The sequence below is a fragment of the Streptomyces montanus genome, from assembly GCF_005786655.1.
GTDB classification, from domain to species: Bacteria; Actinomycetota; Actinomycetes; order Streptomycetales; family Streptomycetaceae; genus Streptomyces; species Streptomyces sporangiiformans.
On the sequence record NZ_VBZC01000069.1, the window covers coordinates 1 to 47,842 of the forward strand.

34 protein-coding genes are annotated in these 47,842 nt (G+C 69.6%); 27 read left to right on the top strand and 7 right to left on the bottom strand.

Annotated elements, in window-relative coordinates:
• The first annotated feature begins 312 nt into the window (after window positions 1-312).
• Window positions 313-1,758: an aldehyde dehydrogenase family protein gene (locus FE633_RS39580; RefSeq protein WP_138050008.1), complete on the top strand. Its 1,446-nt coding sequence runs from the start codon at window positions 313-315 to the stop codon at window positions 1,756-1,758.
• A 94-nt stretch (window positions 1,759-1,852) separates the two neighbouring features.
• Here FE633_RS39580 and FE633_RS39585 read toward each other — a convergent pair whose 3' ends face one another.
• On the bottom strand, window positions 1,853-4,732 hold the full coding sequence (locus FE633_RS39585) for a glycoside hydrolase family 3 C-terminal domain-containing protein (protein WP_138050009.1): 2,880 nt from the start codon (window positions 4,730-4,732) through the stop codon (window positions 1,853-1,855).
• Window positions 4,733-5,093: 361 nt separating this feature from the next.
• Here FE633_RS39585 and FE633_RS39595 point away from each other — a divergent pair, with 361 nt between their 5' ends.
• From FE633_RS39595 to FE633_RS39630, 8 genes are all read left to right on the top strand, one after another.
• Window positions 5,094-6,770 carry a type 2 periplasmic-binding domain-containing protein gene (locus FE633_RS39595; protein WP_138050010.1) on the top strand — a complete coding sequence of 559 codons (1,677 nt, stop codon included), beginning with the start codon at window positions 5,094-5,096 and terminating at the stop codon, window positions 6,768-6,770.
• 4 nt (window positions 6,771-6,774) lie between these two features.
• Complete coding sequence (locus tag FE633_RS39600; RefSeq protein WP_138050011.1) at window positions 6,775-7,839, top strand: ABC transporter permease; 1,065 nt, start codon at window positions 6,775-6,777, stop codon at window positions 7,837-7,839.
• A complete protein-coding gene (locus tag FE633_RS39605) occupies window positions 7,836-8,771 on the top strand; it encodes a carbohydrate ABC transporter permease (protein ID WP_138050012.1) in 936 nt (311 codons plus the stop codon). The genes FE633_RS39600 and FE633_RS39605 overlap by 4 nt, the downstream gene beginning before the upstream one ends.
• A gap of 171 nt (window positions 8,772-8,942) precedes the next feature.
• Window positions 8,943-11,162, top strand: a complete 2,220-nt coding sequence (locus FE633_RS39610) for a sialidase family protein (RefSeq protein WP_138050013.1) — start codon at window positions 8,943-8,945, stop codon at window positions 11,160-11,162.
• Window positions 11,162-13,129 carry a beta-galactosidase gene (locus tag FE633_RS39615; protein ID WP_138050014.1) on the top strand — a complete coding sequence of 656 codons (1,968 nt, stop codon included), beginning with the start codon at window positions 11,162-11,164 and terminating at the stop codon, window positions 13,127-13,129. Before FE633_RS39610 ends, FE633_RS39615 begins: the two co-directional genes overlap by 1 nt.
• 147 nt (window positions 13,130-13,276) lie before the next feature.
• On the top strand, window positions 13,277-13,990 hold the full coding sequence (locus FE633_RS39620) for a glycoside hydrolase family 12 protein (RefSeq protein ID WP_119100137.1): 714 nt from the start codon (window positions 13,277-13,279) through the stop codon (window positions 13,988-13,990).
• 157 nt (window positions 13,991-14,147) lie between these two features.
• Entirely contained in the window at window positions 14,148-16,100 is a 1,953-nt protein-coding gene (locus tag FE633_RS39625) for a rhamnogalacturonan lyase (RefSeq protein ID WP_246114037.1), read from the top strand.
• Window positions 16,101-16,263: 163 nt separating this feature from the next.
• The gene (locus FE633_RS39630) at window positions 16,264-17,739 is read left to right on the top strand and encodes a family 43 glycosylhydrolase (RefSeq protein ID WP_138050016.1); all 1,476 of its coding nucleotides are present in this window, start codon (window positions 16,264-16,266) and stop codon (window positions 17,737-17,739) included.
• Window positions 17,740-17,747: 8 nt separating this feature from the next.
• Here FE633_RS39630 and FE633_RS39635 read toward each other — a convergent pair whose 3' ends face one another.
• Together FE633_RS39635 and FE633_RS39640 are read right to left on the bottom strand one after the other, a co-directional pair.
• A complete protein-coding gene (locus tag FE633_RS39635) occupies window positions 17,748-19,799 on the bottom strand; it encodes a glycoside hydrolase family 31 protein (RefSeq protein ID WP_138050017.1) in 2,052 nt (683 codons plus the stop codon).
• A gap of 137 nt (window positions 19,800-19,936) precedes the next feature.
• The gene (locus FE633_RS39640) at window positions 19,937-20,950 is read right to left on the bottom strand and encodes a LacI family DNA-binding transcriptional regulator (protein ID WP_138050018.1); all 1,014 of its coding nucleotides are present in this window, start codon (window positions 20,948-20,950) and stop codon (window positions 19,937-19,939) included.
• 237 nt (window positions 20,951-21,187) lie between these two features.
• Between FE633_RS39640 and FE633_RS39645 the strand changes: the two genes are divergently transcribed.
• The 6 genes from FE633_RS39645 to FE633_RS39670 all read left to right on the top strand — a co-directional run bounded on the left by FE633_RS39645 (window position 21,188) and on the right by FE633_RS39670 (window position 29,112).
• On the top strand, window positions 21,188-21,766 hold the full coding sequence (locus FE633_RS39645; RefSeq protein ID WP_138050019.1) for an antibiotic biosynthesis monooxygenase: 579 nt from the start codon (window positions 21,188-21,190) through the stop codon (window positions 21,764-21,766).
• Window positions 21,767-21,797: 31 nt separating this feature from the next.
• Window positions 21,798-23,915 (top strand): aminodeoxychorismate synthase component I, encoded by a 2,118-nt coding sequence (pabB, locus tag FE633_RS39650; protein WP_138050020.1) that lies wholly within the window; start codon window positions 21,798-21,800, stop codon window positions 23,913-23,915.
• A gap of 44 nt (window positions 23,916-23,959) precedes the next feature.
• Complete coding sequence (locus tag FE633_RS39655; protein ID WP_138050039.1) at window positions 23,960-25,483, top strand: benzoate-CoA ligase family protein; 1,524 nt, start codon at window positions 23,960-23,962, stop codon at window positions 25,481-25,483.
• Window positions 25,484-25,551: 68 nt separating this feature from the next.
• On the top strand, window positions 25,552-27,120 hold the full coding sequence (locus FE633_RS39660) for a class I adenylate-forming enzyme family protein (protein WP_138050021.1): 1,569 nt from the start codon (window positions 25,552-25,554) through the stop codon (window positions 27,118-27,120).
• Window positions 27,117-28,295 (top strand): FAD-dependent oxidoreductase, encoded by a 1,179-nt coding sequence (locus FE633_RS39665; protein ID WP_138050022.1) that lies wholly within the window; start codon window positions 27,117-27,119, stop codon window positions 28,293-28,295. Before FE633_RS39660 ends, FE633_RS39665 begins: the two co-directional genes overlap by 4 nt.
• A 22-nt stretch (window positions 28,296-28,317) precedes the next feature.
• Window positions 28,318-29,112 carry an aminotransferase class IV gene (locus FE633_RS39670; RefSeq protein WP_138050023.1) on the top strand — a complete coding sequence of 265 codons (795 nt, stop codon included), beginning with the start codon at window positions 28,318-28,320 and terminating at the stop codon, window positions 29,110-29,112.
• Window positions 29,113-29,254: 142 nt separating this feature from the next.
• On the opposite strand, the gene FE633_RS39675 is transcribed toward FE633_RS39670, so the two are convergent.
• The gene (locus FE633_RS39675) at window positions 29,255-29,746 is read right to left on the bottom strand and encodes a carboxymuconolactone decarboxylase family protein (RefSeq protein ID WP_138050024.1); all 492 of its coding nucleotides are present in this window, start codon (window positions 29,744-29,746) and stop codon (window positions 29,255-29,257) included.
• Between the two features lie 218 nt (window positions 29,747-29,964).
• On the opposite strand from FE633_RS39675, the gene FE633_RS39680 reads away from it, so the two are divergent.
• The 10 genes from FE633_RS39680 (at window position 29,965) to FE633_RS39725 (ending at window position 43,764) form a co-directional block, all read left to right on the top strand.
• A complete protein-coding gene (locus FE633_RS39680; protein WP_138050025.1) occupies window positions 29,965-30,771 on the top strand; it encodes a GH12 family glycosyl hydrolase domain-containing protein in 807 nt (268 codons plus the stop codon).
• Between the two features lie 149 nt (window positions 30,772-30,920).
• Window positions 30,921-32,858, top strand: coding sequence for an acyl-CoA dehydrogenase family protein (locus FE633_RS39685; protein WP_138050026.1), 1,938 nt, complete (start codon window positions 30,921-30,923; stop codon window positions 32,856-32,858).
• A gap of 43 nt (window positions 32,859-32,901) precedes the next feature.
• Window positions 32,902-33,459, top strand: a complete 558-nt coding sequence (locus FE633_RS39690) for a hypothetical protein (protein ID WP_138050027.1) — start codon at window positions 32,902-32,904, stop codon at window positions 33,457-33,459.
• A gap of 59 nt (window positions 33,460-33,518) precedes the next feature.
• The gene (secA, locus tag FE633_RS39695; RefSeq protein ID WP_138050040.1) at window positions 33,519-36,284 is read left to right on the top strand and encodes a preprotein translocase subunit SecA; all 2,766 of its coding nucleotides are present in this window, start codon (window positions 33,519-33,521) and stop codon (window positions 36,282-36,284) included.
• Window positions 36,285-36,414: 130 nt separating this feature from the next.
• Entirely contained in the window at window positions 36,415-37,716 is a 1,302-nt protein-coding gene (gene dxr, locus FE633_RS39700) for a 1-deoxy-D-xylulose-5-phosphate reductoisomerase (protein ID WP_138050028.1), read from the top strand.
• Window positions 37,713-39,017 (top strand): M50 family metallopeptidase, encoded by a 1,305-nt coding sequence (locus FE633_RS39705; RefSeq protein WP_138050029.1) that lies wholly within the window; start codon window positions 37,713-37,715, stop codon window positions 39,015-39,017. The genes dxr and FE633_RS39705 overlap by 4 nt, the downstream gene beginning before the upstream one ends.
• A gap of 183 nt (window positions 39,018-39,200) precedes the next feature.
• Entirely contained in the window at window positions 39,201-40,358 is a 1,158-nt protein-coding gene (gene ispG, locus FE633_RS39710) for a flavodoxin-dependent (E)-4-hydroxy-3-methylbut-2-enyl-diphosphate synthase (RefSeq protein WP_138050030.1), read from the top strand.
• 191 nt (window positions 40,359-40,549) lie between these two features.
• Entirely contained in the window at window positions 40,550-41,398 is an 849-nt protein-coding gene (locus FE633_RS39715; RefSeq protein WP_138050031.1) for a GNAT family N-acetyltransferase, read from the top strand.
• 29 nt (window positions 41,399-41,427) lie between these two features.
• On the top strand, window positions 41,428-41,997 hold the full coding sequence (locus tag FE633_RS39720; protein ID WP_138050032.1) for a GNAT family N-acetyltransferase: 570 nt from the start codon (window positions 41,428-41,430) through the stop codon (window positions 41,995-41,997).
• A gap of 72 nt (window positions 41,998-42,069) precedes the next feature.
• Entirely contained in the window at window positions 42,070-43,764 is a 1,695-nt protein-coding gene (locus tag FE633_RS39725) for a proline--tRNA ligase (RefSeq protein ID WP_138050033.1), read from the top strand.
• A gap of 247 nt (window positions 43,765-44,011) precedes the next feature.
• Here FE633_RS39725 and FE633_RS39735 read toward each other — a convergent pair whose 3' ends face one another.
• The 3 genes from FE633_RS39735 to FE633_RS39745 form a co-directional block, all read right to left on the bottom strand.
• Complete coding sequence (locus tag FE633_RS39735; protein WP_138050035.1) at window positions 44,012-44,950, bottom strand: aminoglycoside phosphotransferase family protein; 939 nt, start codon at window positions 44,948-44,950, stop codon at window positions 44,012-44,014.
• A 35-nt stretch (window positions 44,951-44,985) separates the two neighbouring features.
• Complete coding sequence (locus tag FE633_RS39740; RefSeq protein ID WP_138050041.1) at window positions 44,986-45,426, bottom strand: DUF4439 domain-containing protein; 441 nt, start codon at window positions 45,424-45,426, stop codon at window positions 44,986-44,988.
• Between the two features lie 80 nt (window positions 45,427-45,506).
• Window positions 45,507-46,082 carry a hypothetical protein gene (locus FE633_RS39745; protein WP_138050036.1) on the bottom strand — a complete coding sequence of 192 codons (576 nt, stop codon included), beginning with the start codon at window positions 46,080-46,082 and terminating at the stop codon, window positions 45,507-45,509.
• 193 nt (window positions 46,083-46,275) lie between these two features.
• On the opposite strand from FE633_RS39745, the gene rimP reads away from it, so the two are divergent.
• Together rimP and nusA are read left to right on the top strand one after the other, a co-directional pair.
• On the top strand, window positions 46,276-46,782 hold the full coding sequence (rimP, locus tag FE633_RS39750) for a ribosome maturation factor RimP (protein WP_138050037.1): 507 nt from the start codon (window positions 46,276-46,278) through the stop codon (window positions 46,780-46,782).
• 2 nt (window positions 46,783-46,784) lie between these two features.
• Window positions 46,785-47,804, top strand: a complete 1,020-nt coding sequence (gene nusA, locus FE633_RS39755; protein ID WP_119104653.1) for a transcription termination factor NusA — start codon at window positions 46,785-46,787, stop codon at window positions 47,802-47,804.
• The last annotated feature ends 38 nt before the right edge of the window (window positions 47,805-47,842 follow it).

The following is a 47,842-nucleotide window of genomic DNA, read 5'->3' on the forward strand; positions in this document are numbered from 1 at the left end:
CATCCCTGGGGCTCCGCCCCAGACCCCGCTCCTCAATCGCCGGAGGGGCTGAAATCTTCAGCCCGTCCGGCGTTTGAGGACGAGGCCGTTCAGGCCGATAGGGGGGTCTGGGGGCGGAGCCCCCAGGTACGGGATGGGACGGGTAGGGGCGGCGGGGGCGACAACCCTGCACGGCGCCCCTGCGCGCCACCGTGCCAAAGTGTCGTATCCCCCGGGGCGACTACTACGGCTCGGACAAACGCCCCGCGGCCGTCCCACCCCTACCGTGGGGGAGGAATTCCAGGACACACCAACGGAAGGGCCGGACACCCAATGACTTCCACCCACGCCTTCTGGCTCGCCGGCCGCCAGGCCACCGGTGAGGCCACGTTCGACGTCACGTCCCCGTGGGACGACGGTGTGGTCGGGACGGTGAGCGTGCCGACCGACGAGCAGGTCGAGCAGGCCGTCGCCGCCGCCCACGCCGTGCGGGACGAGTTCGCCGCCACCCCGGCCCACGTACGCGCCGCCGCCCTCGACCACGTGTCACGTCGACTGATCGAACGGACCGAGGAGATCGCCCGGCTGATATCCGCCGAGAACGGGAAGCCGATCAAGTGGGCCCGTGGCGAGGTCGGTCGGGCCGTGTCGGTGTTCCGGTTCGCGGCCGAGGAGGCCCGGCGGTTCAACGGCGGAGAGGCCCAGCGGCTCGACACGGACCTCGGAGGGCAGGGGCGGCTCGCCATCACGCGTCGCTTCCCCAAGGGCGTGGTGCTGGGCATCGCGCCGTTCAACTTTCCGCTGAACCTGTGCGCGCACAAGATCGCTCCGGCCATCGCGGCCGGTGTCCCGATCATTCTGAAGCCCGCGCCCGCGACCCCGCTGTCGGGCCTGCTGATCGGTGAGCTGCTGGCCGAGAGCGAGCTGCCGGCCGGGTCGTGGAGCATTCTGCCGGTCGCCAACGACCGTATGCCCGCCCTCGTGCAGGACGAGCGGCTGCCGGTCATCTCGTTCACCGGGTCCGAGAAGGTCGGCTTCGCGATCATGGACTCGGTGCCGCGCAAGCACTGCACGCTGGAGCTGGGCGGGAACGGCGCGGCCGTGGTGCTGGCCGACTACGCCAGTGACGAGGATCTGGACTGGGCAGCGACGCGTATCGCCGCCTTCTCCAACTACCAGGGCGGGCAGTCCTGCATCTCCGTGCAGCGGGTGATCGCCGATGCCTCCGTGTACGAGCGGCTGGTGCCGCGTATCGTCGCCGCCGTCGAGGCCCAGGTGACCGGTGATCCGTCCGACGACGCGACGGATGTCGGGCCGCTGGTGAGTGAGGACGCCGCCAGGCGTGTGGAGTCGTGGGTCGAGGAGGCCGCGCAGGCGGGGGCCCGTGTGCTGACCGGTGGCAAGCGGGACGGGGCCTCGTACGCGCCGACCGTCCTCGCCGATGTGCCGGCCGATGTCACGCTGTCCTGCGAGGAGGTCTTCGGTCCCGTCCTCTCGGTGCAGAAGGTGGACGGGGAGGCCGCCGCCTTCGCCGCCGTCAACGACTCCAAGTACGGCCTTCAGGCAGGGGTGTTCACCCATGACCTGCAGACCGCGTTCCGGGCGCACCGGGCGCTGGAGGTCGGTGGCGTGGTCATCGGGGACGTGCCCTCGTATCGCGCCGATCAGATGCCGTACGGCGGTGTGAAGCAGTCCGGGGTCGGACGTGAGGGTGTGAAGTTCGCGATGGACGACTACACGTACGAGCGGGTGATGGTGCTGACGGGGCTCACCCTCTAGCCGGCTCTGACGCTCTGGTCGGCCCTGATGGAGGGGCCCGGCACCGGTGCCTTCCGGTGCTGGGCCCCTCCTTGCGTCGGCCTGGTCCGGACCCTCAACCGGAGAAGCCGACGCGCGCGAGCCGCAGTGGGCCGCGCAGTCTGATGTGCAGGTCATGGACCTCGGCGGCATGGCACGGGGCGGCGACGGTGGTGTAGTCGTACGGGCCCGCGGTCGCCGGGACCTCGAGCCGCGCGAGGACCGGGCCGCCGGGCAGGGCCAGTTCGACCGAGCCCTCGCCCGCCGCCACGACAGTGACGGTTGTCGTTCCCGGGCCGAAGTCGCAACGACGGAAGACCAGTTCGGCCTCGCCGCCGTCCACCGGTGCCACCGCGTCGCCCGACACCTTTGTGCGGTCGACGATCTCGGTGCGACTCTGCTCGTCGAAGTCGGCTGCGTTCAGGCCGCGTCCGAGGACCGGGCGGGGGGCCGCGGGGGCGCCGTCGAGTTCGATCGTCCCGCGCAGGCGGATGTCCTCGCTGGATGCGCCTACCAGGACGTCGTACGCTCCCGGCTCCAGCCACCACCGGCCGTGCGCCACATCCCAGAACTCGAAGGCGGAGAGCGGGAGTTCGAAGGTGAGCTCGGTGGACGCGCCCGGGGCGAGGCGGACACGGCGGTGTGCGGCCAGTTCGCGGCGGGGGCGGGGGACCGATGGGTTCACGGCGCGTGTGTAGAGCTGTGCGACCTCGTCGGCGGCCACCTCGCTCGTGTTGGTGACGGTGAAGGTGACCTTCACCTTGCCCTCGCCGGGCACGGCCGCGAGACCGCTGTAGGCGAAGGACGCGTACGACAGGCCGTGGCCGAACGGGAAGAGCGGGGTGCCCTCGAAGTAGAGGTACGTCTGGCGGCCGCCGATCACGTCGTAGTCGAGAAGGTCGGGGAGGTCCGCGTCGGAGGCGTACCAGGTCTGCGGGAGGCGGCCGGCGGGGGAGACGTCGCCCGCCAGGACGCGGGCCAGGGCGGTGCCCGCGGCCTGGCCGCCGTGGGCGGTCCACAGGACGGCGGGGAGGCTCGCGTGGTCCACCGCGTACGGGTACGCGGAGACGAGGGCCAGGGCCGTGTTCGGGTTCGCGGCGCGGGCGGCGTGCAGCAGGCGTTCCTGGTGGGAGGGCAGGCGGAGCGTGGTGCGGTCCTCGGTTTCGCGACCGTTGATGTGCGGGTCGTTGCCCGCGAACACGAGGACCACGTCGGCGGTGGCGGCGGCCCGGGTCACCGCGTCCTCGCCGGGCTCGGTGACGATCAGCTCGAAGATCTCCGGAGCCTCGCCGTCTCCGCCGTCTCCGCCGTCTTCGCCATCTCCGCCGTCTTCGGCGGCAACCTTTACGCCGTCGGCGGCGACAGAGACGTAGCGACCCGTCCCCACGTGCTTCAGGAGGTGGCCGCCCGCATGGGAATCATGCGGTTCCAGGCGGAAGGTCTCCTGGACGATCCAGCCTCCGGGCTGGTCCGCCGACGCGCGTACGTAGCCGTCGTCGGCGACCGAGAGGTAGCGGCCGTCGGGGGCGCGGAGGGTGAGGATCCCCTCGCCCCAGTCGATCAGCGCGAGGTCCGTGCCGGTGGCGTCGGTGGTGAGCGCGGGCAGGTCCGTGCGGCCCGCGAGGAGTGCCGGGTCCAGCGCGCCCTCCGCGCCCCGGGCCCCGTCCGTCGTGTCATCGGCCGGCGGGACGCTGAGATACGTACCGGCCGACGTCTTCAGGCGTACCCGGTCCACTCCCTCGGCGAAGTCGACGCGCTCGGCGCCGAAGCGCTCGTACAGGCCCTCCAGAGGGGTGGAGCGGTGGATGAGGGTGCCGCTGTACCAGTCGAGCTTGCACTCGTCGGCGAGCAGGCCGACCACGGCGATGCGCGGGCTGCCGGTCAGGGGCAGCAGGCCGTCGTTCTTGAGCAGGACGATCGCCTGTTCCGCGGCTTCCTGTGCGAGGGCGCGGTGGCCGGGGGTGTCGAAGTCCCGCAGGGCGGCGTACGGGTCCAGGCGGGGGTCGAACTCGCCGAGGCGGAAACGGACCGCGAGCTGGCGGCGGACCGCCGCGTCGATGTCCGGCCCGCTCAGCAGGCCCGCGTCCAGGGCCCCCTGGACGCGGGCCACGATCGTCGAACTGTCCGTGCCGTGATCCGTGAAGCTGTCGACCCCGGCGATCAGCGCGGCCGCCGTCGCCTCCTCGTGCGTGTCGAAGTAGTGCTCGGAGTCCACCAGATTGGAGGGCGCGCCCGCGTCCGAGCAGACCAGGAGGTCCTGGTCGGTCCAGGTGCGCAGATGCTCGCGCAGATATGGAGACACATGGTTGGGGCGGCCGTTGACCAGGTTGTACGCGGGCATCACACCGGCCACCGCGCCCGCCTCGACGGTCTCCCGGAAGGCGCGCAGGTCGTACTCGTGCAGGACGCGGGGACGGACGGACGAGGACGTGGTGTCCCGGTTCGTCTCGTTGTTGTGCGCGAGCCAGTGCTTGAGGACGGGGGCCGTGCGCCAGTACGCGGGGTGGTCGCCGCGCAGGCCGCGGGTGTACGCCGTCGCGATCGCCGAGGTCAGCCTGGGGTCCTCGGAGTAGCCCTCTTCGTTGCGGCCCCAGAGGGGGTGTCGCAGGAGGTTGACCGTCGGCGCCCAGACATTGAGGCCGACGCGGTCGTCACGGGCCCGCATCGCGCGCACCTCGGCGGAGACCGCGTCGCCGACGCGGCGTACGAGATCGTCGTTCCAGGTCGCGCCGAGGCCGACCGCCTGCGGGAACACCGTCGCCGGGCCCATCCAGGCCACCCCGTGCAGTGCCTCCTGTCCGGTGCGGAACGCGGCGACGCCGAGCCGCTCCACCGCCGGGGCGAACTGGTGCAGCAGCGCGATGCGCTCGGTCACGGTGAGCCGCGACAGCAGATCGTCGATGCGCTTCGCGAACGGCAGCTGCGAGTCACGGAACGGCGGCGTTTGAGCGGTCACGCTGGGACCCCTTGCGAAGAGCGACGGAGAACTTTCGAAGCGCTTCGATGCTCATTCGACCGAGGGGCGGGTGTCAAGACATCCTGAGGCAACTGCTCCGTACCCGCACGACGTCTCAGGGGCGCGAAGAGACCGTTCCAGTCCCGTATGCCTCCGAGGAATCTCGGAATCGGCTCTTGTGCGCCCCCAGGTGTTCACTTAACCTCGCAGCAACATCGAAGCGCTTCGACTGGTCGAACGTGCCCACACCGTGCGCGCATTCCTCCGAGGTCCGCTTCAGCTCAGCCGGATTCACTCGAGACACCGCAGCCGACGACCCCACCGCCGGGTGTCATGGTGTGCGCCATGAAGGGTTGACGCAATGACGCCGAACACCTCCGTCCCCAGCCGGAGAAGCTTCCTCGCCTCCACGGCGGTCGCCGCCGCCGCGGTGGCGGGCGGAATGCCGCTGCTGGCCGCCTGCGGCGGTTCCGGCAGCGGTTCGAAGGAGGGCACGACCTCGGGCAAGGACGCGCAGAAGGTCCTCCCCACTTTCGTGGCGCACAACGTGGTGACCCCCGACATCGCCTCGAAGAACGGCTCCGCCGTCGGCTTCACCAGCAAGATGTCGCTCGCCGAGCTGAAGACCTCGGTGCCCCAGAAGCTCGGCAAGGGCAGCACCGTCAAGATCATGTCGCCGTTCTGGGGTTCGCCGCCGAAGAGCAGCAACCCCTACTACTCGGCGATGAACAAGGTGATCGGCGCCGAGCTCGTCTGGCAGAACCAGGACGGCAACACGTACGACGAGAAGCTGGGCGCGGTCCTCGCCTCCAGCGACATGCCGGATGTCGTGGTCATCCCGAGCTGGAACATGGGCGGCAAGATCCCCAGCGCCATCATCAGCAAGTTCGCCGACCTCGGTCCGTACCTCTCCGGCGACAAGGTCAAGGAGTACCCGAACCTCGCCGCCATCCCGAGTGAGGCCTGGCAGTACTCCATCTTCGGCGGGAAGCTGCGTGGTCTGCCGCAACCCGCCCCCACGGTCACCGGCATCGTGCCCTTCTACCGCAAGGACGTCTTCGACAAGGAGGGGTACGAACTCCCCACCTCGGCCGAGGAGTTCCTGGCCCTCGCCAAGGACATCACCAACGCCAAGGCGAAGGTGTGGGCCTGCGACGACATGAAGTGGACCGCCTTCAACATCTTCGGTGTGCTGTCCGGCAGCGAGAAGCCGCTCGGCTGGAACCTCGTCGACGGCAAGCTGATCTACCGCGTGGAGACCGACGAGTACCTCGAAGCGCTGGAGTGGACACGGAAGTTGTACGCGGCGGGCGTCGTCCACCCCGATGCCAAGGCAGTGAACCAGGGCAACGCCGGTCAGCGTTTCACCGATGGCCAGGTCCTGATGTACAACCAGAACATCTCGGACTGGTGGGGAAAGATGGCCGAACAGGCCACCCAGAACAAGGACTTCCGCATCAGCGGCATGGACATATTCGGCCATGACGGCGGCGAGCCCAAGCTGTGGGCCGGATCGCCCGCGGGCGTCTTCGCCTTCATCAACAAGAAGGCGTCGAAGGCCGTGATCCACGACGTGCTGGCCGCCGCGAACGTCACCGCCGCTCCGTACGGCACCAAGGAGTACATGCTCACCAACTACGGGGTGGAGGGCACGCACTACACCGTCAAGGACGGCACACCGGTCAAGACCGACAAGGGCAACACGGAAGTCCTGAACGCCTACGTCATGCTCGCCAGCCCCGCCGCGACCATCGCGCACCCCGACTTCCCGGACATCGCGAAGGAACAGGTGGACTGGCAGCAGCGGATGGGTGCCTTCACCAAGAAGTCCTCCTTCTTCGGCCTCCAGATCACCGAACCGGCCCGCTACACCAACCTCTCCAATGACTTCGAGCAGTTGGAGGACGACGTCGTCCGCGGCCGCAAGAAGATCAGTGACATGCAGCAAGCGGTGTCGGACTGGAAGAGCCAGGGCGGCGACAAGCTGCGCGACTGGTACCAGAAGCTGCTGGACGACAACGGATCCGCGCAGGGGTGACGAGGTGGCTCACGGCACCACACCGCGCGCCGCCGCCCGCACCGCCTCGTCGGCGCCGGCGGACACCGCCGAGCCGTCCGCCGACCGGGCGAAAGGCCGTACAACGGCCGCCGAGCCCGCCGCGGTCTCCAAGCCTTCGAAGGGCGGCACCTTCAGGACCCGCTTCAAACGGGACCGCACGCTGATCCTGATGACCCTGCCGGCCATCGTGCTGGTCCTGGTCTTCAATTACATACCGATCCTGGGCAATGTCGTCGCCTTCCAGGAGTACGACCCGTACATCAGCGACAACGGCTTCATCGCCATGCTGGACAGCCCCTGGGTGGGCTTCGAGCAGTTCGGGCGGATCTTCGACGACCCGGCGTTCTGGGACGCCGTCCAGAACACCCTCGTCCTGTTCGTGCTCCAGCTGGTGCTCTTCTTCCCGATCCCGATCCTGCTCGCGCTGCTCATCAACAGCGTGATCAGGCCGCGCGTGCGGGCGGTGTCCCAGGCGGTCCTCTACCTGCCGCACTTCTTCTCCTGGGTGCTGGTCATCACCGTCTTCCAGCAGATCTTCGGCGGCGCCGGAATCATCGCGCAGACCCTGCGGCAGCACGGGTACGAGGGCTTCGACCTCATGACCGACCCGGGAATCTTCAAGTTCCTGGTGACCGCGGAGGGCGTGTGGAAGGACGCGGGCTGGGGCATCATCGTCTTCCTCGCCGCGCTGGCGTCCGTGAGCCCCGACCTGTACGAGGCCGCGGCGATGGATGGGGCCGGGCGCTGGCGCCGGATGTGGCACGTCACGGTGCCCGCGTTGCGCCCGGTGATCGCACTGCTGCTGGTGCTGCGCGTAGGTGACGCGCTCACGGTCGGCTTCGAGCAGATCCTGCTGCAGCGGGACGCGGTGGGGCCGGGCGCGGCGGAAGTCCTCGACACATATGTGTGGTGGAACGGCGTCCGCAACCAGGACTTCAGCTACGCGGCCGCCGCGGGTCTGATCAAGGGTGTGGTGGGTCTGGGACTCGTCCTCGCGGCGAACAAGGTCGCCCATCTCATGGGCGAGCAGGGGGTGTACAAGAAGTGAGCGCCGTGACCGAAGAGCGCCCGAAGGCTCCTGGCCGCTGGGCCGCCCCGCCCAGGCCCGTGTGGGAGGAGGCCCCCAGCCAGGCCGGGCTCGCGGGCAAGGGCATCGTCCTGGCCGGCGCATGCCTCGCCGTCCTGTTCCCGCTGTGGATCGTCATCGTCACCAGCCTGTCCTCGAAGCAGACCATCACCGAGGCCGGCGGACTGGTTGTGGTCCCCAAGGGCATCACCTTCATCGCCTATCAGGAACTGCTGAGCGGCGGCCAGGTCACCCGCGCCAGCATCGTCAGCCTGTGCGTCACTCTCGTCGGCACGCTCTTCTCGATGACGGTGTCCGTCCTCGCGGCGTACGGGCTCTCCCGCATCGGGTCGGTCGGGCACCGCTGGATGCTGATGGCCCTGCTCGCGACGATGTTCTTCGGCGCCGGCCTCATCCCGACGTACCTGCTCGTGCAGTCCCTGGGGCTGACCGACACCTACCTCGCGCTGATCCTGCCGAGCGCGATCAGTGTCTTCAACATCCTGGTGCTGCGCGCGTTCTTCATGGGCATCTCGCAGGAGCTCATCGACAGCGCGCGGATCGACGGCGCCGGAGACTGGTGGATCCTCTGGAAGATCGTGATACCGCTCTCGCGTGCCGTCATCGCGGTGATCACACTCTTCTACGCCGTCGGCTACTGGAGCGCTTGGTTCAACGCGTCGATCTATCTGAGCGACCAGGACATGATGCCGCTGCAGAACGTCATGATCCAGCTCGTCCAGAAGCAGGAACCCCCGGTCGGTCTGGGGCAGGCCATCAAGACCGGCCAACTGTCCGGACTGGCCGTCCAGATGGCGGTCATGGTCATGGCCCTCCTCCCGGTGGCCATCCTCTCGCCCTTCGTCCAGCGGCACTTCAAGAAGGGCATGCTCACCGGCGCGGTCAAGGGCTGACTCCGGCCAGCCCGCTTTCCTCGGTGGTCGGAAGCTTGCAGCCGTCCGTGAACTGCGGATCGCGTTCGTGGCTGGTCGCGCCCACGCGGCGGAGCCGCATATGTCACAGCCCCGCGCCCCTAAAGGGGCGCTCCCCCCTCGCAACCCCTCCCCTCCAGAACGAGGTATGTCATGCGCACGCCCCGCCTGAGCAGACGAGCCGTCCTCGCCGGGACCGCCGCCGCGGCCGCGGTCTCCGCCGTCTCCCTTGCCGGGTCCCCGGCACAGGCGGCCGCCGGCGCAGACGCGCCCGCGTACCGCTGGCGCAATGTCGTCATCGGCGGTACGGGATTCATCAGCGGCGTGCTCTTCCACCCGTCCGTACGCGGGCTCGCCTACGCCCGCACGGACATCGGCGGCGCCTACCGCTGGGACGACCGGGCCGCTCGCTGGACGCCGCTCACCGACCACATCGGCTGGGACGACTGGAACCTCCTCGGCGTGGAGGCGATGGCGGTCGACCCCGCGCACCCGAACAGGCTGTTCCTGGCGCTCGGTACGTACGCCCAGTCGTGGGCCGGCAACGGGGCGGTCCTGCGCTCCGAGGACCGTGGCGCCACCTGGACCCGCACCGACCTGAACGTGAAGCTCGGCGCCAACGAGGACGGCCGGGGCACGGGGGAGCGCCTCCTCGTCGACCCGCGCGACAGCGACACCCTGTGGCTGGGCACCCGGCACGACGGGCTGCTCAAGTCGACCGATCGCGGCGCCACCTGGGCGGCCGTGACCGCTTTCCCGGCGAAGGCGAACGCCTCCGGGCAGGGCGTCACGTTCCTCGTCGCGGCAGGCCGTACCGTCTACGCCGGCTGGGGCGACGGCGACGGCACCCCGGGCACCGCGAACCTGTACCGCACGGCCGACGGAACGACCTGGGAGGCCGTTCCCGGGCAGCCGTCCGGCACCTCGGCCAAGGTGCCGATCCGGGCCGCGTACGACCAGCGCACCCGCGAGCTGTACGTGACGTACGCCGACGCGCCCGGACCCAACGGCCAGTCCAGCGGCAGCGTGCACAAGCTGCGCATCCCGACCGGCAAGTGGGCCGAGGTGACCCCCGTGAAGCCGGGCGGCACTACGGCCGACGGCTCGGCGGACACCTTCGGCTACGGCGGGGTCGCCGTCGACGCCTGCCGTGCGGGCACGGTCGTCGTGTCCACGAACAACCGCTGGGCGGCCGTCGACACGCTGTTCCGGACCACCGACGGCGGCCGTACCTGGACGTCTCTCAAGGACGCTGCCGTCTTCGACGTGTCCGAGACTCCTTTCCTCGACTGGGGCGGCGACAAGCCGAAGTTCGGCTGGTGGATCCAGGCGGTCGGCGTGGACCCGTACGACTCGAGGCACATCGTGTACGGGACCGGCGCGACCCTCTACGGCACGCGCGACCTCAAGCGCTGGGCGCCGCAGATCCGCGGCCTGGAGGAGACGGCCGTGCGCCAGCTGATCTCGCCCCCGGTCGGGGAGGCGCATCTGCTCAGCGGGCTCGGGGACATCGGCGTGATGTACCACGAGCGGCTCACGGCGTCTCCGTCGCGCGGCATGGCGGCGAATCCCGTGTTCGGGTCGGCGACGGGACTCGCACAGGCCGCGGCCAAGCCGTCGTACGTCGTCCGGGCGGGCTGGGGCGACCACGGCAACGGCGCGTACTCGAACGACGGCGGACAGACCTGGGCGCCCTTCAAGGCCCAGCCCGACATCGCCAAGAACGCACCGGGGCCGATCGCCACCAGCGCCGACGGCGCCACGCTGCTCTGGTCCTTCGTGCACTGGGACGGCACGAAGTACGCGGCGCACCGCTCCGCGGACAACGGCGCGACCTGGTCCGAGGTCTCCTCCTTCCCGAAGGGCGCCACGCCGGTCGCCGACCCGGCCGACCCGACGCTCTTCTACGCGTACGACACCGACACAGGAACGCTATATGCCAGCACTGACAGTGGCCGTTCCTTCACGGCTCGTGCCGGTGGACTGCCGTCCGGAGACGTCCAGTTCAAGCTGGTCGCGGCTCCCGGACGCTCCGGGGACCTGTGGCTGAGCGTGAAGTGGAACGGGCTGTACCGGTCCACCGACGGCGGGGCGGCCTTCTCGAAGGTGGACAGCTGCTGGGCCTCGTACACGCTCGGTTTCGGCAAGGCGGCCGACGGCGCCGACTATCCGGCGATCTACCAGGTCGGCTCGACGGAGACCATCACCGCCGTCTACCGCTCCGACGACGAGGCGAAGACCTGGGTGCGGATCAACGACGACGCCCATCAGTGGGGGTGGACCGGCGAGGTCGTCGTGGGTGATCCGCGGGTGTACGGCCGGGTGTATCTGGCCACGAACGGGCGCGGCATCCAGTACGGGGACCCCGTCTGATGTCCCGGCTCGACGAGGTGACCCGGGGCCGCATCCTCTTCGGCGGTGACTACAACCCCGAGCAGTGGCCCGAGGAGACCTGGCACGAGGACGTACGCCTTATGAGGGACGCCGGCGTCAACTCCGTCACGCTCGGTGTCTTCTCCTGGGCGAAGCTCGAACCCCGGCCCGGGGCACGTGAGTTCGGCTGGCTCGACCGGCTGATGGACCTCATGCACGAGAACGGCATCGGTGTCGTCCTCGCGACGCCCACCTCCTCGCCCCCGCCCTGGATGGGCCGGCTCCACCCCGAGACGCTGCCCCGCGACGAGGACGGCCGCACCGAATGGTGGGGCGGCCGCCAGCACTTCTCGCACTCCAGCGCCGTCTACCGCCGCTACGCCGCCGCCATCACCGAGGACCTCGCCGCCCGCTATGGCGGCCACCCGGCCCTCACGATGTGGCACATCAACAACGAGTACTGCACCTTCGACTGGGGCGACGAGGCCGCCGGCACCTTCCGCCGCTGGCTCCAGGACAAGTACGGCACGCTGGAGGCCCTCAACGCCGCTTGGGGAACGGCGTTCTGGAGCCAAGGCTACGGCGACTGGGACGAGATCCTCCCGCCGCGCCGCGCCCACTACATGAAGAACCCCACGCAGGTCCTGGACTTCAGGCGCTACACGTCCGACATGCTCCTGGAGTGTTACGCCGCCGAGCGCGACATCGTCCGCCGGCACACCCCGCACCTCCCGGTGACCACCAACTTCATGCCGATGTGGGTGGGGCAGGACGCCTGGAAGTGGGTCACGGAGGAGGACGTCGTCTCCGTCGACCTCTACCCGGACCCGCGTGACCCCTTCGGCGCCCAGAACGGCGCGCTCGTCCAGGACATGACGCGCTCCCAGGCCGGGGGCGGGCCGTGGATGCTCATGGAGCAGGCGGCCGGTCCCGTCAACTGGCGGGGCGTCAACCACCCCAAGGCGCGGGGCCTCAACCGGCTCTGGTCCCTGCAGGCCGTCGCCCGCGGCGCCGACGCCGTCTGCTACTTCCAGTGGCGGCAGTCCCGGCAGGGCGCGGAGAAGTTCCACTCCGGGATGGTCAGCCACGCGGGGGAGGCCGGCCGCATCTTCCAGGAGATCAAGGGGCTGGGCGCCGAACTCGCGGGCATCGGCCCCGAAGTGACCGGCAGCCCCATAGCGGCCGATGTCGCCGTCCTGCACGAGTGGAACGCCTGGTGGGCCGGCGCGCAGGAGGGCCGGCCCTCGTCCGAGGTCGACTACCCGCAGGTCGTACGCGCCTGGCACCGGGCTCTGTGGGAGGCCCACGTCACGACCGACTTCGCGCACCCCGAGCACGACCTGTCCGCGTACCGACTCGTCGTCGTTCCGCAGCTGTACCTGCTCACGGACGCGGCGATCGACAACCTTCTGTCGTATGTGCGCGGCGGCGGCACCCTCGTCTGCGGCTTCCTGACCGGGGTCGCCGACGAGGACGACCGCGTGCGGCCGGGCGGGATGGACGCGCGACTGCGGGAGCTCTTCGGCATCCGCACCCTGCACGAGTGGTGGCCGCTGGAGGCGGGGGAGAGCGCCGGGTGCGACGGTTTCGTGGGGACGTTGTGGTCCGAGGAGCTGGAAGCGGAGGGGGCCGACCAGGTCATCCCGTACAAGGGCGGCGAGCTCGACGGGCTTCCGGCCGTGCTGCGCAAGGGGCGTGCCTGGTATGTGTCCACGCTGCCCGAACCGCCCGCGCTGCGCGACCTGGTGGCGGACGTGGCGGCCGGTGCGGGGGTTCGGCCGGTGCTGGACGGCCTCCCTGCCCAGGTCGAGGCCGTCCGCCGCGGTGACCTGCTCTTCGTCTTCAACCATGGGCGGGAGACGGTCACGGTGGAGGTGCCGGGCACCCACCGGGATCTGCTCACCGGCGAACAGGTCGCCGGAGCCGTGGAGTTGGAGCGCTACGGAGCGGCGGTGCTGGCACGGTGAGCACGCGGACGCCGCCCACGCCCTCCTCGCATCCCAGGACTTCCTCCGGAACGCGACAGCTCTCCCCGCGCGCCGGAGAAGACTGCGTCCTCGCTCTGGAGCCGCAGTGAAACCTCACATCTCCCCCCACCCATGGAAGGGACAGCCATGGCAACACGCACACTCCCCAGGGTCGCCAAGGCCCTGATCGCCCCCGCGCTCGCGCTCGGCGCCACCATCGGCCTCGCCGCCGCACCCGCCCAGGCCGCTGTCTGGAACTCCTGCGACCAGTGGGGCAACACCAGCCTGAACGGCTACACGCTCTACAACAACATCTGGGGCTCCGGCGCCGGCAGCCAGTGCGTCTGGGCCAACTCCGGCACCAACTGGGGTGTCTGGGCCAACCACCCCAACACCGGCGGCATCAAGTCCTACCCGAACTCCAAGAAGGTGGTCAACAAGTCGATCACCTCGCTCGGTTCCCTCACCAGCAGCTACAACGTCACCGTCCCGTCCTCGGGCGCGTACAACTCCTCGTACGACATCTGGGACACCGACTACGACTACGAGATCATGCTCTGGGTGAACTACAACGGAGCCGTCGGCCCGCTGGGCACCTCGCAGGGCAACGTCACGCTCGGCGGGCACACCTGGACCGTCTACAAGGGCAACAACGGCGCCAACGAGGTCTTCTCGTTCCTGCGCACGTCGGACTCGAACTCCGGCACGGTGAACATCCTGCCGATCCTCAAGTGGATCAAGGACACCAAGGGCTGGATGGGCAACGAGACCATCGGTGACGTGCAGTTCGGCTTCGAGATCACCTCGTCCTCCGGTGGCCTCGACTTCCGCACCAACAACCTGACGGTCTCCAGCAGTTGACGCACGCGCTGTACCGGGTGACCTGCTGACCAGGTGACCAGGTGACCGGGCCGGCTCCGCCCTCCGGCGGGGCCGGCCCTTGTCGGTGGTGACCCGGCAACCTTCCCCCGGCCGGCGGCGACCCTGGAACGAACGCTTCCCCATGGACGAGGTCCTGATGAAGAGATCGAGCCGCACCTCGCAGCGACGACGCCACCGCCGCCCCGGCAAGCTCCTGTCCGGGACGCTCGCCACGCTTCTCGTGGGTACCGCAGGCATGCTGACGCTGCATCACACCGCGAGCGCCGCCCAGGAGATTCCGGCACCCGCGAACAAGGCCACCGCCGCGCTGGCCACCGCCGCGCTGGCCGCCGCCCGCGTCGCCGAGAAGCTCGACCGGGGACCGGTCGCGGTCCCCGCCACCGGCGGCATCCTCGTGACCTGGCGCATGCTCGGCGACGACCCGGAGAACGTGACGTTCCGCCTCTACCGCGGCGGCACCCTCATCCAGGAGACCCAGAAGACCAACTACCTGGACACCGGCGGCAGTTCCAGTTCCACCTACGAGATTCGCGCCGTCGTGGGCGGCACCGAGACGGCGGGCGGCACCGCACGCGTCTGGGCGGGCGGCCGTCTCGACATCCCCCTGCAGAAGCCCCCGGGCGGCACCACGCGAGACGGCGTCGCCTACACCTACTCCGCCAACGACGCGAGCGTGGGCGACCTGGACGGCGACGGGCAGTACGAACTCGTCCTCAAATGGGTGCCGTCCAATGCCACGGACGTCGCCAACTCCGGTACGTGCACGGGGCCGACCGTCTTCGACGCGTACGAGCTCAGCGGCACCCGGCTGTGGCGGGTCAACCTCGGCACGAACGTGCGCAGCGGCTCCCACTACGACTCGTTCCAGGTCTACGACTACAACGGCGACGGCAAGGCCGAGATGGCGGTCCGCACCTCCGACGGCTCCCGCGACTCCGCGGGCACGGTCATCGGCGACGCGAACGCCTCCCACCTCGCCGACAACTGCGCGGTGATCAGCGGCCCGGAGTACCTGTCCGTCTTCAACGGCCAGACCGGTCGCGTCATGGACTCCGTCCCCTTCGAGCCCGCCCGGGGCTCGGTGTCGGACTGGGGCGACACCTGGGGCAACCGCGAGGGCCGCCTGCTGTCCGCCACCGCGTACCTCAACGGCTCGACGCCCAGCATGGTGTTCAGCCGTGGCATCTACGAGCGCATCGCGATCGCCGCGTACACGTGGAACGGCACGGACCTCACCCGCACCTGGAAGTTCGACACCAACTCCTCGACGAACCACGGCAAGGGCTACGACCAGCAGGGCAACCACAACCTCGCCGTGGCCGACGTCGACGCGGACGGCAGGGACGAGATCCTCTACGGAGCCATGGCCGTCGACGACAACGGCAGCGCCCTGTGGACCACCAAGCTCGGACACGGCGACGCCCTGCATGTCGGCGATCTCCTTCCGTCCCGCGCCGGTCTGGAATCCTTCAACGTCCACGAGCACACCGACTCCGCCTACGGCTACGAGATGCACGACGCCCGCACGGGCCAGATCCTCTGGGGCGCGCGCACCGGCACGGACGTCGGCCGCGGTCTCTGCGCGGACCTCACGCGGGACCACGCCGGCGCCGAGTGCTGGTCCAGCGGGGGTGGGCTCTATGCCGCCAACGGTACGAAGATCAGCGACTCCGTCCCAGCCTTCGGCGGCGGGGCCTCGTACAACTCGGCGATCTGGTGGGACGGCGACGCCCACCGCGAACTGCTCGACCACCGCTGGTCGGGCAGCGCCGGGGTCGGCTACGGCCAGATCCTGAAGTACAACGGATCGACCGATCTCACCCGCATCTGGCTCGACCAGGACGCCAAGTCCAACAACTGGACCAAGGGCAACCCGGCGCTCTCCGCCGACCTGCTGGGCGACTGGCGCGAGGAGATGATCTGGCGCAACGCAGACTCCACGGCGCTGCGTCTCTACTCCACTCCGTATCCCACCGAGTTCCGGCTGCCGACCCTGATGCATGACCCGGTCTACCGGCTGGGCATCGCCTGGCAGAACACGGGCTACAACCAGCCGCCGCAGGTCAGCTACTACCTCGGCACGAAGTAACCGTTTGGGGCTGCTGTGACACAAGTGTTGACGAAGACGGACTACCACCCCTAGCTTCTGGCCGAAGTTACGAACTGAGTTCGAAATATCGGACAACAAGGGCTCCTCCGGATCGACTGACGAAGGGACGACGACAGTGATCCGCACCCGTGCGGGATTCCGCATGCGCAGGGGCAGATGGACGGCCATGGTCATCGCCGTACTCACCCTGCTGCTGGGCGCCACCACCCAGCCCGCCTCCGCCGCCGACGGGCGGCCGTACACCAACCCGGTCAAGTCGCAGAAGGGTGCCGACCCCTGGGTGGAGTACTACAACGGCAACTACTACATGATCACCACGTCCTGGACGGACGTGCTGACCATGCGCAAGTCGCCCACGCTCGCCGGGCTCGCGACCGCGCCCAGTGTGCAGGTGTGGAAGGACACCGACACCTCCCGGGGCTGCAACTTCTGGGCCCCCGAAGTGCACTTCTTCAACGGCAAGTGGTACCTGTACTACGTCGGTGGCGCCTGCGTCAGCGACTACATCGGCACCCAGCGCTCCCACGTGCTGGAGAGCGAGGGCTCGGATCCCATGGGCCCGTACCACTACAAGAACAAGCTGAAGCCCACCGACTCGGACCCCTGGCTGATCGACGCCAGCGTGCTGCAGGTGGGCAGCAGCCTGTACATGGTGGGCAGCGCCAACACCACCAACGGCACCCAGAACCTCGTCATCGCTCCGATGAGCAACCCGTACACAGTCAGTGGAACACTGCGCACCATCTCCCAGCCCACCCTGAGCTGGGAGCGGCAGGGCGGCACGGTGAACGAGGGCCCGGAGGCGCTGCAACGAGGCGGCACGACGTTCCTCGTCTACTCCGCCAGTGGCTGCTGGACCCCTGACTACAAGCTCGGCCAGCTGGAGCTGACCGGAAGCGATCCGCTGCAGGCGTCGTCCTGGACGAAGAAGTCCACCCCCGTCTTCCAGCGCAACGACGCGGCGGGCGTCTACGGGCCCGGCCACAACGGATTCTTCACCTCGCCGGACGGCACCGAGAACTGGATCGTCTACCACGCCCGCAACGACACCTCGACGAACGGCTGCGACAACAACCGCACCACCCGGGCGCAGAAGTTCACCTGGAACGCGGACGGTACGCCGAACTTCGGCACCCCCGTCGCGCTCGGCACCACCCTGGCCGGCCCGGACGGTGAGACGGCGGCCACGCCCACGGCCTACACGCTGGTGAACCGCAACAGCGGCAAGTGCCTGGACGTCGAGGGCGGCAACACCGCCGACGGCACGAACATCCTCCAGTGGAGCTGCAACGGCCGCGCCAATCAGAAGTGGCGGATCGAGGACCTGGGCAACGACACCAGTCGACTGGTGAACGTCGCGACCGGCAAGGTCATGGACACCACGAACTGTGCGACGGCAGACGGTACGGACATCCGGCAGTGGTCCTGGCTGAACAACAACTGCCAGAAGTTCCGACTGATTTACACCGCCACCGGTGACTACGTGCGGATCGTGAACGAGAACAGCGGCAAGGTCGCCGACGTCGCCAACTGCGGCACCGCCGACGGCGCCGACGTTCGCCTGTGGTCCTGGCTGAACAACAACTGCCAGCAGTGGCAGCTCAAGCCCACCACCTGAGCGACGATCTACCCGGAGATGGGCAGGGAGACCGCATCCCGCAGGAACAGCGGGATGCGGTCCAGCGGGGCGTCGACGGTCACGGTCGTCCCGCCTTCGTACGACTCGCCGGTCCAGGCGTCCGTCCATCGCGCGCCCGCCGGCAGATACGCCGTCCGCGTCGTCGCGCCTGCCTCCAGCACCGGCGCGACCAGCACGTCCGGGCCGAAGAGGTACGCGTCGTCGACCGACCAGGCCGCCTCGTCCTCGGGGAACTCCAGGAACAGCGGGCGCATCACCGGGAGCCCCTCCTCGTGGGCCGCGCGCATCACATCGAGGACGTACGGCTTCAGACGCTCGCGCAGCCGCAGGTACTTCTCCAGGATCGCGCCGGCCTCCTCGCCGTACGACCAGACCTCGTTCGGGCCGCCGGTCATGGCCGGGCCGAGCGGCATGCCCGGCACGCGGTAGCCGTGCAGGCGCATCAGCGGGGAGAACGCGCCGAACTGGAACCAGCGGACCATGACCTCGCGGTACGCCGGATCGTCGGGGTCGCCGCCGTGGAAGCCGCCGATGTCGGTGTTCCACCAGGGGATGCCGGACAGCGCGGTGTTGAGACCCGCCGCGATCTGGCGGCGCAGGGACGCGAAGTCCGTGCCGATGTCGCCGGACCACAGGGCGGCGCCGTAACGCTGACTGCCCGCCCACGCCGAGCGGTTGAGGGTGACCACCTCGGTCTCGCCGGCGGCCAGCAGGCCCTCGTAGAAGGTGCGGGCGTTCTCGCGGGGGTAGAGATTCCCGACCTCAAGACCCGGCCCCGCCCAGTAGCGCAGGTTCTCCTGGAAGCCGGGCTTCAGCTCCGGCTCGCCGGCGTCCAGCCAGAAGCCGTTGATCCCGTACGGTTCGAGGTAGTTGTCGCGCACCCGCGACCACACGAACTCGCGCGCCTCGGGATGCGTCGCGTCGTAGAAGGCCACCTGGACCGTCGACGCGACCTCCTTGTCCGGCCAGTCCGCGTGCGCCATGGGGCCGTACTGCGTGCCGATGAAGTAGCCGCGCTGCTCCATGAGCTGGTGGTTCTCGGAGAGCGGAGACACGGACGGCCAGACGGACACGACCAACCTGACGCCCAGCTCCGCCAGCTCCCGCTGCATCGCGGCCGGGTCGGGCCACTCCGCCGGGTCGAACTTCCACTCACCCAGATGCGTCCAGTGGAAGAAGTCGCAGACGATGACGTCGAGCGGCAGCCCGCGGCGCTTGTACTCCCTTGCCACGGAGAGGAGTTCGTCCTGCGTGCGGTAGCGCAGCTTGCACTGCCAGAAGCCCGCGGCCCACTCGGGCAGCATCGGCGTACGGCCGGTGACGGCGCTGTAGCGGCGCTGGGCGTCGGCCGGGTGGCCCGCGGTGATCCAGTAGTCGATCTGCCGGGCCGAGTCCGCCACCCAGCGCGTGCCGTTGCCCGCCAGCTCCACCCGGCCGATCGCCGGGCTGTTCCACAGCAGGGTGTAGCCGCGGCTGGAGGTGAGCACCGGGATGGTCACCTCGGCGTTGCGCTGCACCAGGTCGAGGACGGCGCCCTTCTGGTCGAGCAGCCCGTGCTGGTGCTGGCCGAGGCCGTACAGCTTCTCACCCTCGTACGCGGCGAAGCGCTGCTCCAGGCGGTGGCAGCCGTTGCCGACGGGGGTGTAGAGGCGCGGGCCCGGCCACCAGAAGTGGGCGCGTTCCTCGGTGAGGAGCTCGGAGCCGTCATCGGTACGGACGAACCGTATGAGGCCCTCGGCGTTGACCTCCACGGTGAGCGCGCCGACGGTCAGCAATCCATGACCGTCCTCGATCTTCACAGCGGCTTCGGTGACCGGAGCCTCGTCGAGCAGCGCGCCCGGCAGGCCCTCGACGACCGGGCCGCCGAGCCGCGCCCGGACCCGGACCGCGTCCGGGCCCCACGGCTCGATGCGCACGGTCTCCTGGCGCCCGCTCCACTCCAGGGCACCGTCGCGCTCACGGAACGTGCCGACGGTGGGGGAGGACTGGGCGAGGCTGACTGCCCCCTGCTGGGGCTGGGTCTCGGCAGGCTGATTCACGTGGACTGCTCCTGTGCTCCTGAAGGAGTGAAGACGAGAAGGAGTGAAGACGGGACGGAGTGAAGACGGGACGGAGCGAAGGCGAGGGGCTACGGACCGAGGGGCCGGAGTTCGACGGGGGAGGAGGACGCCGCCGGCTATGACGTGGCGGGCGCCGGTCCCGAGCTGGCCCGGATGGTCAACTCGGGTGCGATCAGGACGACATCGTCCGAGCCGCGGCCCTCGAGCTTGGCGACCAGCTGTTCCACCGCGTGCCGGCCCATTTCCTGTGCGGGTATGGCGACGGAGGTGAGCCGCAGGGACGCCTGGGTGGCGACCTGGTCCGGGCAGATCGCGACCACCGACACATCCTCGGGGACGGCCCGGCCCTGCTGGCGCAGGAGCGCGAGCAGCGGCTCCACCGCGGACTCGTTCTGCACGACGAAGCCCGTGATGCTCGGGCGCTCGTCGAAGATCCTGGCCAGGGTCACGGCCATCGCGTCGTACCCGCCCTCGCAGGGCCGGTGCAGCATCCGCAGGCCGAGCTCCCGGCTGCGGGAACGCAGGCCGTCGAGGGTGCGCTCGGCGAAGCCCGTATGCCGTTCGTAGACCGCGGGTGCCTCGCCGATGACGGCGATGTCGCGGTGCCCGAACCTGGCGAGATGCTCGGCGCACAGGGCGCCCGTCGCCCCGAAGTCGAGGTCGACACAGGTCAGACCGCTGGTGTCGGCGGGCAGGCCGATCAGTACGGACGGCTGATCCGTGCCGCGCAGCAACGGCAGCCGCTCGTCGTCGAGTTCGACGTCCATCAGGATCATCGCGTCGGCGAGCCCGCTGCCCGTGACCCGGCGAACGGCGTCGGGCCCTTCCTCACCGGTGAGCAGCAGCACGTCGTAGCCGTGTGTGCGGGCGGTGGTGGCCACGGCGATGGCGATCTCCATCATCACGGGTACGTACATATCCGTACGGAGCGGGACCATCAGCGCGATGATGTTGGACCGGTTGCTTGCCAGCGCCCGGGCCCCCGCGTTGGGGTGGTACCCGAGCTCCTGGATGCTCCGCTCGACCCGCTGCCGGGTGCCCACGGAGATGGACCGCTTACCGCTGAGGACATAGCTCACCGTGCTCGCCGAGACTCCGGCGTGCTGGGCGACCTCGGCGAGGGTGACCATCCAGCTCTCCAAGGATTGTGTGAAGCGCTTCGACAGTTGCGCGTTGCGGGCAAGGGCGAGTGAGGGTGGCTCGACAGTAGCTTGACGAGGGGCGGGTGTCCATAGGTTGTCGAAGCGCTTCGACTGGCCCGATGTGCCGATGTGGATGTTCCAGTGCGCCACGACCTGCCCCGGGGGGAGTTGAAAAAGTTCGTTGAATATTTGAGTGGGAAGAGGCGCCCGACCGTACTGAGAGGGGTGAGCAGGAATCCCGTTACCGTCACCGTCGCGTACAGCGTGGTGCCGGGCCGCGAGGCCGCCTTTCATGCCTGGGGGTGGGCCGCGCTGCGTGCCAGTGCGCAGCAGCCGGGTTTTCTCGGAGGCGGCGTACTGGTCGACGGAGAGGCGGAGTGGCATGTGGTCTACCGCTTTGACAGCGAAGCTTCCGCGCGGGCCTGGGAGAACTCGGTCGATTGGGTCGAATGGTCGACCCAGGCCCAGGGCCTGGCCCGGGAGGCCGGACGCAAGAGCGTGCAGGGCTCGAGGGCCTGGTTCGAGTCCCAGGTGGTCACGCCGGCCGCGCCGCGCCCACCACCGAAATGGAAGCTGTGGTTTGTGAATATGAGTGCGGTCTTCCCGCCCGTGCTCTTATTCAATCTGACAGTGCTCCCCTATCTCGACAGCCTCAATCCGCTCTTTCGGACTCTGCTGCTGTGTCTTTCGGTGACTGCCATCGTCACCTGGATTCTCATGCCGCGACTTCAGCGTTTCTTCAAGAAATGGCTGTACCCGCCGCTCCAGGCGCTCCGTGGACGGCACAAACGGCGGACGGCGTAGGCCCCGAGAACGATCAAAGGGAGGTGGGCGGGTGAAGACCCTGCTCATCGACAATTACGATTCGTACACGTACAACCTGTTCCAGCTGATCGCCGAGGTCAATGGCGAGGAGCCGGTGGTGATCCTCAATGACACCGCGGCCGGCGGAATTCCCGATCTGCGGGAGTTCGACAACGTGGTGGTGTCGCCGGGTCCCGGACACCCCGCTGAACCGCGCGACTTCGGCATCGGCGCCCGTGTGCTCGCCGAGGCGGAGATCCCCGTGCTCGGCGTCTGTCTCGGCCATCAGGGCATCGCCGCTGGGGAGCGCGGCGATGTCGAGGCCGCCCCGGAGCCCCGGCACGGCTACCTCTCCACGATCCGGCACGACGGCCGTGACCTGTTCCAGGGGCTGCCGCAGCAGTTCACCGCGGTCCGCTACCACTCGCTGGCCGTGCGAGAGCCGCTGCCCGATACCCTGGAGGCCACCGCCTGGTCCGAGGACGGCGTCCTGATGGGGCTGCGGCACCGCACCCGGCCCCTGTGGGGGGTGCAGTTCCACCCCGAGTCCGTACTCACCGACTACGGCCACCGGATGCTGGTGAACTTCCGCAACCTCACGGCGGAGCGGGACCGCAGGCCGCGTACGAAGAACACGTCCGTCCCCTCGGCCGCGGCGACGGTTCCCCGCCCCCGGCGGGCCCCGCGCCCCGCCCACCGGCTGCACACCCGCCGTATCGCCACCGCCGTCGACGCCGAGGCCGCGTTCACTCGTATGTGCGCCGACGCCCCGCGGGCGTTCTGGCTGGACAGCTCCCGCGTCGAGCAGGGCCAGTCCCGGTTCTCGTTCTTCGGTGACGGCACCGGACCGCTCGCCGAGTTCGTCCGCTACGACGTCGAGACCGGACTCTGCGAGATCGAGCGGGCCGGACGCCCCCTGCGTAAGGTCCGGTCCAATGTCTTCGACTACCTGAAGCGGCAGCTGGAGACCCGTCACGTCGACGCCACCGGACTGCCCTTCGACTTCACCGGCGGCTATGTCGGCTACTTCGGCTACGAGTTGAAGGCCGACTGCGGCTCGGCCAACCGTCACCGGGCCGAGACCCCTGACGCCTGCTGGCTGTTCGCCGACCGGCTGATCGCGGTCGACCATCAGGAAGGCTTCACCTACGCCGTCTGCCTCGCCGAGGACACCCCGCAGGCCACCCGCGAGGCCACCGAGTGGCTCGACACCACGATGGCCCAGCTCACCTTCGTGTCCACGGACAAGCCGACCCTGCCCTTACCCTCCGACCCGCGCCCCGGCGCCGCCGAGCCATGGCTGGTGCGCGACCGGGCGACCTACCTCGCGGACATCGAGGCCTGCCGGCGGGAGCTCAGGGCGGGCACCAGCTACGAGATCTGCCTGACCAACACCGCCCGGTTACCCGCGCCGCACGACGCGTACGACTTCTACCGGGTGCTCCGGCGCGTCAACCCGGCGCCCTACGCGGCCTTCCTGAGGTTCGGCGACCTCGATGTGGCCAGCTCGTCCCCCGAGCGCTTCCTGCGGATCACCCCGGACGGCGTCGCCGAGGCCAAGCCGATCAAGGGCACCGCACCCCGTGGCGACACCCCGGAGGAGGACGCACGGCTGCGGGACGCGCTGGCCGCCGACGACAAGACGCGCGCCGAGAACCTGATGATCGTCGACCTGCTCCGCAACGACCTGGGCCGGGTCTGCGAGACCGGCACGGTACGGGTGTCCCGCCTCATGGCCACCGAGACGTACGCCACCGTGCACCAGCTGGTCTCCACCGTCGAGGGACGGCTGCGGGAGGACACGGACGCGGTGGACTGCGTACGCGCCTGCTTCCCCGGCGGCTCGATGACCGGCGCGCCCAAGCTGCGCACCATGGAGATCATCGACTCCCTGGAGACCGAGGCCCGCGGGGTGTACTCCGGCGCCCTCGGCTACCTGGGGTGCAGTGGCGGCGCCGACCTGAGCATCGTCATCCGTACCGCCGTGTTCGCCGACGGCCTCATGCACCTGGGCGCCGGCGGCGCGATCGTCCTCGACTCCGATCCGGCGGCGGAGTACGACGAGATGCTGCTGAAGACCGCGGCGCAGATGCGCGCGCACGAGGAGCACGCCGCCGTCCCCGCGACCGCGCAGGAGCCGACCCGATGACGACTTCCCAGGCCACGTCGACCCTGCGGTCCACGCCAGCCACCATGCCCCGGCAGTCGTCGCCGGCCCCCGCCGACGCGGGTGCTCCCGGCAACCTGGCGGCCCACCTCGCCGCGCTCGCCGAGCGGCGCCACTGGACCGGCCGGACCGCCTTCCACCAGGGGCACCGGTCCTGGACCCACGGAGAGGTGCACGACCTCGCGGCCCGCGTGGCCACCGTGCTCGCCGACCACGGAGTCCGCCCCGGCGACCGGGTGCTGCTCGCGCTGCCCGACTCCGTCACCTGGGTGACGGCCTTCCTCGCGACCGCCCGCCTGGGAGCCGTCGCGGTGCTGGTCAACCCCGAACTCACCGCCGCCGAGCACGAGTTCATGGCCGAGGACACCGAGGCCGTGCTCTGCGTGACCGGACCGGGTCTCGACGACCGGTTCAAGGACCGCGCCCGGCTCGGTGCCGATCAGCTCGTCGCGCTCACCGCGACCTCCGAACCGGTCACCCGGGCCCACCCCGTCGACGCGCACACCCCGCTGTACATCCAGTACACCTCCGGAACCACGGGCCGGCCCAAGGGAGTCGTGCACTGCCACGGCGATCCGAAGACGTACCACGACCTCATCGGCAGGCGGCTGCTGCGGATCACATCGGACGACGTCACCCTGTCCGTGTCGAAGCTGTTCTTCGCCTACGGCTTCGGCAACGCCTTCGTCTTCCCGCTCTTCTCCGGCTCCTCCGCCGTGCTGGTGGACCGGCGCCCGAACCCCGCCGCCGTGGACGAACTCGTCGCCCGGCACCGGGTGACGCTGCTCTACTCCGTGCCGTCCGCGTACGCCGCCCTGGTGGCCGACCGGGCCGGCGGGCACACCGCCTGTTTCGCCTCGGTACGCGCGGCGGTGTCGGCAGGCGAGGGCCTGCCCGCCGGGCTCGGGGAGCAGATCACCGAACTGCTCAGCGCGCCCGTCCTGGAGCAGATCGGCTCCACCGAGGCCGGGCACGCCTTCTGCGCCAACAGCTTCGAGCACAACCACCCGGGCACCGTGGGCCGCCCCGTACCCGGATTCGAAGTGGAGCTGCGCGACCGCGCGGGAGCCCCCGTGCCGGATGGTGTGGAGGGCGAACTCTGGGTGCGCGGACCGACGCTGACGCCCGGGTACCTGAACCGGCCCGAGGAGACCGAGCGCACCCTGGTCGGCGGCTGGCTGGCGACCAGGGACCGGGCGCGCCGCGAACCCGACGGCACCTACCGGCATCTGGGCCGCGTGGACGACATGGAGATGGTCGGCGGCATCACCGTGTCCCCGCTGGAGGTGGAGGCCGTGCTGCGCGGTCATCACGCGGTGAAGGAGGTCGCCGTAGCGGCCGTCACCGACCGGCGCGGCGCGAACCGGCTTCGGGCCTTCGTCGTCCCCACCACGCCCATACCGGCGGGCCTGGAAGCCGACCTCATCGCCCTGGCGCGCGACCGTCTCGCCGCCTTCAAGGTCCCCCGGAGCGTCAGCTTCGTGCCGTCGCTGCCCCGTACCGCCACCGGAAAGCTCCGCCGCCACCTCGTCCGTCAGGGAGCGTGGTGACCATGGCCGCCACCGCTTCCCCACGGGCCACGGCCGGGTCCGGCTCCACAGCAGAAAGGATCGGGCCGATGCGACAGCAGCAGCCCCTGCTCTCCGACCGCGGCTTCTATCTGGGCCCGATGTTCCGGCAGGCGGCCACCCGCCACGGAGCGGTCTTCGTCACGCTGGACCGACCGCTGGACGTCACCCCCGACCTCGGGGTCGACCTCACCTACACGATGCTGGCCGACCTCGTCGACGAGCTCTCCGGCCGCCTGTGGGAGGCCGGGGTCAGGCCCTCGGAGGAGGTGGTCATCCACAAGACGGACAACGTCGACATCGTGCTGCTGACCTGTGCCGTCTCCCGGATCGGCGCCGTACCCGCCCTGCTCTCGCCCGCGCTGGCCGGCCCGGTCGTCGGACAGCTCCTCGAACGACTCCACAAGCCCTGGCTGATCACCGACAGAGCCAAGCTGGAAGGACCGCTCGAGGACGTCGAACTCCCCCTGCTCGTACGGCGGACGCTCTCGGTGGACGACGCGCCCGGCGCCGTCCCCCTGGAGAAGTACGCCGGCAGTCGGCCCCCCGCGCCCGTACGGCTCCACCAGCGGGAACCCTCCCTGATCACGCACAGCTCGGGCACCACCGGCACCCCCAAACTCGCCGTGCACTGCCCGAACAGCATGTGGAACCGGCTCGTACCGCAGAAGGCGATGGGCTGGCCCACGCGCGGCGAGACCGCGGCGCTGCACATGTCGTTCGTGCACTCGCGCTTCTACCATCTGCTCGGCGTGCTGCTGCACTTCGGCAGCCCGCTGGTGCTGATCACCGATCCGGAACCCGCGTCGGTGGGACCGCTGCTGGCCCGGCACCGCCCCGGCATCGTCGAGACCCACCCCAACACCTTCGTGCTCTGGGAGGAACTGGCTGACGCACCCGGAGCGCCCCTGTCCCGGGTCCGCTCCTACGGCTCCACCTTCGACGCGCTCCATCCCCGCACCGTGCGCCGGCTGCTGGGCGCGTCGAAACGCCGCTCGCCGTGGCTGATCCAGCTCTACGGACAGAGCGAGACCGGCCCCGTCGCCTTCCAGTGGTTCACGCGACGCAGTGCCGCCCGCGCGGACGGCCGCCGGGTCGGGATCGGGATACCGGGCTTCACCCGCATACGCGTCGCCGACGGCTCCGGCGGGCGGGCCAAGCCCGGAACGGCCGGCCCGATCGAGGCCCGCACCAGGGGCCGCATCCTCACCTACCTCGGCGCCCGCGAGCAGTACCTGCGCCAACTCGACGGCGAGTGGTGGCAGATGGGCGACATGGGCTACCAAAGCCGCCTCGGCGCCCTCTACCTGATCGACCGTGAGGTCGACCAGATCGACTCGATGCACAGCAACCTGGAGGTCGAGGACACCCTGATGTCCCGTCTGGAGGAGCTTCGCGAGGTCGTCATCGTGCCGGGCGCGGACCGCGAGCCGGTGCCGGTGGTGTGCGTCCGCGGAGAACAGCCCCTGGACATGGCGCGCTGGAGGGAGGCCACGGCCGATCTGCCCACGATGGCCGAACCGCGGCAGTGGCGGTTCGAGGAGCTGCCGATGACGGCCACCTGGAAGGTGAAGCGGGTGGAGATCACCCGCATGCTGGCCGAGAGCACCCGCGCATGAACTCCGTCGTCGTGGTGGGCGCCGGACCCGTGGGCCTGTCGGCCGCCCTCGCCCTGCGCGCTCGGGGACTGCCCGTCGTCCTGCTGGAGGCGGACCCCGAGGGGCGCAGGCGGCCGGGCAGCCGCGCCCTGTTCGTGCACCGGGAGACCCTGCACCTGCTCGACGGGATGCGCCCCGGCCTGGCCGGCGAGATCACGTCCTACGGACGGACCTGGCAGACCAAGCGCACTCTGTACCGGGGCCGCGAGGTGTACTCCCGCACCTTCCCGCCCCCCTCGGGGCCACCGCCGTTCACCAGCCTGCGCCAGGTGGACACCGAGCGCTTCCTGCTCGCCGCCTGCGAGGATGCCGGGGTGGAGTTCGTGTGGGGTGCCCGGGTGGAGGGCGTACGCGCCGACCCGACCGGGGTCACCCTGACCGGCGAGGACGGCCGCACCTGGACCGGCACCCACGCCGTCGCCGCCGACGGCGCCCGCTCGGCCGTGCGGCGCGAACTGGGCATTGCGCTGCAGGGCAGTCACGGGGACGGCTTCCATGTCGTGGTGGACGTCGCCGACATCCCGGGGGCGGAACTGCCGCTGGAGCGGGTCTTCCACTATGAGCACCCCGGTGTCGGCGGGCGCAGCGTGATGCGCGTGCCGTTCACCGGGGGCTTCCAGCTCGACCTCCAGTGCCGCGACGACGACACCCAGGAGGCGTACGGGACGGAGGAGGCCGTACGCGAATGGCTGCCGGACGTGGTGGGGGAGGGGTACGCCGAGCGGATCCTGTGGGTGTCGACCTACCGCTTCCTGCGCAAGGTCGCCGCCACCTTCACCGACCCGCACCACCGGGTGCTCCTCGTCGGCGAGGCGGCGCACCTCTTCCCGCCGTTCGGCGCGCGCGGCATGAACAGCGGGATCTCGGACGCGGCGGCGGCCGCCGAAGCCGTGGCCACCGGAACGGCCGAAGCGGTCGCCCACTTCGCCGAAGTCCGGCGCGCGGCGGCCCTGTTCAACAGCGCGGCCGCCGGTACCGCGCTGGACCATCTGCGGCCCCGGCGGCGGATCGTACGGGTCAAGCAGCGCGCGGCGGCGGCACTGGCGCCCGTCGTGCCGTGGTGCGGGGCCTGGCTGGAGCACGCGCCCTATGGGCCCCGAGGCGGCTCACCGGCGAGCGCCGGCCGCAAGTACTAGGGCAACACCGAGAGGAGTCTCTGTGACACAACCGGCAATCGCGGAGGGCCTGTTGGCCTGGAACCCCGGCAGTGGTCTCAGCCGTGGTCTGGCGGCCGACACCCGACTGCTGGCCGCGGACTCTTGGCTGCTGCGCGACGGACAGGTGCGGGGCTTCGACCGGCACCGCGAGCGTTTCGAGCGCGCCTGCGCCGAGTGCGGCGCCCCGCCGCCCGCACAAGTCACCGAGTTCTGGCGGGACATGACCGCGGCCCTGCCGCGCACGGGAACCTGGTTCCCCCGCGTAGAACTCGCCCGAGGATCCCTCCAGTTGAGGCTTCTGCTGCGGCACGCGCCGGAACTCGCACCCGACGTGCGGGTCTGGGCGGCGGGCCAGCCCGACCCCCGGACCGTGCCCCGCCGCAAGGGCCCCGATTTGGACGCCCTGGCCCGGGTCCGGCAGCGGGCCGCGGGGCAGGGCGCCGAGGAGGCCGTACTGATCGCACCCTCGGGCCTCGTCCTGGAGGGAGCCAGTTCGAGTCTGCTGTGGTGGGAGGACGACACCCTCTGCTCGCCCCCACCGCGACTGCCCCTCCTCCCGGGGGTCACCCTCGGGCTCATCCAGGAACGGGCCACGCGCACCGGCACCCCGCTCGACCGGCGCGAGCGGACCCTGGACGAGCTGGAGGGCCGCGAGGTGTGGCTGGTGAACGCCCTGCACGGGATCCGCCCGGTGGCCGCCTGGGAGGGCCGGCCCAAGGAGGCGGGGCCGGCCGAGCGGGCACCGGAATGGCAGAAATGGCTGGACGACATCATGGAGCCGCTGCCGAACGACTGAAACCCTGAAATCCGCAGCCGGAGAATTTCTGAATTCGAAGGCTGCTGGAACGCGTTCGAAGGCTGCCGGAACGCGGAGGCGCCGGGACGAATTCATTCGCCCGGCGCCGTCGACCCATTTCCGTATTCAGCTCTTCTGGTGCTCAGCCGTTCTTCTGTTTGGGCACATAGCCGCCCGGAACCATGCGCGTCGCGATGGCGATCCGGTTGTACGCGTTGATGACCGTGGCCGCCCAGATCAGCGCCGCGATCTGCGCCTCGTCGAAGACCTCGGCCGCCTCGGCGTACACCTCGTCCGGGACCCGCCCGTCGTGCACCAGGGTCACCGCCTCGGTCAACGCCAGTGCCGCGCGCTCCCGGTCGGTGAAGAACGGGGTCTCCCGCCAGGCGTTCAGCGCGTAGATGCGCTGCTCGGTCTCGTCCTGGGCGCGGGCGTCCTTCGTGTGCATATCGATGCAGAAGGCGCAGCCGTTGATCTGCGACGCCCGAATCCTGAGCAGTTCCAGAAGCTCCGGTTCGAGTTTGGCGTCCTGCGCCGCGGAAACGGCGGCACTGTGCAGGGCGCCCATCGCTCCCGATACGTCGGGGGTAATTTTCTTGAGGGCTACGCGAGATATGGAATCGCTGTGGGGCATGGGGTGACTCTATCCCCGTAATGGAGGGCGCGCAGGCCATCCGGCTGAATTACCCCGGCAATTTCATGCGACCCTGACGACCGGGACGACCGGAACAGGCGCGACGACCGGAACAGGCGTGACGACCGGGAGAGGAGAGGGCACTCGACCGCTCGGCAACCTTCCGGGCCACCGGCGGCGACCAGGACGCGTACGTACCGCCCCCGGAAGGAAACCCCATGCAACACCGCCGCCCCCGCCTCTCCCGCAGGGCGAAGATCGCCACCGCCGCCGTCACCGCCCTGGCGGCGGGCGCCTCCGTCACCATCGCGATGGCCGGCGAATCGGCCAAGAAGTGCGCGGCCTTCGACACGATCACGATGGGCAAGTACTACGTGAACAACAACCTCTGGGGCCAGGACGACGGCACCGGCACCCAGTGCGTCTGGGACAACTCCCGGTCGGGCGACACCATCGCGTGGGGCACGGACTACCGCTGGACCAGCAAGGCCGGCAAGGAGAACGCCGTGAAGTCCTACGCGAGCTCCGTGCTCGGCTGGCACTGGGGCTGGAAGACCGACAAGGCGTCCACCGAGCTCCCCGTCCGGGTGGGCGACCGCAAGCCGATCAAGACCAGCTGGCAGTTCTCGGTCAGCTCGAACCCGGGCACCATGAACGTCGCGTACGACCTGTGGCTGCACAGCAAGAACACCGCCGACTGGCAGGACAAGCCCACCGACGAGATCATGGTCTGGCTCAACCGCCAAGGCGGCGCCGGCCCTCTCGGTTCGAAGGTCGGCCGCGTCAGCCTCGGCGGCGCCCTGTGGGACATCTACGAGGGCGACATCGGCTGGAAGGTGCACTCCTTCGTCCGGGTCGCCAACACGACCAAGGCCACCCTCAACCTCGACGACTTCACCCAGGCACTCGTACGGCGCAAGCTGCTGAGCAACGACAAATACGTCTCCGGCATCGAGGCCGGCACCGAGGTCTTCCGTGGCTCGGGCCGTCTGGACACCAAGGCGTACTCGGTGGACATCGGCTGACGCGGAGGGGATCGCCAGGGTGGCTCGCGCGGATGAACGGTGCGCGAAGACTGGTGAGGTTGCCCGAAATCGGGTACATACGATCGAGTAGCACCGGCCAGTAACCAACTGTTCCGAAGATCCCGACTCGCGGCGAGGTGAAGCCCCTCATGTCCGCACCACTCCAAAAGCCCGCAGTCACCGAACGCGAGGCCCGCCAGGTGGCGGAGGCCGCGCGTGAACAGGACTGGCGCAAGCCCAGCTTCGCCAAGGAGCTGTTCCTCGGCCGCTTCCGGCTCGACCTGATCCATCCGCACCCGATGCCGGCCGACGAGGAAGCGCAGCGTGGCGAGGAGTTCCTCGCCAAGCTGCGCGACTTCTGCGAGACGAAGATCGACTCGGCCCGGATCGAGCGGGACGCACAGATCCCCGACGAGACGATCGACGGGCTCAAGGAGCTCGGCGCCTTCGGCATGAAGATCGACACCAAGTACGGCGGCCTCGGCCTCACCCAGGTGTACTACAACAAGGCGCTCGCCCTGGTCGGCTCAGCGAGCCCGGCGATCGGCGCGCTGCTGTCCGCGCATCAGTCGATCGGCGTACCGCAGCCGCTGAAACTCTTCGGCACGCAGGAGCAGAAGGAAGTCTTCCTGCCGCGCTGCGCCCGCACCGACATCTCGGCCTTCCTGCTGACCGAGCCGGACGTGGGCTCCGACCCGGCACGGCTCGCCACCACGGCCGTCCCGGACGGGGACTCGTACGTCCTCGACGGGGTGAAGCTCTGGACGACCAACGGCGTCGTCGCGGACCTGCTGGTCGTGATGGCGCGGGTGCCGAAGTCCGAGGGCCACAAGGGCGGCATCACCGCCTTCGTGGTGGAGGCCTCCTCGGAGGGCGTCACGGTCGAGAACCGCAACGCCTTCATGGGTCTGCGCGGCCTGGAGAACGGCGTCACGCGCTTCCACCAGGTCCGCGTCCCCGCCGCGAACCGCATCGGCCCCGAGGGCGCCGGCCTCAAGATCGCGCTGACGACGCTGAACACCGGCCGGCTCTCGCTGCCCGCCATGTGCGTGGGTGCCGGCAAATGGTGTCTGAAGATCGCCCGCGAATGGTCCGCCGCACGTGAGCAGTGGGGCAAGCCGGTGGCCTTCCACGAGGCCGTGGGCGGCAAGATCTCCTTCATCGCGGCGACGACCTTCGCCCTGGAGGCCGTGGTCGACCTCTCCTCGCAGATGGCCGACGAGGACCGCAACGACATCCGTATCGAGGCGGCCCTCGCCAAGCTGTACGGCTCCGAGATGGGCTGGCTGATGGCCGACGAGCTGGTCCAGATCCGTGGCGGCCGCGGCTTCGAGACCGCCGCGTCGCTCGCCGCCCGCGGCGAACGGGCGGTCCCGGCCGAGCAGATCCTGCGCGATCTGCGCATCAACCGCATCTTCGAGGGCTCGACCGAGATCATGCACCTGCTGATCGCGCGCGAGGCGGTCGACGCCCACCTGTCCGTGGCCGGTGACCTCATCGACCCCGAGAAGTCCCTGTCCGACAAGGCCAAGGCGGGCGCGAACGCCGGTGCCTTCTACGCCCGCTGGCTCCCCAAGCTGGTCGCGGGCCCAGGCCAGCTCCCACGCTCGTACGGGGAATTCCACCCGGCGGGACACGTCGACCTGTCCGGCCACCTCCGCTATGTGGAGCGCTCGGCCCGCAAGCTCGCCCGGTCCACCTTCTACGCCATGTCGCGCTGGCAGGGCCGTATGGAGACCAAGCAGGGCTTCCTCGGCCGGATCGTCGACATCGGCGCGGAACTGTTCGCGATGAGCGCGGCCTGCGTACGCGCCGAGCTCCTGCGCACCACCGAGGATCATGGCCGCGAGGCCTACCAGCTCGCCGACGCCTTCTGCCGTCAGTCCCGCATCCGCGTCGAGGAACTCTTCGACCGGCTGTGGACCAACACCGACGAACTCGACCACAAGGTGGTCAAGGGCGTCCTGTCCGGCACCTACACCTGGCTGGAGGAGGGCGTCATCGACCCGTCCGGCGAGGGCCCCTGGATCGCGGACGCGATGCCCGGACCGTCCCAGCGGGAAAACGTTCACCGACCCATTCGCTGATCTCATTCGCTGAGCTTTTCCCCAGGAAGCCACTGTTGTCCCCGTGGTCATTCTGCTGCTTGCCGCACGGAAGTCGTGCGACAACAATGAGCAAAATGGCGAACGGGGACGACAGATGCGCCACGGTATGGGGGAAGAATACAGTCAGGGAATTTCTGTCCAGCTGACACGGGCACGCCAGGAAGCCTGGCGGCAGCTGAACGAAACAGATCTGGTACGGGCGTTACGGACGGTGCGCAATGAGGTTCTGCCGCTGGCGGACAAGCTGCGCCAGAGTGCGCCGAAGACCTTCGAGGCGCATCGGGACGCGCTCGCCGTCCTGCTGAACGACTGCGCGCTCGCCCTGACCGACGAGGAGCCGAGGCCGCCCGTGGCCTCCTTCGAACCCGTTCGGATCAGGAGATTCGACCTCCGGGACGTCGACGCCCTCCTCGACGCGGGGCGGCCGGGCGACCGGCCCGTCATCCAGCAGCTTTTCCGTAGTGCCCTCGATGTGGTCAAGGACCCCGTACTGCGGGAAGTAATCAAAGCGAACCAGCAGCAAGTCCACATTATTCAGCGCGCCAATCGCTGGATACGGATGCTCGTGGACGCGGTTTAGCCCTACCAGGCCGAGGGGGAATTCCAGTGGCCACTTTGGAGCGCATCACCGGCCGGATCATGCGCGCCGGCGAGGGAAGAATGCTGCGCAAGCTGCAGCGCATCTCCGAACAGGTCAACTCCCTGGAGGAGGAATTCCAGGGGCTGACCGACGACGAGCTGCGGGCGCTCACCCCCGAGTTCAAACAGCGTCACGCCGACGGCGAGAGCCTGGACGATCTCCTGCCGGAGGCCTTCGCCGCGATGCGCGAGGCGGCGCGGCGCACGATCGGGATGCGCCACTTCGACGTACAGATCATGGGCGGCGCGGCGCTCCACTCCGGCAGCATCGCCGAGATGCAGACCGGCGAGGGCAAGACGCTGGTCGCGACGCTGCCCATCTATCTCAACGCCCTGACCGGCAAGGGAGTCCACCTCGTCACGGTGAACGACTACCTCGCCCAGCGCGACGCCGAGTGGATGGGCCGGGCGTACCGCTTCCTGGGCCTGACCGTGGGAGTCATCAAGGCGGAGTCGACGCCGGCCGAGCGGCGCGAGCAGTACCTGTGCGACATCACCTACGGCACCAACACCGAGTTCGGCTTCGACTACCTGCGCGACAACATGGCCGGGTCGCAGGAGGAGCTCGTGCAGCGCGGCCACCACTACGCGATCGTCGACGAGGCCGACTCGATCCTCATCGACGAGGCCCGCACACCGCTGATCATCTCCGGGCCGGCCGACCAGCCGACGCACTGGTACGAGGCGTTCGCCGGCATGGTCACGCGGATGAAGGGCGTCGCCGTCCAGGAGGAGAACTTCACCACTCAGGCCGACAAGGCCCGCCTCGCCGACCTGCGGGTCACGCACGACTACGAGTACGACCCGAAGAAGCGCACCGTGTCGATCCTCGACAGCGGCGTCGAGTACCTCCAGGACCAGCTGGGCATCGAGAGCCTCTACGAGTCCGACCACACGCCCCTCATCAGTCACTTGAACAACGCGCTCAAAGCCAAGGAGCACTTCAAGAGGGACAAGGACTACGTCGTCGTCGACGGCGAGGTCCTCATCGTCGACGAGCACACCGGCCGCATCCTCGCCGGTCGCCGCTACAACGAAGGACTGCACCAGGCGATCGAGGCGAAGGAACGGGTGACCGTCAAGGACGAGAACCAGACGCTCGCGACGATCACCCTGCAGAACTTCTTCCGGCTGTACGACAAGCTCGCCGGGATGACCGGTACGGCGATGACCGAGGCGGCCGAGTTCCACCAGATCTACAAGCTGCACGTGATGCCGATCCCCACGAACCGGCCGATGGTCCGCGACGACGACGCCGACCAGATCTACCGCACCGAGGAGGCGAAGTTCGAGGCGATCGTGGACGACATCGCCGAGCGGCACGAGAAGGGCCAGCCGATCCTCGTGGGCACCACATCCGTCGAGAAGTCCGAGCGGCTGTCGGAGTTGCTGTGGAAACGGGGCGTCCTCAAACGCCAGGACATCGCGCGCCACGTACTCAACGCCAAGAACCACCAGAACGAGGCCCAGATCGTGGCGCAGGCGGGCCGCAAGGGAGCGGTCACCGTGGCCACGAACATGGCGGGTCGCGGTACCGACATCATGCTCGGCGGCAATCCGGAGGCTTTGCTGCGTGCCGAACTGAAGGCGCGCGGCCTCAACGAGGAGGAGCACCCGGACCAGGTCGGCGCGGTGCGCGAGGAGATCGCCGCCGCCGTCGCGGCCGAGCACGAAGAGGTCAAGGAGCTCGGCGGGCTCTATGTCCTGGGCACCGAGCGCCACGAGTCACGACGTATCGACAACCAGCTGCGCGGCCGCGCGGGCCGTCAGGGCGACCCGGGCGCGTCGCGCTTCTACCTCTCCCTGGAAGATGACCTGATGCGCCTGTTCCGGGCCCAGGTGGTCGACCGCGTGATGTCGATGGCGAACGTCCCCGACGACGTGCCCATCGAGAACAAGATGGTCACGCGCGCCATCGCGTCGGCCCAGTCCCAGCTGGAGCAGCAGCACTTCGAGTCCCGCAAGGACGTCCTGAAGTTCGACGAGGTGCTCAACCGGCAGCGCACGCTGATCTACGCGGAGCGCCGCCGGGTCCTGGCGGGCGAGAACCTGCGCGAACAGATCGTCCACTTCATGGACGACACCATCAGCGCGTACATCACCCAGGAGACCGCCGAGGGCTTCCCAGAGGACTGGAACCTGGAGCGGCTGTGGAGCGCCTTCAAACAGCTCTTCCCGGTGAAGGTCACCATCGAGGAACTGGAGGACGAGGCGGAGGGGCGCGCGAACCTCACCGCCGGCGAACTGATCGAGGCGATCCAGGAGGACGCCCACGCCCGCTACGAGGAGCGCGAGGCCGAACTCGGCTCCGACGTGCTGAGGAGCCTGGAACGCTTCGTCGTCCTCTCGGTCCTCGACCGCAAGTGGCGCGAGCACCTCTACGAGATGGACTATCTCCGCGACGGCATCGGCCTGCGCTGGACCCTCGGCCGCGAACCGATCATCGAGTACGAGCGCGAGGGCTACGAGATGTACGCCGCGATGACCGAAGCCATCAAGGAGGAGTCCGTCGGCTACGTCTTCAACCTCGACGCCTCCGGCAGGGCCCGGGACGGCCAGGAAACCCTCGAACCCCGTGACCGCAGCGACGACCTCCGCTTCAGCGCTCCCACCCTCGACACGGCGGACGGCGTGGTCGAGGGCAAGTTCACCCCGTCCGACGCGGCTCCGTCACCCGCGACGGAAACGGTCACCGACACCAAGCCGGCCCCGTCCGGGCGCCCCACCAGGTCGAAGGCGAAAAACCGCCGCCGACGCAAGCGGTGACCCGTGCCGGCGGCGCCCCACGTCGGCCGTGCTCCGGTGATATGGCCTTGTCGGGTGACACATGCTGACAAAGGCACCCGGGAGGGGATGCCCTGTCCTGTCGTCGGCCGGTTGCGGCGACAATGGAGGGATGACCGACAGTCCAGCCCCCCTCGCTGATCCGCATCTCGTCTTCGACCCCGTGGCCGGAGACGGCCCCCGGGAGGTGGTGATCCTCGGATCGACCGGGTCGATCGGCACCCAGGCCATCGATCTCGTGCTCCGCAACCCCGACAGGTTCCGGGTCACAGGGCTCTCCGCGGCGGGCGGGAGGACGGGGCTGCTGGCGGAACAGGCGTACCGGCTCCGGGTCCGTACCGTCGCGGTGGCCCGGGAGGACGTCGTACCGGCGCTGCGGGAGGCCCTGAGCGCGCAGTACGGAGCCGGGGAGCCGCTTCCCGAGATCCTCGCCGGGCCGGACGCGGCCACACAGCTCGCCGCTTCCGAGTGCCACACCGTGCTCAACGGGATCACCGGGTCGATCGGGCTCGCGCCCACCCTGGCAGCGCTCGAGGCGGGGCGCACCCTCGCGCTCGCCAACAAGGAGTCGCTCATCGTCGGCGGCCCGCTGGTGAAGGCGCTGGCCAAGCCGGGACAGATCATCCCGGTCGACTCCGAGCACGCCGCCCTGTTCCAGGCGCTCGCCGCGGGCACCCGGGCGGACGTACGCAAGCTCGTCGTCACCGCTTCCGGCGGCCCCTTCAGAGGACGCACGAAGGCCGAACTCGCGAACGTCACCCCCGAGGACGCCCTCGCGCACCCCACCTGGGCCATGGGCCCGGTCATCACCATCAACTCCGCGACCCTCGTCAACAAGGGGCTCGAAGTCATCGAGGCACACCTCCTCTACGACATTCCCTTCGAGCGGATTGAGGTGGTCGTGCACCCGCAGTCGTATGTCCACTCGATGGTGGAGTTCACGGACGGATCGACGCTCGCCCAGGCGACACCCCCCGACATGCGCGGGCCGATCGCCATCGGGCTCGGCTGGCCCGAGCGCGTGCCCGACGCCGCGCCCGCCTTCGACTGGTCGAAGGCGTCGAGCTGGGACTTCCTCCCGCTCGACAACGACGCGTTCCCGTCGGTGGGGCTCGCCCGGCATGTCGGGAAACTCGCCGCAACGGCCCCGGCCGTGTTCAATGCCGCGAACGAGGAGTGCGTGGACGCGTTCCTGAACGGCGCCCTGCCCTTCAACGGGATCACGGAGACCGTGACAAGGGTGGTGGAGGAGCACGGCACGCCCCGTGCGGGAACCTCACTCACCGTCGCGGACGTCCTCGAAGCGGAGACCTGGGCACGCGCCAGGGCCCGGGAACTGACGAAGACGCAGAAGACGCACCACACAGCGCAGACGACCACTGCGCAGACGACCACGGCGGAGGCTCGTGCATGACGACCCTGATGATGATCCTCGGCATAATCGTCTTCGCGATCGGCCTGCTCTTCTCGATCGCCTGGCACGAGCTGGGACATCTCTCCACGGCCAAGCTCTTCGGCATCCGTGTGCCGCAGTACATGGTCGGCTTCGGCCCGACCATCTGGTCGAGGAAGAAGGGCGACACCGAGTACGGGGTGAAGGCGATCCCGCTCGGCGGCTACATCCGCATGATCGGCATGTTCCCGCCGGGCCCGGACGGCAGGCTCGAGGCCCGCTCCACCTCCCCGTGGCGCGGCATGATCGAGGACGCCCGCGCACAGTCCTTCGAAGAGCTGCAGCCCGGTGACGAGAACCGTCTCTTCTACACGCGCAAGCCCTGGAAGCGCGTGATCGTGATGTTCGCCGGCCCCTTCATGAACCTGATCCTGGCCGTCGCGATCTTCCTCGGCGTGATGATGACCTTCGGCGTCCAGACCCAGACCACCACGGTCGGCAAGGTCTCCGACTGCGTCATCCAGCAGAGCGAGAACCGCACCAAGTGCGAGAAGGGCGACCAGGCGGCCCCCGCCAAGGCCGCCGGCCTCAAGCTGGGCGACAAGATCGTCGCGTTCAACGGCAAGCCCATCGAGGACTGGTCCGCGCTCCAGTCCGACATCCGCGCCAACCCCGGCAAGGACATCACCCTCACCGTCGACCGCAAGGGCGAGCGGCTCGACCTGCAGGCCCACCTGATCCGCAACCAGGTCAGCAAGACCGACGGCGACGGCGGCTATGTCGAGGGCAAGTACGTGTACGCCGGCTTCCTCGGCTTCACCCCTGCCTCCGGCATCGTCCAGCAGTCGTTCTCGCAGTCCGTGGACCGCATGGGCGACATGATGGAGAACGGCGTCGAGTCGCTGATCTCACTGCCGTCCAAGATCCCCGCCCTGTGGGACGCGGCGTTCGGCGACGGCCCGCGGGAGCCGGACTCCCCGATGGGCGTGGTCGGCGCGGCCCGCGTCGGCGGCGAGGTCTTCACGCTCGACATCCCGCCGGAGAACCAGATCGCGATGATGCTGTTCCTCGTCGCGGGCTTCAACCTCTCCCTCTTCCTGTTCAACATGCTCCCGCTGCTCCCGCTCGACGGCGGGCACATCGCGGGCGCCCTGTGGGAGTCGCTGCGGCGGAACACGGCGAAGGTACTGCGGCGGCCGGATCCGGGTCCGTTCGACGTGGCGAAGCTGATGCCCGTCGCGTATGTGGTGGCCGGGATCTTCATCTGCTTCACCCTGCTAGTCCTGGTGGCCGATGTGGTCAACCCCGTCCGCATCAGCTGACCGACTTCGGGGCCCGTCCATCCGGATGGCGGGGCACCTGGGCGCCATGCCCGGTGCCCCGCCATCCGGCGTTGTCACCGGGGACGCCGCGTGCCCCGGTCCGTGTCCGTGCCGTAATCTCGGAGCCTGGAGCCCGTTGTTCCGGGACCAGACCTTGATCCACAACTTGGGGTTGCACAGCAGATGACTGCGATTTCTCTCGGCATGCCGTCCGTTCCGACCAAGCTCGCCGAGCGCCGGCAGAGCCGGCAGATCCAGGTCGGAACCGTGGCCGTGGGCGGAGACGCACCCGTCTCGGTGCAGTCCATGACGACGACCCGTACGTCGGACATCGGCGCCACTCTCCAGCAGATCGCCGAACTGACGGCGTCGGGCTGCCAGATCGTACGGGTGGCCTGCCCGACCCAGGACGACGCGGACGCGCTGCCGGTGATCGCGAAGAAGTCGCAGATTCCGGTCATCGCCGACATCCATTTCCAGCCGAAGTACGTCTTCGCTGCGATCGAGGCGGGGTGCGCGGCCGTCCGCGTCAACCCCGGCAACATCAAGCAGTTCGACGACAAGGTCAAGGAGATCGCCAAGGCCGCCAAGGACCACGGCACCCCGATCCGCATCGGCGTCAACGCGGGCTCGCTGGACAGTCGGCTGCTCCAGAAGTACGGCAAGGCGACCCCCGAGGCGCTCGTCGAGTCGGCCCTGTGGGAGGCGTCCCTCTTCGAGGAGCACGACTTCCGGGACATCAAGATCTCGGTGAAGCACAACGATCCGGTGGTGATGGTCAACGCCTACCGCCAGCTGGCCGCCGCCTGCGACTACCCGCTGCACCTGGGGGTGACCGAAGCCGGCCCCGCCTTCCAGGGCACGATCAAGTCGGCGGTCGCCTTCGGCGCGCTGCTGAGCGAGGGCATCGGCGACACGATCCGCGTCTCCCTCTCGGCGCCTCCGGTGGAGGAGGTCAAGGTCGGCAACCAGATCCTGGAGTCGCTGAACCTCCGCCAGCGCGGTCTGGAGATCGTGTCGTGCCCGTCCTGCGGCCGCGCCCAGGTGGACGTCTACAAGCTGGCCGAGGAGGTCACGGCCGGTCTGACGGGCATGGAGGTACCGCTGCGCGTCGCGGTCATGGGCTGCGTCGTCAACGGCCCGGGCGAGGCCCGCGAGGCCGACCTCGGCGTCGCCTCCGGCAACGGCAAGGGGCAGATCTTCGTCAAGGGCGAGGTCATCAAGACCGTGCCCGAGTCGAAGATCGTGGAGACCCTGATCGAGGAGGCGATGAAGATCGCCGAGCAGATGGAAGCGGACGGTATCGCTTCGGGCGAGCCCTCTATCTCGGTCGCGGGCTGACGCGATGCCGCGGGTCGGCGCGGGGGTTTCTTCGCCCCCGCCGCCCCTACCCTCCCCCTGGGCTGATTTTCAGCTCAGCGGGGGTCTTGGGCGGAGTCCCCAGTAGGAGGCCCAACCCAAGGGGCGGGCGTCGCCTATTTTCGACAGGTACAGTGCGGAGATCAGCAGACCCCAGGGTGAGGCCCCCGTACGTGTTGACCCAGACGACCACCAGGGTCCTCGAACCGAGTGACCTGGACGCCGCGCTCGCCGTCCTCGACCGTGAGCCGGTCGCCAACGCATTCGTGACGTCCCGGATCCACGTCGCGGGCCTCGATCCGTGGCGGCTCGGCGGCGAGATGTGGGGCTGGTACGAAGAGGGCATGCTGACGTCCCTCTGCTATGCGGGCGCCAACCTCGTCCCGATCTGCGCCACCCCCCGCGCGGTACGCGCCTTCGCGGACCGGGCGAGAAGAGCCGGCCGTCGCTGCTCCTCCATAGTCGGCCCCGCCGAGGCCACCGCCCAGCTGTGGCGGCTGCTCGAACCGAACTGGGGCCCCGCCCGCGAGATCCGGGCCCACCAGCCGCTGATGGTCACCGACGGGCTGCCCGCCGACATCGCCCCGGATCCCTACGTCCGCCGCATCCGCAAGGACGAGCTGGAGACGATCATGCCCGCCTGCGTGGCGATGTTCACCGAGGAGGTCGGCGTCTCGCCGCTCGCCGGTGACGGTGGGCTGCTCTACCAGGCCCGGGTCGCCGAACTCGTCGGCTCCGGGCGCTCTTTCGCCCGCCTCGGCCCGGACGGCCAGGTCGTCTTCAAGGCGGAGATCGGCGCCGCGACCCCGCAGGCCTGCCAGATCCAGGGCGTCTGGGTCGCGCCCGAATACCGGGGCCAGGGCCTCGCGGTCCCCGGCATGGCGGCCGTTCTGCGGTACGCCCTCGCGGACGTCGCACCGATCGCCAGCCTGTACGTCAACGACTTCAACACGGCCGCCCGGGCGACCTATCACAGGGTCGGCTTCCAGGAGGTCGGGGCCTTCATGAGCGTTCTGTTCTGACGCCCTAACAGGGCCTGTAGTCTCCCCGCATGCTGCGCTTCCCCGGTCAGGGCCCTGGTACGCCCGACGATGTCGTCATCGGCCCGCTGGACCTGGCCGCGCGGGTCGACGAGGCACTCGCCGTGCAGGCCGTGGCCTTCGGACTCGGAGCGGACGAGATCGCCGTACGGCGGCAGATCGTGCTGCGGCATCTCACCTCCCCGGGCGCCCGCGCACTCGGCGCCACGACACCGAGCGGCCGGCTCGTCGGCTTCGTCTACGGCATGCCCAACGACCGCTCGCACTGGTGGTCCACCGTCGTCGAGCCCTATCTGCGCAGCCAGGGCCACGAGGCCTGGCTCGACGACTCCTTCGTGATCACCGAGCTGCACGTCCACCCGCACTACCAGAACCACGGCATCGGCCGCGCCCTGATCACCACGATCACGGACGGCGCCGACGAGCCCCGCTCGATCCTCTCGGCCATCGACACGGACAGTCCGGCCCGCGGCCTGTACCGCTCACTCGGTTACGAGGACCTGGCCAGGCAGGTCATGTTCCCCAGCGCGCCCAAACCGTACGCCGTCATGGGAGCCCCCTTGCCCCTCCGCCGCCGCTAACGGATTTCCGCAGGAATGGCACGCCCGGCTAACCTCCTAGCCATCACCCTTACGCAGCAGGAGTTAACAATCATGGCCCAGGTCCAGCGCATGTCCCGGTTGATGGTCAAGACACTGCGCGACGACCCGGCGGACGCCGAGACCCTCAGCCACAAGCTGCTCGTCCGCGCCGGCTACGTGCGCCGCAACTCCGCGGGCATCTGGACGTGGCTGCCGCTCGGCAAGAAGGTCCTCGACAACATCGCGCGCGTGGTCCGCGAGGAGATGGACGCGATCGGCGCGCAGGAAGTGCTGCTTCCCGCCCTGCTGCCCAAGGAGCCCTACGAGGCGTCGGCCCGCTGGGAGGAGTACGGCGATCTCCTCTTCCGCCTCAAGGACCGCAAGGGCGGCGAGTATCTGCTCGGCCCGACGCACGAGGAGATCTTCACCCTCGTCGTGAAGGACCAGGTGGCCTCGTACAAGGACCTCCCGGTCATGCTCTACCAGATCCAGACGAAGTACCGGGACGAGGCCCGCCCCCGCTCCGGCGTGCTGCGCGGCCGCGAGTTCCAGATGAAGGACTCGTACTCCTTCGACACCACGGACGAGGGACTGGCGGAGTCCTACCGGCTGCACCGCGAGGCCTACCAGAAGATCTTTACGCGCCTGGGTCTGGACTACCGCATCGTCTCCGCCGTCTCCGGCGCCATGGGCGGCTCGGCGTCGGAGGAGTTCCTCGCGCCGGCGGCCGCCGGTGAGGACACCTTCGTGGACTGTCCGGCCTGTGACTACGCGGCGAACACGGAAGCGGTGACGTTCGCGCTGAAGCCGGTCGAGGGCGCCGAGCACGGACCGGTCGAGGACCTGGACACCCCGGACACGCCGACCATCGAGAGCCTCGCCGAGCACCTCGGCGTACCGGCCTCCGCCACCCTCAAGAACCTCCTGGTCAAGGTCGACGGCGAGATCGTCGCCGTGGGTGTCCCCGGTGACCGCGAGGTCGACCTCGGCAAGCTCGGCGAGCACCTCGCCCCGGCCGTCGTCGAACTCGTCACGGCCGAGGACTTCGAGGGCCGCGAGGACCTCGTACGCGGTTACGTGGGCCCGCAGGGCCTGGAGAAGGTCCGCTACATCGCCGACCCGCGCGTGGCACCGGGCACGGCCTGGATCACGGGAGCGAACAAGGCCGACACCCATGCGCGCAACGTGGTCTGCGGCCGGGACTTCCAGGTCGACGACTACCTCGACGTGGTCGTCGTCCAGGAGGGCGACCCCTGCCCCTCCTGCGGCACCGGCCTCAAGCTGGACCGCGCCATCGAGATCGGCCACATCTTCCAGCTGGGCCGCAAGTACGCGGACACCTTCCAGCTCGACGTGCTCGGCCAGCAGGGCAAGCCGGTCCGCGTGACCATGGGCTCGTACGGCGTCGGCGTCTCCCGCGCGGTGGCCGCCCTCGCGGAGCAGTCGGCGGACGAGCAGGGCCTGTGCTGGCCGAAGGAGGTCGCGCCGGCGGACGTCCACGTGGTCGCCGCGGGCAAGGCTCTGCAGACCGAGCTGGCGCTGGACGTCTCCGAGAAGCTGGGTGCGGCGGGCGTTCGCGTCCTGGTGGACGACCGGGCCGGCGTCTCGCCCGGTGTGAAGTTCACCGACGCTGAACTCATCGGCGTCCCCCAGATCCTGGTCGCCGGCCGCCGCTCCGCCGAGGGCGTCCTGGAACTGAAGGACCGCCGCACGGGCGAGCGCGAGGAACTGACGATCGACGAGGCGATCGCCCGCCTGACGGCGTAACTGGCCCAGGGTTTTTTCGCCCCCGCCGCCCCTACCCATTCCCGTCCCCTGGGGCTCCGCCCCAGACCCCGCTCCTCAAACGCCGGAGGGGCTGATTTTCAGCCCGTCCGGCGTTTGAGGACGAGGCCGCAAGGCCGATACGGGGGTCTGGGGGCGGAGCCCCCAGGTACGGGATGATGGGGGTCCCCCCTGCTCGAGCGAAGCCGAGAGCTTGGGGGAGGGTAGGGGCGGCGGGGGCGGAACCCTCTCACAGCCACCCGGCAAGCTCCAGCAACAACTCCGCGTCCTGGACCCGCCCCACACGCCGCGCCCGCACCCCCGACTCGACGGCCCGGAAAAGCGTCCACCCCCGCACCCGCTCCTGCTCCACGTCCAGAGACTCCGCGAGCCGCTTCACGCGCCGGCGCGTCATCGAGGCGCCGGACGGAGAGGCGATCAGGTCCTCGACACGGTCGCGGACCAGACGGGCCAAGTCGAAGGCACACTCACCCACCACGGGATCCGGCCCCACGGCCAGCCACGGACTGCGCTCACCGGCGAGCACCTTGCTCTGCCGAAACGTGCCGTGCAACAGCCGCTCCTCCGGCGGAGCCGCCAGCAGGGCCTCCCGTGCCGCCAGCGCCGCGTCGACCAACGGCACGGCCTCCGCGTCGGCACTCGCCCGCATCGCGTCGGCCTGCCGGCCGGTCCGCTCCGCCACGGTCTCGAAAGCGTGCCCCGCGGGCGGCTCGACCCACAGCCGCCGCAGCACACCCGCCGCCTCCAGCATCGACTTCGCCTCGGGCAACGACCGCACCGACACATCCGGATGCAGCCGCTCCAGAAGCAACACGCCCTCGGTGCCGTGGGTGCCGTGGGTGCCGTGGGCGCTGGAGGGGACGGCGGAGCCGTACGGCTCCAGGAGTCGTACCGCGCCCAGGCCGTCCCAGTGCGCGAGCGCTGCTCGCTCACTCTCCGGCCGGGCCCGCGGCGGCGCGAGCTTGAGTACGGCGGGCGTCCCGTCCGGCAGCCGCACCAGCAGCACGAAGCTGCCGCGCCCGCCGGGCACCTGTACCCGCTCCACCGTCAACTCGCGTACCGCAACGGCCTGCTGAGCCGCTTCGGGCAGCTTCTCCAGCCAGTCGTCACCGCCCGGTGCCGTCTCGCCGAGTGCCTTGACGAGACGCCGCGGCGGTTCGAAAGCCATACGCGAGTCGTTCCCTTCCAGTCCGCGTGACGAAGTTACGCCTGTGGTGTCGCCGACACCGCGGAGGCGGCGCCCCGCTCGGCGAGACCAGGGAAGGCTACGCTCCCGCCACGCCAGCGCGCCGCCCGCACCGCTGCCTCCCGCAGCGCCCGAGCGGCATCGCGCCGCCGCTCACCCTCGGCGGCCCGGACCAGATCCGAGTACACCCCGGCCACCCGCTCCTCCAGCTCGGCGGCGAGCCGGACCGCCGCGTCCGAGTCCGGCACCGGGAACGGCAGCGCGTACGCGGCCGCCGCCGGCTCGGGCTCCTGGCCCACATCCCGTACGGCCCGCGCGAGTTCGTCGCGCCGGGCCCGATGCGCGTCGTACGCCGACTGCGCCTCGGCCCGCAGTTTCTCGCTCACCTTCCCGCCGACGACCCCGTACCCGTACACGGCGGCATGCTCGGCCCCGAGCGCGGCCTGCACGGCCTTCAGCTCCGCAGAAGCCTTCGCCTTGGCCCCCGCCCTCGCGTCCGCGTTCGCCTTCCCGGAACTCCCGGAACTTCCGGAACCGCTCACTTCCCGCCCTCCGTCAACAAGTACGCGTGCACCGCACCGGCCGCCGCCACCGAGGCCAGCAGCCGCGCCAGCTCTCCCGGTACCTCCGCGAGAGCCTTCGTACGCCGGTCCGCCAGCTTCCGTTCCGCCGAGGCGAGTTCCGCGAGGGCGTCCTCCTCCTGGGGCGGCACACCGGCCGACGCGCTCGCGGACGGAGCGGCGGACGGGTCGGCCGAAGCCGGCGGAGCGGCCGCGGCGGACGCCGAGGCCGAAGCTCCGGCGGCAGACGTCCGTTTCCCGCCCCCGAACGCCTTCGCATGCCGTACGACCTCCGCCCGCAGCGGCGACAACCGCTCGGCCAGCGTCGGATGTACGGCGAGCACGGCCGCGTACCGCTCCGCGAGCCCCTCGCTGTCGCGGGCCGCACGCGCGCGTGCCCGGTCGGCGGCGGAAGGGCTCTCCTCGGTGCTCTCGGGGCCGGAGTCGGGATCGGAGCAACCGGCGAGAAGTACGGCGCCCGCGGCGGCGGCTCCGGCGAGCAGACTCCTTCGGCGCGGCCCGGACAGGGGGCGCGGCGGCAGGGTGAACGGCAAGGCAGACGTCCTCGGCAAGCTCGTACGAAAGGAAGGAAGGACAGCGACCCGGAGTCTCTCAGGACCTCTCTGCCCTGGATCAAGGTACCCGCGGTGACATGCCCGTGGACGGCAACACCCTCCCGGACCCGATACCCTTTGACCTGACACGCGACCTTCCCACAACAGCACACGCGGCCGAGGAGTCACCCGGATGAGCACCACCCAGAGCGAGAGGCTGCGAGAACTACTGGAACCGCTCGTCAGCTCTCAGGGACTCGATCTCGAGGAGATCGAAGTGGACTCGGTCGGACGCAAGCGTGTGCTACGCGTCGTCGTCGACTCCGACGAAGGAGCGGACCTCGACCGGATCGCCGATGTGAGCCGCGCGCTCTCGGCGAAGCTCGACGAGACGGACGCGATGGGCGCGGGCGAGTACACCCTCGAAGTGGGCACCCCTGGTGCGGAGCGCGAGCTCAAGGAACACCGTCATTACGTACGCGCCACCGACCGGCTGGTGAGGTTCCAGCTGACCGAGGGGGGCGAACTGATCGCCCGGATCCTGCAGGTGGATGACGAGGGCGTGGACCTCGAGGTGCCCGGTGTGAAGGGGCGCAGGCCCACCGCCAGGAGGCTCGCGTTCGAGAAGATCGCCAAGGCGCGCGTCCAGGTCGAGTTCGGCCGAAAGAACCAGCACGCAGAGAATGCGGAGGAGGCGTAGCCGTGGACATCGACATGAGTGCCCTGCGGGGCTTGGTGCGGGAGAAGGAGATCTCCTTCGACCTGCTGGTCGAGGCGATCGAGTCGGCCCTCCTGATCGCCTACCACCGCACTGAGGGAAGCCGCCGCCACGCGCGCGTGGAGCTCAACCGGGAGACCGGCCATGTGACCGTGTGGGCGAAGGAGGACCCGGAGGACCTCGAAGAGGGTCAGGAACCCCGGGAGTTCGACGACACCCCGTCCGGTTTCGGCCGCATCGCCGCCACCACCGCCAAGCAGGTCATCCTGCAGCGTCTGCGCGACGCCGAGGACGACGCGACGCTCGGCGAGTACGCGGGCCGCGAGGGCGACATCGTCACCGGTGTCGTCCAGCAGGGCCGTGACCCGAAGAACGTGCTCGTGGACATCGGCAAGCTGGAGGCGATCCTGCCGGTGCAGGAGCAGGTCCCCGGTGAGACGTACCAGCACGGGATGCGGCTGAGGTCGTACGTCGTTCGGGTGGCGAAAGGTGTCCGTGGGCCCTCCGTGACGCTCTCCCGGACGCACCCCAATCTGGTGAAGAAGCTCTTCGCCCTCGAGGTGCCGGAGATCGCCGACGGGTCCGTCGAGATCGCCGCCATCGCCCGTGAGGCGGGGCACCGCACGAAGATCGCCGTCCGGTCCACCCGTTCGGGCCTGAACGCCAAGGGCGCCTGCATCGGCCCCATGGGCGGCCGTGTGCGCAATGTCATGGGCGAGCTCAATGGTGAGAAGATCGACATCGTCGACTGGTCCGACGACCCGGCCGAGATGGTCGCCAACGCGCTCTCCCCGGCCCGGGTCTCCAAGGTCGAGGTCGTCGACCTCGCCGCCCGCTCCGCTCGGGTGACGGTGCCGGACTACCAGCTGTCCCTGGCGATCGGCAAGGAAGGGCAGAACGCCCGGCTCGCCGCCCGTCTGACCGGCTGGCGGATCGACATCCGTCCGGACACGGAGACCGTGGAACAGGCGGGGGAACGGCCGGGAGAGCGCCCGGGGGAATAGATCACGCCCCCGAGGCGCTGAGATCACGACAGCTTTAT

Bases quoted from the DNA above. Each gene is read 5' to 3' on its own strand.
- FE633_RS39675 (WP_138050024.1), bottom strand. From the start codon at position 29,746: ATGCCCCACAGCGATTCCATATCTCGCGTAGCCCTCAAGAAAATTACC.
- ispG (WP_138050030.1), top strand. From the start codon at position 39,201: ATGACTGCGATTTCTCTCGGCATGCCGTCCGTTCCGACCAAGCTCGCC.
- FE633_RS39625 (WP_246114037.1), top strand. From the start codon at position 14,148: ATGAAGAGATCGAGCCGCACCTCGCAGCGACGACGCCACCGCCGCCCC.
- FE633_RS39620 (WP_119100137.1), top strand. From the start codon at position 13,277: ATGGCAACACGCACACTCCCCAGGGTCGCCAAGGCCCTGATCGCCCCC.
- FE633_RS39720 (WP_138050032.1), top strand. From the start codon at position 41,428: ATGCTGCGCTTCCCCGGTCAGGGCCCTGGTACGCCCGACGATGTCGTC.
- FE633_RS39610 (WP_138050013.1), top strand. From the start codon at position 8,943: ATGCGCACGCCCCGCCTGAGCAGACGAGCCGTCCTCGCCGGGACCGCC.
- rimP (WP_138050037.1), top strand. From the start codon at position 46,276: ATGAGCACCACCCAGAGCGAGAGGCTGCGAGAACTACTGGAACCGCTC.
- FE633_RS39595 (WP_138050010.1), top strand. From the start codon at position 5,094: ATGACGCCGAACACCTCCGTCCCCAGCCGGAGAAGCTTCCTCGCCTCC.
- FE633_RS39685 (WP_138050026.1), top strand. From the start codon at position 30,921: ATGTCCGCACCACTCCAAAAGCCCGCAGTCACCGAACGCGAGGCCCGC.
- FE633_RS39640 (WP_138050018.1), bottom strand. From the start codon at position 20,950: ATGGTCACCCTCGCCGAGGTCGCCCAGCACGCCGGAGTCTCGGCGAGC.
- dxr (WP_138050028.1), top strand. From the start codon at position 36,415: ATGACCGACAGTCCAGCCCCCCTCGCTGATCCGCATCTCGTCTTCGAC.
- FE633_RS39665 (WP_138050022.1), top strand. From the start codon at position 27,117: ATGAACTCCGTCGTCGTGGTGGGCGCCGGACCCGTGGGCCTGTCGGCC.
- FE633_RS39725 (WP_138050033.1), top strand. From the start codon at position 42,070: ATGGCCCAGGTCCAGCGCATGTCCCGGTTGATGGTCAAGACACTGCGC.
- FE633_RS39705 (WP_138050029.1), top strand. From the start codon at position 37,713: ATGACGACCCTGATGATGATCCTCGGCATAATCGTCTTCGCGATCGGC.
- FE633_RS39655 (WP_138050039.1), top strand. From the start codon at position 23,960: ATGCCCCGGCAGTCGTCGCCGGCCCCCGCCGACGCGGGTGCTCCCGGC.
- FE633_RS39630 (WP_138050016.1), top strand. From the start codon at position 16,264: ATGCGCAGGGGCAGATGGACGGCCATGGTCATCGCCGTACTCACCCTG.
- FE633_RS39615 (WP_138050014.1), top strand. From the start codon at position 11,162: ATGTCCCGGCTCGACGAGGTGACCCGGGGCCGCATCCTCTTCGGCGGT.
- secA (WP_138050040.1), top strand. From the start codon at position 33,519: ATGCGCGCCGGCGAGGGAAGAATGCTGCGCAAGCTGCAGCGCATCTCC.
- FE633_RS39735 (WP_138050035.1), bottom strand. From the start codon at position 44,950: ATGGCTTTCGAACCGCCGCGGCGTCTCGTCAAGGCACTCGGCGAGACG.
- FE633_RS39580 (WP_138050008.1), top strand. From the start codon at position 313: ATGACTTCCACCCACGCCTTCTGGCTCGCCGGCCGCCAGGCCACCGGT.
- FE633_RS39680 (WP_138050025.1), top strand. From the start codon at position 29,965: ATGCAACACCGCCGCCCCCGCCTCTCCCGCAGGGCGAAGATCGCCACC.
- FE633_RS39660 (WP_138050021.1), top strand. From the start codon at position 25,552: ATGCGACAGCAGCAGCCCCTGCTCTCCGACCGCGGCTTCTATCTGGGC.